General features: G+C 75.2%; 39 protein-coding genes (2 of these 39 cut by a window edge). 25 read left to right on the top strand and 14 right to left on the bottom strand.

Translation table 11 applies throughout. The features are described 5' to 3' along the window. The 5 genes from ACFYNX_RS02145 to ACFYNX_RS02125 form a co-directional block, all read left to right on the top strand. Window positions 1-931, top strand: partial view of a FecCD family ABC transporter permease gene (locus tag ACFYNX_RS02145; protein WP_388656695.1) — the 3' portion only. Its footprint begins 140 nt before the window's first position; the window shows 931 of its 1,071 coding nt (coding positions 141-1,071); the start codon falls outside the window, past its left edge; its stop codon occupies window positions 929-931. Next, window positions 931-2,007, top strand: coding sequence for a FecCD family ABC transporter permease (locus ACFYNX_RS02140; RefSeq protein ID WP_388656692.1), 1,077 nt, complete (start codon window positions 931-933; stop codon window positions 2,005-2,007). The genes ACFYNX_RS02145 and ACFYNX_RS02140 overlap by 1 nt, the downstream gene beginning before the upstream one ends. Next, window positions 2,004-2,852, top strand: coding sequence for an ABC transporter ATP-binding protein (locus ACFYNX_RS02135; protein ID WP_388656689.1), 849 nt, complete (start codon window positions 2,004-2,006; stop codon window positions 2,850-2,852). The genes ACFYNX_RS02140 and ACFYNX_RS02135 overlap by 4 nt, the downstream gene beginning before the upstream one ends. A 2-nt stretch (window positions 2,853-2,854) precedes the next feature. Then, on the top strand, window positions 2,855-3,910 hold the full coding sequence (locus ACFYNX_RS02130) for an ABC transporter substrate-binding protein (protein ID WP_388656686.1): 1,056 nt from the start codon (window positions 2,855-2,857) through the stop codon (window positions 3,908-3,910). 138 nt (window positions 3,911-4,048) lie between these two features. After that, window positions 4,049-5,926 (top strand): SIP domain-containing protein, encoded by a 1,878-nt coding sequence (locus ACFYNX_RS02125; protein ID WP_388656683.1) that lies wholly within the window; start codon window positions 4,049-4,051, stop codon window positions 5,924-5,926. A gap of 46 nt (window positions 5,927-5,972) precedes the next feature. Here ACFYNX_RS02125 and ACFYNX_RS02120 read toward each other — a convergent pair whose 3' ends face one another. Continuing rightward, on the bottom strand, window positions 5,973-6,617 hold the full coding sequence (locus ACFYNX_RS02120) for an isochorismatase family protein (protein ID WP_388656680.1): 645 nt from the start codon (window positions 6,615-6,617) through the stop codon (window positions 5,973-5,975). A gap of 187 nt (window positions 6,618-6,804) precedes the next feature. Between ACFYNX_RS02120 and ACFYNX_RS02115 the strand changes: the two genes are divergently transcribed. Continuing rightward, window positions 6,805-8,229 (top strand): amidase, encoded by a 1,425-nt coding sequence (locus ACFYNX_RS02115; RefSeq protein ID WP_388656677.1) that lies wholly within the window; start codon window positions 6,805-6,807, stop codon window positions 8,227-8,229. 97 nt (window positions 8,230-8,326) lie between these two features. Here the strand turns inward: ACFYNX_RS02115 and ACFYNX_RS02110 are convergent, their stop codons facing one another. After that, window positions 8,327-9,085 carry a uracil-DNA glycosylase gene (locus ACFYNX_RS02110; protein ID WP_388656675.1) on the bottom strand — a complete coding sequence of 253 codons (759 nt, stop codon included), beginning with the start codon at window positions 9,083-9,085 and terminating at the stop codon, window positions 8,327-8,329. Window positions 9,086-9,236: 151 nt separating this feature from the next. On the opposite strand from ACFYNX_RS02110, the gene ACFYNX_RS02105 reads away from it, so the two are divergent. From ACFYNX_RS02105 to ACFYNX_RS02095, 3 genes are read left to right on the top strand one after another with little or no spacing between them, the layout of a single operon-like run. Next, window positions 9,237-10,097: an ABC transporter ATP-binding protein gene (locus ACFYNX_RS02105; protein WP_388656671.1), complete on the top strand. Its 861-nt coding sequence runs from the start codon at window positions 9,237-9,239 to the stop codon at window positions 10,095-10,097. After that, window positions 10,094-11,074: an iron-siderophore ABC transporter substrate-binding protein gene (locus ACFYNX_RS02100; RefSeq protein ID WP_388656668.1), complete on the top strand. Its 981-nt coding sequence runs from the start codon at window positions 10,094-10,096 to the stop codon at window positions 11,072-11,074. The genes ACFYNX_RS02105 and ACFYNX_RS02100 overlap by 4 nt, the downstream gene beginning before the upstream one ends. 4 nt (window positions 11,075-11,078) lie before the next feature. Further along, a complete protein-coding gene (locus ACFYNX_RS02095) occupies window positions 11,079-13,145 on the top strand; it encodes an iron ABC transporter permease (protein ID WP_365540538.1) in 2,067 nt (688 codons plus the stop codon). 37 nt (window positions 13,146-13,182) lie between these two features. On the opposite strand, the gene ACFYNX_RS02090 is transcribed toward ACFYNX_RS02095, so the two are convergent. Both ACFYNX_RS02090 and ACFYNX_RS02085 read right to left on the bottom strand, forming a co-directional pair. Continuing rightward, on the bottom strand, window positions 13,183-13,866 hold the full coding sequence (locus tag ACFYNX_RS02090) for a MarR family winged helix-turn-helix transcriptional regulator (RefSeq protein WP_388656665.1): 684 nt from the start codon (window positions 13,864-13,866) through the stop codon (window positions 13,183-13,185). A gap of 149 nt (window positions 13,867-14,015) precedes the next feature. Beyond that, a complete protein-coding gene (locus ACFYNX_RS02085; RefSeq protein ID WP_388656662.1) occupies window positions 14,016-14,963 on the bottom strand; it encodes a methionyl-tRNA formyltransferase in 948 nt (315 codons plus the stop codon). Between the two features lie 264 nt (window positions 14,964-15,227). On the opposite strand from ACFYNX_RS02085, the gene ACFYNX_RS02080 reads away from it, so the two are divergent. From ACFYNX_RS02080 to ACFYNX_RS02070, 3 genes are all read left to right on the top strand, one after another. Continuing rightward, on the top strand, window positions 15,228-16,580 hold the full coding sequence (locus tag ACFYNX_RS02080; RefSeq protein ID WP_388656659.1) for a lysine N(6)-hydroxylase/L-ornithine N(5)-oxygenase family protein: 1,353 nt from the start codon (window positions 15,228-15,230) through the stop codon (window positions 16,578-16,580). A 197-nt stretch (window positions 16,581-16,777) separates the two neighbouring features. Beyond that, window positions 16,778-17,833 (top strand): iron-siderophore ABC transporter substrate-binding protein, encoded by a 1,056-nt coding sequence (locus ACFYNX_RS02075; RefSeq protein WP_388656656.1) that lies wholly within the window; start codon window positions 16,778-16,780, stop codon window positions 17,831-17,833. 131 nt (window positions 17,834-17,964) lie between these two features. Continuing rightward, window positions 17,965-32,283, top strand: a complete 14,319-nt coding sequence (locus ACFYNX_RS02070; protein WP_388656653.1) for an amino acid adenylation domain-containing protein — start codon at window positions 17,965-17,967, stop codon at window positions 32,281-32,283. Window positions 32,284-32,412: 129 nt separating this feature from the next. Here the strand turns inward: ACFYNX_RS02070 and ACFYNX_RS02065 are convergent, their stop codons facing one another. Next, window positions 32,413-34,269 (bottom strand): ABC transporter ATP-binding protein, encoded by a 1,857-nt coding sequence (locus ACFYNX_RS02065; RefSeq protein WP_388657803.1) that lies wholly within the window; start codon window positions 34,267-34,269, stop codon window positions 32,413-32,415. Between the two features lie 62 nt (window positions 34,270-34,331). After that, window positions 34,332-36,029: an ABC transporter ATP-binding protein gene (locus tag ACFYNX_RS02060; RefSeq protein ID WP_388656650.1), complete on the bottom strand. Its 1,698-nt coding sequence runs from the start codon at window positions 36,027-36,029 to the stop codon at window positions 34,332-34,334. A gap of 256 nt (window positions 36,030-36,285) precedes the next feature. Between ACFYNX_RS02060 and ACFYNX_RS02055 the strand changes: the two genes are divergently transcribed. The 3 genes from ACFYNX_RS02055 to ACFYNX_RS02045 are packed head-to-tail and all read left to right on the top strand — an operon-like array spanning window position 36,286 to window position 39,292. Continuing rightward, window positions 36,286-37,362, top strand: a complete 1,077-nt coding sequence (locus ACFYNX_RS02055; RefSeq protein WP_388656647.1) for a FecCD family ABC transporter permease — start codon at window positions 36,286-36,288, stop codon at window positions 37,360-37,362. Beyond that, the gene (locus ACFYNX_RS02050; RefSeq protein WP_388656645.1) at window positions 37,359-38,441 is read left to right on the top strand and encodes a FecCD family ABC transporter permease; all 1,083 of its coding nucleotides are present in this window, start codon (window positions 37,359-37,361) and stop codon (window positions 38,439-38,441) included. Before ACFYNX_RS02055 ends, ACFYNX_RS02050 begins: the two co-directional genes overlap by 4 nt. Continuing rightward, window positions 38,438-39,292, top strand: a complete 855-nt coding sequence (locus ACFYNX_RS02045) for an ABC transporter ATP-binding protein (RefSeq protein WP_388656642.1) — start codon at window positions 38,438-38,440, stop codon at window positions 39,290-39,292. The genes ACFYNX_RS02050 and ACFYNX_RS02045 overlap by 4 nt, the downstream gene beginning before the upstream one ends. Before the next feature lie 260 nt (window positions 39,293-39,552). Here the strand turns inward: ACFYNX_RS02045 and ACFYNX_RS02040 are convergent, their stop codons facing one another. Genes ACFYNX_RS02040 through argC form a run of 4 tightly spaced genes read right to left on the bottom strand, consistent with a single transcriptional unit; the run spans window position 39,553 to window position 43,959 of the window. Next, the gene (locus ACFYNX_RS02040; RefSeq protein ID WP_388657800.1) at window positions 39,553-40,683 is read right to left on the bottom strand and encodes an acetylornithine transaminase; all 1,131 of its coding nucleotides are present in this window, start codon (window positions 40,681-40,683) and stop codon (window positions 39,553-39,555) included. A 47-nt stretch (window positions 40,684-40,730) separates the two neighbouring features. Next, on the bottom strand, window positions 40,731-41,777 hold the full coding sequence (argB, locus tag ACFYNX_RS02035; RefSeq protein ID WP_388656639.1) for an acetylglutamate kinase: 1,047 nt from the start codon (window positions 41,775-41,777) through the stop codon (window positions 40,731-40,733). Next, complete coding sequence (gene argJ, locus ACFYNX_RS02030; protein ID WP_388656636.1) at window positions 41,774-42,925, bottom strand: bifunctional glutamate N-acetyltransferase/amino-acid acetyltransferase ArgJ; 1,152 nt, start codon at window positions 42,923-42,925, stop codon at window positions 41,774-41,776. Before argJ ends, argB begins: the two co-directional genes overlap by 4 nt. Beyond that, window positions 42,922-43,959 carry an N-acetyl-gamma-glutamyl-phosphate reductase gene (gene argC, locus ACFYNX_RS02025; protein ID WP_388656633.1) on the bottom strand — a complete coding sequence of 346 codons (1,038 nt, stop codon included), beginning with the start codon at window positions 43,957-43,959 and terminating at the stop codon, window positions 42,922-42,924. The genes argJ and argC overlap by 4 nt, the downstream gene beginning before the upstream one ends. A gap of 453 nt (window positions 43,960-44,412) precedes the next feature. On the opposite strand from argC, the gene ACFYNX_RS02020 reads away from it, so the two are divergent. The 3 genes from ACFYNX_RS02020 to ACFYNX_RS02010 all read left to right on the top strand — a co-directional run bounded on the left by ACFYNX_RS02020 (window position 44,413) and on the right by ACFYNX_RS02010 (window position 47,530). Continuing rightward, window positions 44,413-46,689, top strand: coding sequence for a SpoIIE family protein phosphatase (locus tag ACFYNX_RS02020; RefSeq protein WP_388656630.1), 2,277 nt, complete (start codon window positions 44,413-44,415; stop codon window positions 46,687-46,689). A gap of 71 nt (window positions 46,690-46,760) precedes the next feature. Continuing rightward, window positions 46,761-47,258 carry a DUF2975 domain-containing protein gene (locus ACFYNX_RS02015; protein ID WP_388656627.1) on the top strand — a complete coding sequence of 166 codons (498 nt, stop codon included), beginning with the start codon at window positions 46,761-46,763 and terminating at the stop codon, window positions 47,256-47,258. Next, window positions 47,258-47,530, top strand: a complete 273-nt coding sequence (locus ACFYNX_RS02010; protein WP_388656624.1) for a helix-turn-helix domain-containing protein — start codon at window positions 47,258-47,260, stop codon at window positions 47,528-47,530. Before ACFYNX_RS02015 ends, ACFYNX_RS02010 begins: the two co-directional genes overlap by 1 nt. A gap of 57 nt (window positions 47,531-47,587) precedes the next feature. Here ACFYNX_RS02010 and ACFYNX_RS02005 read toward each other — a convergent pair whose 3' ends face one another. Continuing rightward, window positions 47,588-48,850 carry an MFS transporter gene (locus ACFYNX_RS02005; RefSeq protein WP_388656622.1) on the bottom strand — a complete coding sequence of 421 codons (1,263 nt, stop codon included), beginning with the start codon at window positions 48,848-48,850 and terminating at the stop codon, window positions 47,588-47,590. Window positions 48,851-48,999: 149 nt separating this feature from the next. Between ACFYNX_RS02005 and ACFYNX_RS02000 the strand changes: the two genes are divergently transcribed. From ACFYNX_RS02000 to ACFYNX_RS01970, 7 genes are all read left to right on the top strand, one after another. Then, window positions 49,000-50,034, top strand: coding sequence for an ABC transporter substrate-binding protein (locus tag ACFYNX_RS02000; protein ID WP_388656619.1), 1,035 nt, complete (start codon window positions 49,000-49,002; stop codon window positions 50,032-50,034). A 370-nt stretch (window positions 50,035-50,404) separates the two neighbouring features. After that, window positions 50,405-51,388 carry a FecCD family ABC transporter permease gene (locus tag ACFYNX_RS01995; RefSeq protein WP_388657797.1) on the top strand — a complete coding sequence of 328 codons (984 nt, stop codon included), beginning with the start codon at window positions 50,405-50,407 and terminating at the stop codon, window positions 51,386-51,388. After that, window positions 51,385-52,176, top strand: a complete 792-nt coding sequence (locus ACFYNX_RS01990) for an ABC transporter ATP-binding protein (RefSeq protein ID WP_365540556.1) — start codon at window positions 51,385-51,387, stop codon at window positions 52,174-52,176. Before ACFYNX_RS01995 ends, ACFYNX_RS01990 begins: the two co-directional genes overlap by 4 nt. A gap of 31 nt (window positions 52,177-52,207) precedes the next feature. After that, on the top strand, window positions 52,208-53,059 hold the full coding sequence (locus ACFYNX_RS01985) for a Rossmann-like domain-containing protein (RefSeq protein WP_388656615.1): 852 nt from the start codon (window positions 52,208-52,210) through the stop codon (window positions 53,057-53,059). Beyond that, window positions 53,056-54,102: a GHMP kinase gene (locus tag ACFYNX_RS01980; RefSeq protein WP_388656612.1), complete on the top strand. Its 1,047-nt coding sequence runs from the start codon at window positions 53,056-53,058 to the stop codon at window positions 54,100-54,102. The genes ACFYNX_RS01985 and ACFYNX_RS01980 overlap by 4 nt, the downstream gene beginning before the upstream one ends. Further along, entirely contained in the window at window positions 54,023-55,039 is a 1,017-nt protein-coding gene (locus ACFYNX_RS01975) for a pyridoxal-phosphate dependent enzyme (RefSeq protein WP_388656609.1), read from the top strand. The genes ACFYNX_RS01980 and ACFYNX_RS01975 overlap by 80 nt, the downstream gene beginning before the upstream one ends. A 76-nt stretch (window positions 55,040-55,115) precedes the next feature. Beyond that, complete coding sequence (locus tag ACFYNX_RS01970; RefSeq protein ID WP_388656606.1) at window positions 55,116-55,856, top strand: class I SAM-dependent DNA methyltransferase; 741 nt, start codon at window positions 55,116-55,118, stop codon at window positions 55,854-55,856. A 114-nt stretch (window positions 55,857-55,970) separates the two neighbouring features. On the opposite strand, the gene ACFYNX_RS01965 is transcribed toward ACFYNX_RS01970, so the two are convergent. The 3 genes from ACFYNX_RS01965 to ACFYNX_RS01955 all read right to left on the bottom strand — a co-directional run. After that, window positions 55,971-57,002, bottom strand: coding sequence for an iron-containing redox enzyme family protein (locus ACFYNX_RS01965; RefSeq protein ID WP_365540561.1), 1,032 nt, complete (start codon window positions 57,000-57,002; stop codon window positions 55,971-55,973). Then, entirely contained in the window at window positions 56,999-57,289 is a 291-nt protein-coding gene (locus ACFYNX_RS01960) for a CDGSH iron-sulfur domain-containing protein (RefSeq protein ID WP_388656603.1), read from the bottom strand. The genes ACFYNX_RS01965 and ACFYNX_RS01960 overlap by 4 nt, the downstream gene beginning before the upstream one ends. A 98-nt stretch (window positions 57,290-57,387) precedes the next feature. Then, on the bottom strand, window positions 57,388-57,671 hold the 3' portion of the coding sequence (locus tag ACFYNX_RS01955; RefSeq protein WP_365540728.1) for a HemK2/MTQ2 family protein methyltransferase. Its footprint extends 427 nt past the window's final position; the window shows 284 of its 711 coding nt (coding positions 428-711); its start codon lies off the right edge, out of view — the gene reads right to left on this strand; the stop codon is at window positions 57,388-57,390.

Below are 57,671 nucleotides of genomic sequence, written 5' to 3'. Positions count from 1 at the left end.
GGGCATCGGGCTCGGAGCCCGGGACATCTCGCCCCTGGAGGTCGTGCGCATCCTCCTCCACCCCGGGGACCAGGCGTTCGACACCCACGTCCTGTGGACCGAGCGCATCCCCCGGACCTTCCTCGGCCTCGCGGTGGGCGCGGCGCTCGGCGCCTCCGGCCTCGTCATGCAGGCGCTCACCGCCAACCCCCTCGCGGACCCGGGCATCCTCGGCGTCGAACAGGGCGCCTCGATGTTCGTCGTCTTCGGCATCATGTTCCTCGGAGTCACCGACGCCGGCGGCTACTTCTGGCTCGCCCTCCTCGGCTCCTCCGTGGCCGCCACCCTCGTCTATCTCATCGGGACCCGCACCGACGCCGGCAGTTCGGCCGTCGGCCTCGTCCTCGCCGGTGTCGCCATGGCCGCCGTGATGTCCTCCCTCATCACCCTCCTCGTCGTCCGCGACAAGGAGGCCTTCGCCCACCTCCGCTTCTGGTCGGTCGGCCAGCTCACCGGCCGCGCCGAGGTCCTGAGCCAGGTCATGCCCTTCGTGATCGTGGGCCTGCTCCTCGCCCTGCCGCTGGGCCGCACCCTCAACATCCTCGGACTCGGTGAGGAGACCGCCCGCGCCCTCGGCGTCCGCGTCGAACGCGCCCGCCTCGCCGCCGCGGCCGTCGCCGTCCTGCTCTGCGCCTCCGCCACCGCCGCCGTCGGCCCCGTCGCCTTCGTCGGACTGGTCGCCGCGCACTGCGCCCGGCTCCTCGTCGGACCGGACCACCGCTGGTCGCTGCCGGTCTCCATGGCCGTCGGCGCCGTCCTCCTCACCGGAGCCGACACGGCCGGCCGGCTGGTCCTCGACCACGGAGAGGTCCAGGTGGGCCTCATGACCGCCATCGTCGGCACCCCCTTCTTCGTCTGGCTCGCCCGCCGCCGCGACCTGGTGCGGATGTGATGACCGCACTCGACACCCGGTCCCCGCGGCCGGACTCCCCGACCACGCCCGCCGTCGTCGCGCACCTGCGCGCCGACCGCCGCGCCCGCAACCGCCGCGCCGCCGTGACCGCCGCCGTGCTCACCGTCGCGCTGCTCGGCCTCACCGCCGCCTCCGTCCTGCTCGGCGGCATCGGCCGGCTCGACCCCGCCGACGTCCTCCCCGCCGCCTTCGGCCTGCGGGACGGCCTCGCCGACTATATGATCTTCCAACTGCGGATGCCGAGGGCGCTCTCCGCGCTCCTGGCCGGAGCCCTCTTCGGCCTCGCCGGCTCGCTCTACCAGCGGCTGATCCGCAACCCGCTCGCCACCCCCGACATCGTCGGCATCTCCGCCGGAGCCGGCGCCGGCGCCGCGACCGCGCTCCTCTACGCGCCCGCCGCCTTCGCCCTCGGCGTCCCGGTCGCCGCCGTCATCGGCTCCTTCGTCCTCGTCGCGGCCGTCCAGGCGCTCAGTTGGCGCGGCGGGGTCGACACGTACCGCCTCGTCCTCGTCGGCATCGGGCTCAGCGCGGTCTGCACCGCCTACACCAACTACCTGTTCACCGTGGCGGACCAGCAGACCGTCGCCATCGCCATGCGCTGGACGGTCGGCAGCACCAACGCCGCCGACTGGGACGGCGTCACCACCCTCGCCGTCGGCTTCGCCGCCTGCGCGCTCGCCGCGCTCTTCCTGGCCCGGCCCCTCGCCACCCTCACCCTGGGCGACGACTTCGCCTCCGGCCTCGGCACCCGGGTGACCGCCTCCCGCGTCGGCGTCCTGCTCCTCGGCGCCGCCGCCGCGGCCCTCGCCACCAGCGTCGTCGGGCCCATCGGCTTCGTCTCCCTCGTCAGCGGCCCCATCGCCGTGCGCCTGGTGGGACCCGAACGCTCCACCCTCCTCGCCCCGGCCGTCGGCGCCGTCATCGTGATCGGCGCCGACGTCCTCGCCCAGCACGCCCCCCTGATCAGCCCGGTGCCCACCGGCGTCCTCACCGCGCTGCTCGGCGCCCCCTACTTCGTCTGGCTGATCCTTCGACGCAGGCAGGGAGCCTCGTGACACACACCGTGACACCGCAGACCGAGAGCCCGGAGGCCACCGCGCCCCACCAGCTCGAAGCCCGCGGCATCAGCGCCGGGTACGGAAGGACGCCCGTCATCGAGGACCTGTCCCTGCGGATCGAGAAGGGCCGGATCACCGCCCTCGTCGGCCCCAACGCCTGCGGCAAGTCCACCCTCCTCAAGTCCATCGCCCGGCTGCTGCCCCTGGCCGCCGGATCGGTCCTCCTCGAAGGCGCCGACATCCACCGCCTGCCCACCCGCGAGGTGGCGCGCAGGCTCGGCGTCCTGCCGCAGTCCCCGGTCGCCCCCGAGAGCATCACCGTCGGGGACCTGGTCTGGCGCGGGCGCCACCCGCACCGCCGGTTCGGCCGCCGCCGCGACGAGCACGAGGACGTGATCATCGCCGAGGCGCTCCGGGCCACCGGCACCGCCGAACTCGTCGACCGCCCCGTCGACCAGCTCTCCGGCGGCCAGCGCCAGCGCGTGTGGATCGCCCTCGCCCTCGCCCAGGACACCCCGACCCTGCTGCTCGACGAGCCCACCACCTACCTGGACGTCGCGCACCAGATCGAGGTCATGGACCTCCTCGCAGACCTCAACGAACAGACGGGCAAGACCATCGTGCTCGTCTCCCACGACCTCAACCAGGCCGCCCTGTACGCCTCGACGATCGTCGCCATGCGCGACGGACGCGTCGTCCGGCAGGGCCCGCCCGAAGAGGTCCTCGACGAACGGACCGTGGCCGAGGTCTTCGGCCTCACGTGCGTCGTCGTACCCCACCCCCACACCGCCAGGCCGCAGATCTTCCCCCTCGGCCGCCGTCACCACTCGCAGGAGAACTGACCATGAACCGCCTCGCCAGACCGCTCGCACGGCGCTCCACCGCCCGTACGCTGATCGCCGCCGTCGCGTGCGCCACCCTGCTCGCCGGCTGCGGAGGCAAGGACGACACGGCCGGCGGCGAGAAGCCGTCGGGCGGTGCGAGCACCGGCGCCGCCGAGGCCGCCTTCCCGGTCACCCTCCCCAACGCCTGGGGCAAGACGCAGGTCGAGAAGAAGCCGCTCAAGGTCGCCACCGTCTCCGACGGCGACACCGACATCGCGCTCGCCCTCGGCATCGTCCCGGTCATCACCCCGGACGCCGAGGACGGCGGCCCCGTCCCCGAGTACAAGCAGCGCGCGATCACCAGGCTCGGCGCCGGCAAGCTCAAGACGTACGACGACACCGACGGCACCGACTACGAGGCCATCGCGGCCGAGGCGCCGGACGTCATCCTCGGCATGAACACCTGGTCGATGGACACCGACTACGCCAAGCTCTCGCCGATCGCCCCGGTCGTCACCTTCACCGACAAGGCGCACTCCGACACCCTCACCTGGCAGGAGCGCCTGAAGACCGCCGCCAAGGCGCTCGGTCTGACCGCCGAGGCCGAGAAGGTCATCGCCGCCAACGAGAAGGCCACCGCCGACGCGGCCGCCGCGCACCCCGAGTTCAAGGGCAAGACGTACACCTACGCGGTCGTCCACCCCGAGCAGATCACCTTCATGTCCTACGCCGACCAGGACCCGGGCGTCTTCGAGCAGCTCGGCTTCAGGAAGACGGACAAGGCCAAGAACTACAAGGCCGACAAGAACGCCGTCAGCCTGGAGAACCTGGACGAGCTGGAGGCCGACGTCCTCCTCATGACGTACCCCTTCGGCGACAACGGCCTGCTCAGCGCCAAGGAGCTGGAGAGCAACAAGCTGTTCCAGTCCCTCGAGGTGGTCAAGGGCAAGCACTACGCGGTCATCCCCTCGGAGAACACCCTCTCCTCCGCCGTCGCCTACCCGGACGCCCTCAGTGCCCCCTGGATCGTCGAGAAGCTGACGCCGATCCTCGCCGGGGCCGTCGCCGGCAAGTGATCCCCGCTCCCCCGGGGAGCACCTCACCACCCGCACGGGCCGGGTGGGCCGGGCGCACCGCGCTGCCGGCCCGCCCGGCCCACCGGTCCGTCCGGACCTACAAGGCCTCCCAGCGCCGCGTACGAAGGAGCAGTACCCATGCCCACCCGCAGCCCCCGCTCGGTCGTCACCTTCCCCATCGTGCTGCGCGAGCTGACCGTGCTGCGCGCCGAGAACATCACCCCCGGGATGCGCCGCCTCACCCTCGGCGGGCCCCAGCTCGACGCCTTCGTCAAGGACGGCCTGGAACTCCCCGCCCTGCGCACCGAGGGCTTCGACGACCACGTGAAGTTCTTCTTCGCCGACGAGACCGGGCGCCTCGTGCTGCCCCGGCAGCAGGTGAGCAGCCTCGACTGGTCGGACGGGCGGCCCGTCGCCAAGGACTACACCCCGGTCCGCCACGACCCCGAGAAGGGCGAGATCGACTTCGACTTCGTCCGCCACGACGGCGGCGTCGCCTCCACCTGGGCCGAGAACGCCGTCCCGGGCGACAGCGCCTGGATCGCCGGCCCGAAGATGTCCCACAGCCACCCCGAGGGCGCCGACTGGATCCTCGTCGTCGGCGACGAGACCGCCCTGCCCGCCATCGGCCGCTGGCTCGCCGAGATGCCGGAGGGCACCAGGACCCGCGTCTTCATCGAGGTGGGGGAGGACAGCCACCGCCAGGAGCTGCCCACCAAGGCCGACGCCGAGATCGTCTGGCTCTCCCGGAACGGCGCCCCGGCCGGCACCACCGACCTCCTGGAGCAGGCCGTCCGCGCCGCCGAGTGGCCGCCCGGCACCGTCTTCGCCTGGGTCGCCGGCGAGGCCGTCACCCTCAAGGGCATCCGCCGCCACCTGGCGACGGAGCGTCAGGTCCCGCGCGAGCAGACCCACATCACGGGGTACTGGCGCCGCACCGCGCCCGCCGTCCCCGTCGCCTCCGACCCCGCCTCGGCCGAGGAGCCGCCCGAGGCCCCCGTGGTGACGGAGGAGGACGAGGACGCCGCGCACGAGCGCCTCCACGAGCTGACCGACCTGGCGCCCCCCTACGCCATCCGGACCGCCGTCACCCTCGGCGTCTTCGACCTGGTCGACCGGGGCGTGCGGAGCGCCGCCGAGATCGCCCGGAGCGCCGGGGCCCACCCGGCCACCCTCAGGGCCCTCCTCGACTACCTCGTGGGGATCGAGCTCCTCGCCACCGACGGCGAGGGCCACTACAGCCTCACCCCGATCAGCGAGGAGCTCGTCGAGGACGACCACTCGGCGGAGGAGTACCACCTGGAGGGCGCCGAGGCCGCGTTCGACGCCTCCCTCTCCGGTCTGCTGCACACCGTCCGCACCGGGAAGGCCGGTTACCGCACCCTCGCCGGGCGCACCCTGACCGAGGAGATGGCCCGGGAGTCCCGGATCGCCGACACCGCCCGCGCGGCCGTCGAGGACGAGGCCCGCTGGATCGCCCCCGGCGTGCTGCGCGCCCACGACTGGGCGGCCGTCACCGAGCTGACCGCCACCGGCCACGGGGTCGCGACCGTCGTGGAGACCCTGGTCAAGGAGTTCCCGGAGCTGCGCGCGCGGATCGTCGCCATGCCCTCGGTGCTGCGGGTGCTGCGCGAGGGGATCATCGACGAGGGGCTGCTGCCCCGGATCGACCTGGTCGCCGGCTCCGGCGCCGTACCGGCCGGCACGCACACCCTGCTGATGTCGCGCCAGTTGGAGTGGCAGGACGACGAGGACGCGGTGCACACCCTCTCCGAGGCCGCCGCCTCGCTCGCGCCGGACGGCACCCTGCTCCTGGTCGAGCAGGTCGCGACCGGCGACCCGGAGGACATGGAGGCGGTCCTGCACCACCTGCGCCTCAAGTGCGCCTTCGGCTCCGGGGTGCGCGACGCCGAGGAGATCGCGGCGCTCGCCGGGAGCGCGGGCCTCGTCGTGCGCTCCCGCGCCGACGTCGGCTGGGACCACCGCCTCTGGACCCTGGAGCGCGCCGCCTCCTAGAGGTCCCGGCGGGTGGCGCCCCTTCCGGGGGGGGGCGCCACCCGCGTCACGCGTCGCGCCGGTTCCTGCCGAGGAGCAGACCGCGCAGCAGGTCGTCGGTCGTACAGACCACTCCGCTGCGCGCGGCCCAGCGCAGGGCCATCTCGTGCTCCTCGGCGGAGTGGTCGGCCACGGCGTCGGCGACGACGAAGGGCTGTATGTCGTTCATGAAGGCGTCGGCGGCGGTCAGCAGCACCCCGAGGTGGGCGTAGACCCCGCAGATGATGAGCTGGTCGCGCCCCTCCTCGCGCAGCAGCCGGCCGAGGTGGCTGCGGAGGAAGGCGTTCTGCCGGGCGTTGGGGAGCAGGTGCTCGCCGGGGCGCGGGGCGAGGGGCTCGATGATCGCGGCGTCCCCGGGGCCCTCGCCGATCGCCGGCCCCCAGACGTCCGCGGCGAGCCCGCGCTGCACGGTCGGCTCGGCGCTGAAGACCACGGGCAGGCCGAGGGCCCCGGCCAGCTCGCGCAGCGCCACGATGTTGCCGACGAGGTCCACGACGGGCGGCTGCTGGGCCGGGAAGCGCCCGACGAAGTGGTTCTGCATGTCGTGGACGAGCAGGGCGGCGCGCGTGGGGTCGATGCGCCAGGGGGCGCTGGAGCGGGGGAGGGCCGACCGGTCCGGCATGGCGTAGGAATCGATGGCCGGCAGACCCATGGCTGTGTCCCTCCCTGCCGCGACGGCCGGGGGCCGGGCGCGTGAAATTCAGTTAGCTTAGCCTAACCTAACCATCTATCTTTCGGGATGGGTGAAAAGGACTCACCTTCCTTCCGGCCCTCGCCTGTTACCCGTCGGTACGCGATGATGGCGGCCAACCGACCACACACGGGGACTTGGGGCAGCGGTGACGACTTTCGACGAACGGACCACGGTGCACGCCTTCCGGGACGACGCCCTGGGGGACCACGACGCGGTGGGCCTCGCGGCGGCGATCCGGCGGGGCGAGGTGAGCGCCGCCGAGGCGGCCCGGGACGCGGCCGAACGGGTACGGGCCGTGGAGGGCCGGCTCCACGCGGTCCAGGCGCACGCCGAACACCCGCTGCCCGGCCCGGGGACGGGCCTCCTCGCCGGGGTGCCGACCTTCGTCAAGGACAACACCGACTACCGGGGACTGCCCACCGGCCACGGCAGCGCCGCCTTCACGCCGCGGCCCGCCCGCCGCCACGCGGCCTTCACCCGCCAGTTCCTCAGCAGCGGCGTCACCGTCCTCGGCAAGACCAGGCTCCCCGAGTTCGGCTTCAGCCCCTCCACGGAGTACGAGGGCGCCGAGCCCGTCCGCAACCCCTGGAACACCGCGCACTCGGCGGGCGGCTCCTCGGGCGGCAGCGCGGCGCTCGTGGCCGCCGGAGCGGTGCCGGTCGCGCACGCCAACGACGGCGGCGGCTCCATCCGCATCCCGGCCGCCTGCTGCGGACTCGTCGGGCTCAAGCCCAGCCGGGGCCGGGTCGTGCCCAGCGCCCAGGGCCGCCAGCTCCCGCTCGACATCGTCTCCGACGGGATCGTCAGCCGCTCCGTACGGGACTCCGCCGCCTTCCTCGCCGCCGCCGAGCAGCACTGGCGCAACCCGAAGATGCCGCCCCTCGGCCTGGTGGAGGGCCCCGCGGAGCGCCGGCTGCGCGTCGGCTTCCTCCTCGACTCGCCCACCGGCGTCGCCTCCGATACCGCGACCCGGGCCGCCGTCACGGAGACCGCGGCGCGGCTCGAACGGCTCGGCCACGCGGTGGAGCCGGTGGAGATCGCCGTCGACCCCCGCTTCACCGACGACTTCCTCACCTACTGGGGCTTCCTCTCCTTCCTCCTCGGCACCACGGGCCGCACCCTCGGCGCCGACTTCGACCGCCACCGCATGGACGGCCTCAGCCGGGGCCTGCGCGCGACCTACCTGGAGAACTGGCGGGGCACCCCGGGCGTCCTGCGGCGGCTGAGGCGCACCAGGGAGGCGTACGCGGCGGCCTTCCGCGGCCTCGACCTGATCCTTTCCCCCGTGCTCGCCCATCCCGCGCCCCGGCTCGGCCACCTCGCCCCGGACGTCGCGTACCCGACGCTGATCGAGCGGATCCTGGCGTACGTGGCGTTCACCCCCATCGACAACGTCGTGGGCACGCCGTCCCTCTCGCTGCCCGTGGGCGCGACGGAGGAGGGGCTGCCCGTCGGCGTCATGTTCGCCGGGCGCCCCGGCGCCGAACGGACCCTCCTGGAGCTCGCGTTCGAGCTGGAGGCGGACCGGCCCTTCCGGCGCGTCCAGGACGTGCGCGTCCAGGACGTGTGACGCCCGGGACGTGTGACGCCCGGGACGTGTGACGCCCGGGACGTGTGACGCCCGGGACGTGTGACGCCCGGGACGTGTGACGCCCGGCGGGCCCGGGTCACTCCTTCACCGGGAGGCCGGCCGCGCGGGCGGCCTCCGCGAGCACCTCGCGGAACATCTCCCGGGTGAGCCGGCCGGTGAACACGTTGCGCTGGCTCACGTGGTAGCTGCCGAACACCGTGAGCGCGGGGTCCCCGGGGGAGGCCGGCGCCAGGACCGTCCGCGCGCCGTGCCCGAACCTCGGGCGCGGCCGGGGCACGAGCCAGCCGGCCTCCGCCAGGGCGGGCAGCGCCGCCTGCCAGCCGAAGCCGCCCAGGACGAGGACGGACCGCAGCGTCGGGCGCAGCAGCCGCGCCTCGCGGGCCAGCCAGGGGCGGCAGGCGTCCCGCTCGCCGGGCGTGGGACGGTTGTCGGGCGGAGCGCAGTGCACCGGCGCCGTGACCCTCACTCCGTACAGTTCGAGGCCGTCGTCGAGGCCCGTGACCGTCTCCCGCGAGGCCAGGCCGAGTTCGTACAGCGTCGCGTACAGCAGGTCGCCCGCCCGGTCGCCGGTGAACATCCGGCCGGTCCGGTTCCCGCCGTGCGCGGCGGGCGCCAGACCGCTGATCAGCAGGGCGGCGTCCGGAGGACCGAACCCGGGCACCGGCCGCCCCCAGTACTCCTGGCCCCGGAAGGCGGCGCGCCCGACGCGGGCGGTCTCCTCCCGCCACGCCACCAGGCGCGGGCAGGCCCGGCACCGCACGAGCCGCGCGTCGAGGCCGGCGGGGGTGCGCGCCCGGGCGGCGGCCCGTGCGGGATGGTCCTCGGCAGTGCACACGGTCGATCCGCTCCGTCCGGAAGGGGGAGGTCCTCTCCGGGACCCCCTACCCGCCCCGCGCCTCACGCTGCCGGATTGGCCGATTCTCGTCTTGCCCCGCGGGCGCAACCCCCCGTTTCGCCCAACACTTAGGTTAGGCTAACCTACGGCTGTGCGAGCTGGAGAAGAGAGATCCGCGGACGGACGTCCCCGCGGCCACGAACTGGCGGCCACGGGAGTCACCGTGGCCTACGAGGGCGTCGACGTCGTCCATGACGCCGCGCTGACCCTGCGGCCCGGCGAGGTCACCGTCCTCGTCGGCCCGAACGGCAGCGGGAAGTCGACGCTCCTGCGGACGATCTCGCGGCTCCAGAGGCCCCGGACCGCCACCCTCGTCATCGACGACGCCACCGACGGCCTCGCGCTGTCCCCCCGCGACTTCTCGCGCCACGTCGCCCTGCTCACCCAGGGGCGCCCCACGCCCGGCGGCCTGACCGTACGGGACGTGGTCGAGTTCGGCCGCTACCCCTACCGGGGGCGCTGGGGGAAGGCGGATCCGGACGGCCGTGCCGCCGTGGACCGCGCCCTCGCCCTGACCGGCGTCGCCGAGTTCGCCGACCGGGGCGTCGAGCACCTCTCCGGCGGACAGCTCCAGCGGGTCTGGCTCGCGAGCTGCCTCGCCCAGGAGACCGGCGTCCTCCTCCTCGACGAGCCCACCACCTACCTCGACCTGCGCTACCAGGTCGAACTCCTGGACCTCGTCCGCGACCTGGCGGACGACCACGGCATCGCCGTCGGCGCCGTCCTGCACGACCTCGACCAGGCGGCCGCCGTCGCCGACCGGATCGTGCTCCTCCACGCCGGACGGGTCGTCGCCGACGGCTCCCCGCAGGACGTCCTGACCGCGGAGCGGCTGACCGACACGTACGGCATCCGCATCGAAGTCGACACCGACCCCCTGACCGGCCGACTGCGCACCCGTGCCCTCGGCCGGCACCACACGCGAAGCGAAAGGCTCACGACCCCGTCATGAGACGCCTCCTCCTCACCGCCGCCACCGCCACCGCCGCGGCCCTCGCCCTGACCGCCTGCGGCACCACCGAGCCCGCCGCGGACAAGAAGGCGGAGAAGACCGCCGAGAGCATCACCCTCACCGACTCCACCGGCGCCAAGGTCGTCCTCGACGGCCCGGCCGAGAAGGTCGTCGGCACCGAGTGGAACGTCGTCGAGAGCCTGATCTCCCTCGGCATCGACCCCGTCGGCGTCGCGGACGTCAAGGGCTACAAGGCCTGGGACACCGCCGCCCCGCTGAAGAACGACGCCAAGGACATCGGCACCCGCGGCGAGCCGAGCGTCGAGACCGTCGCCGCCCTCTCGCCCGACCTCATCGTCGCCACCAGCGACCTGCCGCCGGCCGCCGTGAAGCAACTGCGCAAGGTCGCGCCCGTCCTGGAGCTCAAGGCCGCCGACGGGGCCGACCCGATCGGGCGGATGACGGAGAACCTCGACCTCATCGCGCGGGCCACCGGCACCACCGCCAAGGCCGACCGGCTCAAGAAGGACTTCGACGCCAAGATCGAGGACGGGAAGAAGAAGCTCGCCGCCGCCGGTCTCGCGGGCGCCGAGTACGCCTTCGCCGACGGCTACCTCAACGCCAACCAGGTCTCCCTCCGCGCCTACACCGACGGCTCGCTCATCGGCGCCGTCAACGAGAAGCTCGGCCTGAAGAACGCCTGGACCGTCAAGGGCGACCCGGCCTACGGGCTCGGCGCCACCGACGTCGAGGGCCTCACCACGATCGGCGACGTGCACTTCGCCTACATCGGCAACGACCAGGACCCCACCAGCAACCCCTTCACCGGCGTCCTCACCAAGGACAAGGTCTGGACCTCCCTGCCGTTCGTCAAGAAGGGCAACGTCCACCGCCTGCCCGACGGCATCTGGATGTTCGGCGGCCCCGCGTCGATGAACCGGTACGTCGACTCCGCCGTCACGGAGCTGACGAAGTAACACCATGGCCGTCACCGCAACCACACCCTCCACCCGTCCGACGACGGTCACGTCCCGGAGGGGCGCGGCCGCGGTGACGGCCGCACTGGTCCTCCTCGTCGCGGGCCTCGCCCTCGTCGACGTCACCCAGGGCACCGCCGCCGTCGGCGGCGCCGAGGTCTGGAAGGCGCTCACCGGCCGGGCCGACCCCGCCGACGCGTCCGTCGTCGTCGCCTCCCGGCTGCCCAGGGCGGTCGCCGGACTGCTCGTCGGCGCCGTCCTCGGCATGGCCGGCTCCGCCCTCCAGGCCGTCAGCCGCAACGTCATCGCCTCGCCCGACACCCTCGCGGTCAACGCCGGCTCCTACCTGGCGCTCGGCATCGCCGCCGTCACCGGCGTCTCGCTCCCGCTCTTCGCCACCTCCGGAGTCGCCTTCGCCGGCGGCCTGGCCGCGGCCGCCGTCGTCCTCGGCCTCTCCGGCCTCGGCGCGGGCACCGTCCGCCTCGTCCTCGCCGGAAGCGCCCTCACCCTCGGCCTCACCGCCATCGCCGAGGGCCTGCTCCTCCTCTTCCCGAGGGAGACGGAGGGGCTCTACGCGTGGAACCAGGGCAGCATCGCGCAGAGCGGCTTCGACGCCGTCCTGCAGATGGCCCCCATCGCGCTCGTCGCCCTCGCCGGACTCCTCCTCCTCGCCCGCCGGGTCGACGCCCTGGCCCTCGGCGACGACGCGGCCCGCGGCCTCGGCGTCCCCGTCCGCTCCACCCGGGTCACGGCCGTCGTCCTCGCCGCGCTCCTCTCGGCGGCCGCGGTCACGCTCGCCGGACCGATCGGCTTCGTCGGCCTGTGCGCCCCCGCGCTCGTCCGCGGCCTCGCGCGCCGGGCCCAGCGGCTCCACCGCTCCCGTACGGGCCTGCCGGTCGCGGCCCTCACCGGCGCCGCCCTCGTCCTCGGCTCGGACGTGCTGCTGCGCGCCCTCGTCCCCGCCGACGTCGCCGTCGCCGTGCCCACCGGCGTCGTCACCAGCCTCGTCGGCGGCGCCTTCCTGATCGCCCTGGCCACCAAGGTCAAGGACACCGCGGGCGCCCCGCCGGTCGACCGGCTGCGCATCAGGAGCCGCACCGTCTTCCTCGTCACCACCGGCGCGCTCGTCGTCGTGGTCGCCGGGGTGGTCGTCGCCGGCGTGCTGCTCGGCGACTCCAAGCTGCTCCTGGGCGACGTCGTGAACTGGGCCCAGGGCCGGGCGGGGCGGACCGTCTCCTTCGTGCTCGACACCCGGGTGCCCCGGGTCGTCGCGTCCCTCCTGGCGGGCGCGGCCCTCGCCCTGTCCGGCACGCTCGTCCAGGCCGTCACCCGCAACCCGCTCGCGGAGCCCGGCATCCTCGGCGTCTCCCACAGCGCCGCGCTCGGCGCCGTCCTCTTCGTCACCACGGTGCCGCTCGCCGGTTCCTGGGGCGTGGCCGGAGCCGCCTTCGCGGGCGCCGCCCTCGGCTCCGTCCTGGTCTTCGGCCTCGCCGCACGCGGCGGGTTCCAGCAGAACCGGCTCGTCCTGGTCGGCTTCGGCGTCGCCACCGCGAGCGCCGCCCTGATCAGCCTGCTCGTCGTCCTCACCGACCCGTTCAACGCGGCGAAGGCGCTCACCTGGCTCTCGGGCTCCACCTACGGGCGGACCCTGCCCGACGCGCTGCCCCTCGCCGTGGTCCTGACGGCGGGTCTGGTCGTGGCCTTCCTGCGGCGCGCGGAGCTCGACCTCGTCTCGCTCGACGAGGACACCCCCCGGCTCCTCGGGCTCGACCTCGGCCGCGGGCGCCTGGGCTTCCTCGCGCTGAGCGTCCTGCTCAGCGCCACTGCCGTGGCCGCCGCCGGCACGATCGGCTTCGTCGGGCTCGTCGCCCCGCACGCCGCCCGCGCCCTGGTGGGCCGCCGGCACGTGCGCGTGGTGCCGGTGGCGGTGCTCCTCGGCGCGGCGCTCGTCTGCACCGCGGACCTGGTGGGCCGGACGGTGATCGCGCCGGCCCAGCTCGGCGCCGGCATGATGACGGCCGTCATCGGCACGCCGTACTTCCTCCACCTGCTCGTCCGCAGCCGCCGCTGAAGGCCCCTGCCGGACACGGACGGCCGCGCACCCCGGGTCAGGGGCGCGCGGCCGTCCTCGCTCCCGCCTCCAGACGGGCGTGCACGCGCCGCAGCAGCGAGGAGAGCAGCCGGCGCTCCTCCGCGTCGAGGGGGGCGAGGAGCTCGTCGTCCGCCGAGGAGACGTCCGCGCCGAGTTCGGCCAGGGCGGACCCGCCCTCGGGGGTCAGCCGCACCACGACCCGGCGCCGGTCCTCCGGGTCCCGGTCGCATTCCACGTACCCCGTCTTGACGAGGTCGTCGACGATCCGCACCAGGTCGCTGGCGTTCATGTCGAGCCGCGCGGCGAGGACGGTCTTCATCTGGGGGCCGAGGTCGGAGAGGAGGGCGAGCACGGTGAGGTGCCAGAGCTTCAACCCCCGGGCGGTCAGCCGCTCCTGGAGCCGGCGCCGCGCCGCCTTGCCGAGCGCGTACATCAGGTACGCGTTGAGGTCGAGCACGCTGGGCGGCGTCATGCTCAGGGAGGGCGGCCCGGCGGCCGGACGGTCCGCGGTCCCGGCGGAGGCGGACGCGGGGACGGCTTGGGGTACGGGGACGGGCGGCGCGGTGAGGAGCGTCAGGTCGCCGCCCGCGAGGCCCCCGAGCACCTGCGCCCAGTCGGTCGGCATGCTCGATATGCCGACGACGGCGAACCGCGCGCCGCTCGGGTCGTGTGCGGTGCCGGAGAAGACCGGGTGCTCCATCGCTGTTCCTCGCTGTCCACGTGCCGTGCGGGCGGGCCGAACCGCCTTATGGGCCAAGGGGGTTGGGTTTGACTAACCCAATGTCGCCCCCATGTGCCGGCCCGCCCCGGGACCGTCCGGGGCGGACCGGTGTTCTCGGTGACCCGCCGTCAGGGACGGGCGGTCAGATAGCCGCCCATGGAGGTGAAGTACTCCGTGGCGGGCAGTTCCCGGCCGTCCTCGGTCCGGACGCGGGTGATCGCGAGGCCGTGGTTGCGGCCGGTGCGGGCGTCGGCGCCGGCGACGATCACCACGCCCTCGCCCTCCCGGTAGAAGATCCGCCCGGGAGTGCCGCCGTAGCGGCCCTCGGAGACGACGGCGGAGACGACTTCGAGGCGCTCGCCCCGGTGGAAGGTGAAGGCGCTGGGGTACGGCGCGGACTGGGCGCGCACCAGGCGCTCCAGGACCTCGGCGGGCCAGGTCCAGTCGATCCGGACGTCCTCCTCGGCCCGCTTGTGGAAGAAGGTGGCCTGGGACCGGTCCTGCGGGGTGAACTCCGTGTGTCCCGAGGCGATCAGGTCGAGCGCGCCGACGGTGACCGGGGCGATGAGGTCGACGGTCTTGTGGAAGAGGTCGGTGGCGGTGTCCTCCGGCCCGACCGCGACCGCCCGCTGGAGAACGATGTCGCCGGCGTCGAGGACCTCGTCCATCAGGTGCGCGGTGACGCCGACTTCGGTCTCGCCGTTGATGAGCGCCCAGATCAGGGGCGAGAACCCGGCGTACTTGGGCAGCAGCGAGTCATGGACGTTCAGCGTGCCGTGCCGGGGCAGCGTGTAGACGCGCGGCGGGATCCAGGTGCGCCAGTTGTTGGCGACGATGATGTCCGGGTCGGCCTCCTTGAGGAGCCGGAACAGCTCCTCGTCGTCGGGCCGGTTGCGGATGACGACGGGAACGCCGTGCGCCTCGGCCAGATCGGCGACGGAGTCGCTCCAGATCTTCTCGTAGGCGTGCTCGCTCTTCGGGTGGGTCACCACCGTCACGACGTCGTGCTCGGAGTCCAGGAGCGCCTGCAGGGTGCGATGGCCCCAGGTCTGATAACCGAACATGACAACCCGCATGGGCACGTTCCTCCTCGGGAGAGCGGTGGATCGCCCGCAAGTAAAGCAAGGCTAACCTAAGGATGCAACGGGGCGAATTTACCGGCCAGTTGGCTGATGGAGGGGGGATGGTGTCCGATTCGTCCCGTCGACAGCCCGGCGAGATCAGGTTAGCTTTACCTAAGTTCGGTCGGCGGCGCCGTGGTGTCGTCGTGTCCGGACTCCGCCGTTCCCCACGCCTGACAGCACGCCTGACAGGCGGCTGTCCCGCACGATGGGAGTGACATGTCTCAGGCTCTTCCTGACGACGCACCGCTGATCCACGACCTCATAGGAATCGGCTTCGGGCCGTCCAACGTGGCCATGGCGATCGCGCTCAGCGAGCACAACGCGAGCGTCGGAAGAGAGGACACGGTCACCGCCCACTTCTTCGAGCGGCAGCCCGGTTTCGGCTGGCACCGCGGCATGCTCATCGACGACGCCACCATGCAGGTCTCCTTCCTCAAGGACCTGGTGACCCTGCGCAACCCGAGCAGCGAGTACACCTTCCTGCGCTACCTGCAGAGCAAGGGCCGGCTGATCGACTTCGTCAACCACAAGAACCTCTTCCCGCTGCGCGTCGAGTTCCACGACTACTTCGAGTGGGCGGCGGCCAAGGTCGACGACATGGTCTCCTACGGCCACGAGGTCGTCTCCGTGGAGCCCGTCGTCCGCGACGGCGTGATCGAGTACCTGGACGTGACGGCCCGCTCCGGCACCGAGACCGTGGTCCACCGGGCCCGCAACCTCGTCGTCGGCACCGGCCTGCGCCCGCTCATGCCCGAGGGCGTCGAGCGCGGCGACCGCGTCTGGCACAACTCCGAGCTGCTCGCCAAGGTCGACGGCCTGGAGGGCGCCGACCCCGCCCGCTTCGTCGTCGTCGGCGCCGGCCAGAGCGCCGCCGAGAACGTCGCCTACCTCCACCGCCGCTTCCCGGGCGCCGAGGTCTGCGCCGTCTTCTCGCGCTACGGCTACAGCCCCGCCGACGACAGCGGCTTCGCCAACCGCATCTTCGACCCCGCGGCGGTCGACGACTACTACACGGCGCCCGACGCCGTCAAGCGCAAGCTGATGGAGTACCACGGCAACACCAACTACTCCGTGGTCGACATCGACCTCATCGACGACCTCTACCGGCAGGCGTACCAGGAGAAGGTCCTCGGCACCGAGCGGCTGCGCTTCGTCAACGTCTCCCGCCTCACCGGGGTCGAGGAGCACCCGGACGGCGTCCGCGCCACCGTCGCCAACCTCGTCACCGGCGAGGACAGCGTCCTCGACGCCGACGTCGTGGTCTTCGCCACCGGCTACCTGCAGGCTGACGGCCTCGGCCTCCTCGGCGAGGTCGCGGACCGCTGCCGCCGCGACGAGCAGGGCCGCGTCCGCGTCGAGCGGGACTACCGCGTCGCCACCGACCCCGAACTGCGCTGCGGCATCTACCTCCAGGGCGGCACCGAGCACACCCACGGCATCACGTCGTCGCTGCTCTCCAACACCGCGATCAGGGTCGGCGAGATCCTGGAGTCGATCCTCGAACGGGGACCGGAAGACTCCGCCGACCCGGTCCGCCCGATCGCCGGTGGCATCGGCACGGGCCGCTAGCGCCCGTCCTCCGGCGCGGACCGGACCGGTCGTACGGGCTCGGGCCGGGCCGGTCGCACAGCCCCGGGCGACCCCCTCGGCTCCACCCCCGGACGGCCCCCTTGCTTCCACCCCCCCCACACCGCCCCGCACCGCCGGCGGCACCTCGTGCCGGACGTGCGCGGCAGCACCGTGAAGTCCCCGTGAAAGGAACACACGTGTCCACTGGTACACGCCCCGCCCTGGCGCGGTTCGCCAGGAACGTCCCCCGCGTGGCCGTCGCCGCCGTCGCCGCGCTCGCTCTGGCCGCCTGTGGGAGCGGCACGGAGAAGAGCGAGGGCGCCAAGCCCTCGGGCGAGCCGGGCGCGAGCACGTCGTCGGCCGGAGCCTTCCCGGTGACCGTCACGCACAAGTACGGCAGCACGACGATCGACGCCGAGCCGAAGAGGGTCGTCACGCTCGGCCTCTCCGACCAGGACGCGGTGCTCGCCCTGGGGGTCGAGCCGGTGGGCTCGGTGGACTGGTTCAAGGAGAAGCCGTACGGCAAGTGGCCGTGGACCAAGGACAAGTGGGGCTCGACCCCGCCGCAGATCGTCGGTGAGCGCGACGAGTACAACATCGAGAAGATCGCGGCGCTCCAGCCGGACCTGATCGTCGCCCAGTACTCGGGCATGAAGAAGGAGCAGTACGACACCCTCTCCAAGATCGCCAAGGTCGTCGCCCAGCCCAAGGAGCACCCCGACTACGGCGCCCCCTGGCAGGTCATGACCCGTCAGATCGGCAAGGCCCTCGGCAAGGGCCCCGAGACCGAGAAGCTGATCACCGACGTCGGCGCCCGCTTCAAGGCCGTCCGGGACAAGCACCCCGAGTGGGCCGGCAAGACCCTGACCGTGGCCGACAGCTTCGAGGCCGGCACGTACTCGGCCTTCACCAGGACCGACCCCAAGGCGATCTTCTTCTCCGAGCTCGGCTTCACGCTCAAGCCCGAGATCGACGCCCTCGCCAAGCCGGGCTGGAACGTGGCCGAGCTCAGCGCCGAGAAGCTGAACGTGCTCGACGCCGACCGCCTCGTCTGGGTCACCTCCAGCACCGAGGCCAACGACCGCATCAAGGCCGAGCCGCTCTACAAGAAGCTGAAGGTCAACCAGGAGAAGCGCGACCTGTTCGTGCCCTACCAGGACCCGGACATCGGCGCCGCCTTCTCCTTCAACACGGTCCTCTCGATCCCCTACGCGATCGACGAGATCGAGCCGCTCCTGACGGCCGTCAAGTAACCGACGGCCGCCGCTCGCCCCTCCGCCCGTCCGTCGCCGGCCCGTCCCCCGGCCGACGGGCGGGCGGAGTGCGAACGGGCCGCCCCGCTCCACCTCACCGACGCACCACCAGGGAAAGGCACTCTCGAACGATGTTTGACGTCGAGTCGGACCGGACGACCGCCGCCGGACTGCCCCTCACGGGCGGACAGTCCGGAATCTGGCTGGCCCAGCAGATCGAGCCGGACGGCTCGGCCTACCACATCGCGTTCGTCCTGAGACTCCGCGGAGACATCGACACCGACCGCCTCGCGGCCGCCGTCCGGCGGGCCGTGGAGGAGGCGGAGAGCCTGCACGTCCGGATCACCGACGCCGGCGCCGACGGCGCCCCGCGCCAGGTGCCCGTCCGCTTCCCCGTCGACGTGGCCCGCGTCGACCTGCGCGGCGAGACCGACCCCGAGGAGGCCGCCCACCGCTGGATGGAGGCCGACCGCGACCGCCCCGCCGACCCGGCCGGCGGCCCGCCGTTCGCCCAGGCCCTCCTCCGGCTCGCCGACGACCGGGTCTGGTGGTACCAGCGCTACCACCACCTCCTCGTCGACGGCGCGGGCGCCGCCCTGATCACCCGCCGCGCCGCCGACCTCCACGCGCTCGGCGACGCCGCCCCGGCCCCCGACTGGTCCCTGACCCGGCTCGTCGCGGCCGACACCGCGTACACCGCCTCCGAGCGGTACGCCGCGGACCGCGCCTACTGGCGGGAGCGGATGGCCGACCGGCCCGAGCCGGTCCGCCTCGTCCCGCGCGCCACCGCCCCCATGCGCCGCCGCGTCCACGACACCGTCCTCCTCGGCCCCGCGACCGTCGCCGCGCTGCGCGCCCGCGCGGCCGACGCGGGCGTCCCGCTCTCCCGCCTCCTGCTCACCGCCGTCGCCGTCCACCTGCACCGCGCCACCGGCGAACGGGACCTCGTCCTCGGCCTGCCCGTCACCGCCCGCCGGGACCCCGCGACCCGCGACGTCCCCGGCATGGTGTCCAACCTCCTGCCGCTGCGCCTCGCCGTCCGCCCCGACACCACCGCCGCCCGGCTCCTGGACGCCGTCGCCACCGGCGTCTCCGACCTCCTCGCCCACAGCCGCTACCGCGCCGAGGACCTCGCCAGGGACCTCGGCCTGACCGACGGCGTACGCGAACTCGTCGGCCCCACCGTCAACGTCCTGCCCCAGCCCGGCGTCCGCATCGACGGCGCCGAGGCCGAGTTCGTCCCGCACTGGCTCGGCCCGGTCGGCGACCTCGCCCTCACCTTCGGGGACTCCGGCGGCAGTCGCCTGCGGGTCCACCTCGACGCGGACGCCGACGTCTGCGACGAGCGGGCCCTCGCCGAGCACCGGCGGCACTTCCTCGCCGTCCTGGAGGCCCTCGCCGAGGACCCCGACCGGCCCGTCGGACACATCGAGCTGACCTCCCCGGAGGAACGCGCCCTGCTGCTCGGAGAGTTCGGCACGGCACCCCGGCCCGCCCCCGGGACGACCTGGCCCGCCGCCTTCGCCGAGCGGGTCCGCCTCGCCCCCGACGCCGTCGCCCTCGTCTGCGAGGACGAGGAGCTGACGTACGCCGAACTCGACGCCGCCGCGAACCGCCTCGCCCGGCTCCTCGCCGCCCGGGGCGCGGGCCCCGAGGACGTCGTCGCCGTCGCCCTGCCCCGCTCCACGGACCTGGTGGTCGCCCTCCTCGCCGTCATGAAGGCCGGCGCGGCCTACCTGCCGCTCGACGCCGACCACCCCCGGGACCGCATCGCCTACATGCTGGACGACGCCGGCGCCCGCACGGTCGTCACCACCCGCGAGCTGTCCGACGCCCTGCCCGACGCGCCCGGCGTCGCCCGCGTCCTGCTCGACGACCCGGCCACGGCCGCCGCACGCGACGCCCTCGACCCCACGGACCCCGCCGTCCCCGTGCCGCTCGACGGGGCCGCGTACGTCATCTACACCTCGGGCTCCACCGGCCGCCCCAAGGGCGTCGTGGTCTCCCACGACGGCGTCGGCAGCCTGATCGTCACCGCCACCGACCGCATCGGCGTCACCGCCGACAGCCGGATCGTGCAGTTCGCCTCCGCCGGCTTCGACGTGACCGTCTGGGACCTCGTCATGTCGCTGTGCGTCGGCGGCCGGGTGATCCTCGTCCCCGCCGAGCGCCGCGTCGCCGGACCGGCCCTCACGGACTACATCGCCCGCCACCGCGCCACCCACATGATCCTGCCGCCCTCCCTCGTCTCCGCGCTGCCGCCCGAGTGCGACCTGCCCGACGGCTCCGTCCTCGTCGTCGGCACCGAGGCCGTGCCCGGCGAGCTCATCGCCCGCTGGGCCGGACGCGTCCGGGTCGTCGTCGCCTACGGCCTCACCGAGGCCACCGTCAACTCCACGCTCTGGACCGCCGACGCCGACCGCCCCGGACCCGCCCCCATCGGCCGCCCCGACCCCAACACCCGCGCCTACGTCCTCGACTCGGCCCTGCGGCCCGTCCCCGTCGGCGCCGAGGGCGAGCTGTACGTCGGCGGGCGCGGCCTCGCCCGCGGCTACCTGGGCCGCCCGGGGCTCACCGCGGAGCGCTTCGTCGCCGACCCGTACGCCGACGAGCCCGGCGCCCGCATGTACCGCACCGGCGACCGGGTCCGCTGGAGCGCCGACGGCAACCTCGAATTCCTCGGCCGCGCCGACGGCCAGATCAAGATCCGCGGCCACCGCGTCGAACCCGGCGAGGTCGAGAGCGCCTTCATGGCCTGCCCCGGCATCGCCCAGGCCGCCGTCCTCGTCCGCGACGACCACCGGGGCGTCAAGCGCCTCGTCGGCTACCTCGTGGCCGCGGCCGGCACGGACGCCGGGGCGGCCGACGCCGCCGTCACCGAGGCGCGCGCCCGGATCGCCGCGACCCTCCCCGCCCCCATGGTCCCCTCCGCCCTCGTCCGCCTCGACGGCCCCCTGCCGCTCACCCCGAACGGCAAGCTCGACCGCCGCGCCCTGCCCGAGCCCCGCTGGACCGCCCTGGCCGGCGACGACGCGCCCGCCACCCCCGCCGAGACCGCCCTCGCCGCGCTCTTCGCCGAGGTCCTCGGCCTGCCGTCGGTCGGCGTCCACGACAGCTTCTTCGAGCTGGGCGGCGACAGCATCGTCGCGATCCAGCTCGTCAACCGCGCCCGCGCCACCGGCCTCGCGCTCACCCCGCGCGACGTCTTCCGGCTCCGCACGGTCGCCGCCCTCGCCGCGCACGCAGCCCCGGTCGCCGAGGGGCCCGCGCCGCTCCCGGCCGCCGCCCTCGACGAGGACGCCCTGCCCGTCTCACCGCTCCAGGAGGGCTTCTTCTTCCACGCGGCGTACGACGAGGACGCCGACGACCTGTACGTGGTCCAGGAACTCCTGGACCTCGCGGAGCCCGTGGACCCGGACCGACTGCGCGACGCCCTCCAACTGCTCCTCGACCGCCACCCGCTGCTGCGCGCCTCCTTCCGGCAGGTGCCCGGCGGCGAGGTCGTCCAGCGGCTCGCGGACCGCGCCGTCCTCCCGTGGCACGAGGCGGACACGGCCCGCACCGCCCTGGACGAGATCCTGCGGGAGGACCGGGACCGTGGCTTCGACCTCGCCGCACCGCCGCTGCTGCGCGCCACCCTCATCCGCGACGGGCACCGCCACCGGCTCCTGCTCACCCTGCACCACGTCGTCGCCGACGGCTGGTCCGTCGCCGTCCTGCTGCGCGAACTGACCGCCGCGCACGCGGGGGAGACCCTGCCCCCGCCCGCCGACCCGCGCCCCTACCTGGCCTGGCTGGCCGCGCGCGACCGCGACGCCGCCAGGGACGCCTGGCGCGAGGCACTGACCGGCCTGGAGGGACCGACCCGGCTGCCCCTCCTCACCGGGCCCCCCGCCGGGGACGGCGCGCCGACCCCGCGCACCCGGACCGAGCGCGTCGACGTGCGCCTGCCCGAGGCCCTCACCGCCGAGCTGACCGCCCGCGCCCGCCGTGAGGGCCTCACCCCCAGCACCGTCCTCAACGGCGCCTGGGCGCTGCTCCTCGGCGGTCTGACCGGCAGCCGGGACGTCGTCTTCGGCACCACCGTCTCCGGCCGCACCACCGAGGTCGAGGGCCTGGACGGGGCCGTGGGCCTCTTCGTCAACACCGTCCCCGTCCGCGTCCGCCTGCACGCCGGCGAACCCCTCGCCGCGCTGCTCCGGCGCGTCCAGGACGAGCACGCGGCGCTCCTCGACCACCAGCACCTCGGCCTCGCCGACATCCAGCGGCTCGCGGGCGGCGGCGAACTCTTCGACACCCTCGTGGTGTTCGAGAACCACCCGGCCGGACCGCCCGCCGCCACCCCCCTGGTCACCGGCACCGAGGTGTTCGACGCCGTCCACTACCCGCTCGCGCTCGTCGCCGAGCCCCGCGACGGACACCTGTCCCTCCGCTTCACCCACGACCCGGACCGCGTCGACCGGCTGACCGTCGCCGTCCTCGCGCACCGCTTCGAGGCGCTGCTGCGCACCTTCGTCACCGACCCCGGCCGCCCGACCGCCCGGATCGGACTCCTCTCCGAGCGGGAGGCGGAGCGGATCGCCGCACTCAACGCCACCGACCACCCGCTCCCCGACCCCGACGCCACCCTCGCCTCGCTCTTCGCCGCACAGGCCGCCCGGACCCCCGACGCACCCGCCGTGGTGGACGAGGGCACCACCCTCACGTACGCCGAACTCGACCGGCGCGCCGAGGCCCTCGCCCGGCGCCTGCGGGCCCGGGGCGCGGGCCCCGAGGAGTTCGTCGCCGTCGCGGTGCCCCGCTCGGCGGAGCTGATGGTCGCCCTCCTCGGCGTCCACAAGACGGGCGCCGCCCACCTGCCCGTCGACCTCGACTACCCCGCCGACCGGGTCGCGTTCATGCTCGCCGACTCCGGCGCGCGCACGGTCGTCACCACCGCCGGGGACGCCGGCCGGCTGCCCGGCGCCCCGGGCCTCGACACCGTCCTCGTGGACCGCGAGGAAGAGGTCCCCGACGCGCCCCGCACGGAAGCGCCCCGCGCGGAGGCGGGCCCCGACCACCCCGCGTACCTGATCTACACCTCCGGCTCCACCGGCCGCCCCAAGGGCGTCGCCGTCACCCACCGGGCGATCGTCAACCGCCTCGCCTGGATGCAGGGGGAGTACGGGCTCACCGCCGGCGACCGGGTCCTCCAGAAGACCCCGGCGAGCTTCGACGTGTCCGTGTGGGAGTTCTTCTGGGCCCCCACCACGGGCGCCACCGTCGTCCTCGCCCGCCCCGACGGCCACCGCGACCCCGGCTACCTGGCCGAGCTGATCCGCGCCGAGCGGATCACCACCCTGCACTTCGTCCCCTCGATGCTGGCCGCCTTCGTCCAGGCCCTGGCGGCCGCCCCCGGCGGCCCCGACTGGGCGGCGACCCTGCGCCGGGTGTTCTGCAGCGGCGAGGCGCTCACCGGCCCCGACGCCCGCCGCTGGGCGGAGCTCACCTCCCGGCCCGGCCGGGGACCCGTACCGCTGCACAACCTGTACGGGCCCACCGAGGCCGCCGTCGACGTCACCCACTTCCCGTACGAGGGCGGCGACGGGCCCGCCGTCCCCATCGGCCGGCCCGTCTGGAACACGCGCCTGCACGTGCTCGACCCCTTCCTGCGGCCCGTCCCGGACGGCGTGCCCGGCGAGCTGTACCTCGCCGGGGTCCAGTTGGCGCGCGGCTACCACGGCCGGCACGCCCTGACCGCCGAACGGTTCGTCGCCGACCCCTTCGGGGCGCCCGGCACCCGCATGTACCGCACCGGCGACCTCGTCCGCCGCCGGGCCGACGGCGCCGTCGAGTACCTCGGCCGCACCGACCGGCAGGTCAAGATCCGCGGCAACCGCGTCGAACCCGGCGAGATCGAGACCGCCCTCGCCGGCCTGCCCGGCGTGGCCCGCGCCGCCGTGGTCGTCCGCGACGGCGCCCTCGTCGGCTACGCGGTCCCGGCCCCCGGCGCGCCCGCGCCGGACGCCGACGCCCTGTGCGACGCGCTCGCCGGTGCCCTGCCCGCCCCGCTGGTGCCGAGCGCCGTCGTCGTCCTCGACGCGCTGCCCCTGACGCCCAGCGGCAAGCTCGACCAGAACGCCCTGCCCTCGCCGTCCACCGTCCCCCGGGCGGGCGGACGCGCGCCCCGCGACGCCCGCGAGCGCGCCCTGTGCGAGGTCTTCACCGCCGTCCTCGGCATCCAGGACATCGGCGCCGACGACGACTTCTTCGTGCTCGGCGGCGACAGCCTCACCTCGATCGCCGTCGCGACCGGGGCCCGTGAGAGGGGACTGACGATCAGCCCGCGCGACGTGTTCCAGCACCGCACGCCCGCCGCGCTCGCGGCGGCGGCGACGCCGACCGGGCCCGGGCCCGCGGCCCGGGAAGACACCGAGCCCCGGGAGGGCACCGAGCCCCCCGCCGTCACGGTCTCCGCCACCGACGCCGGACAGGCCGCCGCCGCGCTCCAGGCCGTCCTCGCGCAGCAGGAGCAGGTCGACCCCGCCCTCCAGGCCCTCCTCGACCGGCTCACCGCCGCCGCGGTCACCCCCCAGGAGCCCCCGGCCCCGGCCGCCCCGCTCGGCGGCCCGGACCTGACCGAGGAGGAGACCGCCCGCGTCGCCGAGGCCGCCGGGCTGCCCGTCGCCGACGTCTGGCCGCTCTCCCCGCTCCAGGAGGGCATGTACTTCCACGCCACCTACGACGCCGGGGACGCCCTCGACGTCTACCTGTCGCAGGAGACCCTGGACCTCGACCACCGCCTCGACGCCGACCGGCTGCGCGCCGCCTGCCGGGCGCTCCTGGACCGCAACGAGGGCCTGCGCGCCGGATTCACCAGCGACGGCCTGCCCCGGCCCGTCCAGTTCGTCGTCGACGGCGCCGAGATCCCGCTGACCGAGACCGACCTGTCCGCGCTGCCCGCCGACGAGGGCCACGCGCGCGTGGAGGAGCTCCTCGCGGCCGACCGCCGGCAGCGCTTCGACCTGTCGGCCCCGCCGCTGTGCCGCCTGCGCCTGATCCGCCTCCCCGGCGGACGCGACCGGCTCGTCGTCACCCACCACCTCATCCTGTGGGACGGCTGGTCCGCCTGGCTGTTCCTGGAGGAGCTGTTCACGCTGTACGAGAAGGGCGGCGACCCCACCGGCCTGCCCGCCCCCGGCTCGTACCGCGACTACCTCGCCTGGCTGGCCGGGCAGGACACCGCCGAGGCCGTCGACGCCTGGCGCGGCGCCCTCGCCGGCTTCGACGAACCGACCCTGGTCGCCCCGACCGGCCGCGACGCGGGCCCGGTCATCCCGGCCGACTTCGACGCCGTCCTCACGCAGGAGGGCAGCGACCGGCTGCGCGCCGCCGCCCGCCGCCACGGCCTCACCCCCAACACGGTCCTCAACGCCGCCTGGGGCCTGGTCCTCTCCGCCGTCACCGGCCGCCCCGACGTCGCCTTCGGCACGGCGGTCGCCGGCCGCCCCGCCGACCTGCCGAACGCCGCCGGCATCATCGGCATGTTCCTCAACACCGTCCCGGCCCGCACCGCCTTCGCCCCCGGCGAACCGCTGCTCGACCTGCTGCGCCGCCTCCAGACCGAGCGGGCCGCCGTCATGCCGTACGAGTACGTCGGCCTCGGCACCCTCCAGCGGGAGACCGGCCACCGCCGCCTCTTCGACACCCTCTTCGTGCTCCGCTCCGCCGACGGAGAGGACCGGGCCGCCGCGCTCCGGCGGCGGCACGGCATCACCGGCGTCTCCAGCGTCGACGGCACCCACTTCCCGCTGACCCTGATCGTCACCCCCGGGGCCAGGCTGCGGGTCACCCTGGCGGCCCGCCCCGACCTGTTCGACGCCGAGGCCGCCACCACGGTCCTCGACCGGTTCACGGCCGTCCTGGAACGGCTCGCGGACCTCCTCGCCGGACCGGACGCCGCCACCGTCCGCACCGCCGCCGTCGACCTGCTGCTCCCGGCCGAACGCGCCGCCCTGGCGGCCGGGGCCGCCGCCGGACGCGAGCCCGTGCCGGACGAGACCGTCGCCGACCTGCTCGCGGCCCAGGTCGCCCGCACCCCCGACGACACCGCCCTGGTCTTCGGCGAGCGCTCCCTCACGTACGCCGAACTCGACGCGCGCGTCAACCGGATCGCCCGGCTGCTGCTCGCCCGGGGCGCGGAACCCGAGAAGGTCGTGGCGCTCGCGCTGCCCCGCTCCCTCGACATGGTCGCCGCCCTCTTCGCCGTCCTGCGCACCGGCGCCGCCTACCTGCCGCTCGACCTCGACCACCCGGCCGACCGGCTGCGCCTCATGGTCGAGGACACCGGCCCGCTCTGCCTGGTCTCCACCACGGCCGTCGCCGCCGCCCTGGGCGCGGACGCGCCCGGACTCCTCCTGGACGACCCGGCCGTGGCCGCCGAACTCGACGCCCTGGACGGCGGCCCGCTCGCGGACGCCGAACGGCCCGCGTTCGCCCACGACGTACCGGACCGGCTGGAGCACCCGGCGTACGTCATCTACACCTCCGGCTCCACCGGCCGTCCCAAGGGCGTCGTCACCCCCTACCGGGGCCTGACGAACATGCAGCTCAACCACCAGGAGGAGGTCTTCGCCCCGGCCGTCGCCGCGGCCGGCGGACGGCGCCTGCGCATCGCGCACACCGTCTCCTTCGCCTTCGACATGTCCTGGGAGGAGCTGCTCTGGCTCGTCGAGGGCCACGAGGTCCACGTCTGCGACGAGGAGCTGCGCCGCGACGCCGAGGCCCTGGTCGCCTACTGCGACCGGCACCGGATCGACGTCGTCAACGTCACCCCCACCTACGCCCAGCTCCTCGTCGAGGAGGGCCTGCTCGACCGCGACGAGGACGGCGACGGGGACCACGACGGGGACCACGACGAGGACCACGACGGGGACCACGACGAGGCGGCCGGGAAGCACCGGCACCGGCCCGCCCTGGTCCTGCTCGGCGGCGAGGCCGTCTCCGACACGGTGTGGAACCGGCTGCGGGACACCGACGGCTGCTACGGCTACAACCTGTACGGGCCGACCGAGTACACCATCAACACCCTCGGCGGCTCGACGGCCGACAGCGCGACCCCCACGGTCGGGCGGCCCATCCGCAACACCCGCGCCCACGTCCTCGACCCCATGCTGCGCCCGGTCCCGCCGGGCTGCCCCGGCGAGCTGTACATCGCGGGCACCGGCCTGGCCCGCGGCTACCACGACCGCCCCGGCCTCACCGCCGAACGCTTCGTCGCGGACCCCTTCGGGCGTCCCGGCGAGCGCATGTACCGCACCGGCGACCTCGTGCGGCAGCGACCCGACGGACTCCTCGACTTCCTCGGCCGCACCGACGACCAGGTCAAGGTCCGCGGCTACCGCGTCGAACTCGGCGAGATCACCACGGCCCTGTCCTCCCACCCCGGCGTCGCCCACGCGGCGGTCGTCGTCAACACCGGCACCGGGACGAAGCGCCTGGTCGGCTACTACGTAGCGGAGGAGGACGCCCCCGACCCGCAGGCCCTCCGCGCCCACCTCAAGGCCGCCCTGCCCGACTACATGGTCCCGGCCGCGCTCGTCGCCGTGGACACCCTGCCGCTGACCGTCAACGGCAAGCTCGACGTCCGCGCCCTGCCCGCCCCCGACCCCGCCCGCGCCGGAGGAACCGGCCGCGCCCCGCGCACCCCGCGCGAGGAGACCCTCCGGGACCTCTTCGCCGGGGCCCTCGGACTGCCCGCGGAGGCCGTCGGCATCGACGACGACTTCTTCGACCTCGGCGGGCACTCGCTCCTCGCCACCCGCCTCGTCAGCCGCGCCCGCACGGCGCTCGCCGCCGAACTCGCCATCCGCGACCTGTTCGAGGCCCCCACGGTCGCCGAGCTGATCGAGCGCGTCGACCGCGCCGCGGGCCCCGCCCGGCCCGCCCTCACCGCGGGCGAGCGCCCCGACGAGCTGCCGCTCTCCCACGCCCAGCAGCGCCTCTGGGTCGTCCAGCAGATCGAGTGCGCCTCCGCCGCCTACAACTTCCCGCTCGTCCTGCGGCTGCGCGGCCCCCTCGACGCCGACGCCTGGGAGGCCGCCCTGGCCGACGTCACGGCCCGGCACGAGGCCCTGCGCACCGTCTTCGCGGAGCGCGACGGCCGGGTGTTCCAGCGGGTGCTGCCCGCCGGGGAGGCGCGACCCGCCGTCGAACGCCTCACCGCCACCGAGGACGAACTGCCCGGCCTGGTCGACACGGCCGTCAACCGGCCCTTCGACCTCACCGCCGAACTCCCGCTGCGCGCCGCGCTCGTGGAGCTCGGCCCCGAGGACCACGCCGCGGTCCTGCTCCTCCACCACATCACCACCGACGAGTGGTCCGACCGCCCCTTCCTCCGCGACCTGGCCGCCGCCTACGCGGCCCGGACCGCCGGCACGGCACCGGAGTGGGAGCCGCTGCCCGTCCAGTACGCCGACTACGCCCTGTGGCAGCGGCGCCTCCTCGGCGACCCCGCCGACCCGGACAGCCGGGCCGCCCGGCAACTGGAGCACTGGCGCACGGCCCTGGACGGCGCCCCCGAGGAGCTGGAGCTGCCCACGGACCGGCCGCGCCCGGCCCGCCCCGCCTTCACCGGCGCCGAACTCGACGTCGCCTTCGACCCCGAGGTCCACGAGGGACTGCGGCGGCTCGCCCGGACGACCGGCACCAGCATGTTCATGGTGGTGCACGCCGCCGTGGCCGCCCTCCTGCACCGCCTGGGCGCCGGCACGGACATCCCGCTCGGCGCGCCCATCGCGGGCCGGGGCGACGAGGCCCTCGACGACCTCGTGGGCTTCTTCGTCAACACCCTGGTCCTCCGCACCGACCTGAGCGGCGACCCGAGCTTCACCGAACTCCTCGCCCGCGTCAGGGAGACCGACCTCGCCGCGTTCTCCCACGCCGACGTGCCCTTCGAGGCCGTGGTGGAGAAGCTCAACCCCACCCGGTCCCTCTCCCGCAATCCCCTCTTCCAGGTGATGGTCGGCCACCACGCCCGCACCGGCGACGCCCTCGACCTGCCCGGCCTGAGCGCCGCGTACCTCCCCTTCCGCATCCGCTCGGCCAAGTTCGACCTGGTCTTCTCCTTCACCGAGCACACCCCGGCCGACGGCGGCCCCGGCTCGCTCGGCTGCCGCCTGGAGTTCGCCACGGAGCTCTTCGACCGGGAGACCGCCGAGCGGATCGGGGAACGCCTCCGCACCCTCGTCGCGGCCCTGGCCGCCGCACCCGACCGGCCCGTCTCCCGGGCCGAACTCCTCGACGACGCCGAACGGCACCTCGTCCTGGAGGAGTTCAACGCCACGGCCCGCGAAGTCGACGAGGAGACCTTCCCCGCCCTCTTCGCCCGCCGGCGCGCCGAGCGCCCCGACGCGGTCGCCGTCGTGGAGCGCTCCCGCTCCGTCACGTACGCCGAGCTCGACGCCCGCGCCGACCGCGTCGCCGCCCTCCTGGCCGCCCGGGGCGTCGGGGCCGAGAGCGTCGTCGGCGTGGCCGTGCCCCGCTCGGCCGACACGGTCGCCACGGTCCTCGCCGCCATGAAGCTGGGCGCCGCGTTCCTGCCGCTCGACCTGGTCCACCCGGCCGACCGCCTCGCATACATGATCGAGGACTCCCGGGCGGCCCTGGTCGTCGGCACCGAACCGGTCGCGGGCAAGATCCCCGCCGTGCCGGGCGTCCCCGTGCTGCTGCTCGACGACCCGGAGACCGCCGCCGCCCTGCGCGACCTGCCGGACGCCCCCCTCGGCAGCGGCCCCGCCGTCCTGGACACGGCCGCGTACGTCATCTACACCTCCGGCTCCACCGGCCGCCCCAAGGGCGTCGTCGTCCCCCACGAGGGGATCGCCAGCCTGGTCGCCACCGCCGTCGACCGGATGGGCCTGGAACGCGACAGCCGCGTCCTGCAGTTCGCCTCCGTCGGCTTCGACGTCTTCGTCTTCGAACTGGCCATGGCCCTCTGCCACGGCGGCCGGCTCGTCCTGATCACCGACGAGGCCCGGGTCGCCGGCCCCGCCCTCACCGACTTCCTCGCCGCCCAGCGGATCACCCACATGATCCTGCCGCCGTCCCTCGTCTCCGCCCTGCCGCCCGGCTGCGCGCTCCCCGAGGGATCGACCGTCCTCGTCGGCACCGAGACCGTGCCGCCGGACCTCTTCGAGCGCTTCGGCACCACCGCCCACCTGATCTGCGCGTACGGGCTCACCGAGGCGACCGTCAACTCCACCCTGTGGCCCGCCCGCGAGCACCCGGGCCGCCCGTCCGGCCGGGTCCCCATCGGCCGGCCCGACCCCAACACCCGCTGCTACGTCCTCGACGAGCACCTCAGGCCGGTCCCGCCCGGCGTCGCGGGCGAGCTGTACGTCTCCGGACGCGGCCTCGCGCGCGGCTACCTCGGCAAGCCGGGGCTGACCTCGGAGCGGTTCGTGGCCGACCCGTACGGCCCGCCCGGCAGCCGCATGTACCGCACCGGCGACCGCGCCCGCTGGCGCGCCGACGGCAACGTCGACTTCCTCGGCCGCGTCGACACCCAGGTGAAGGTACGGGGCTTCCGCATCGAACTCGGCGAGATCGAGGCGGCCCTCACCTCCCACCCGTCGGTGGCCCAGGCCGCCGTAGTGCCCGACCGCGACGGCGACATCGTGCGCCTGGTCGGCTACGCCGTGCCGGAGGCGGGGGAGGGGGAGCCCGACCCGCAGGAGCTGCGCGCCCACGTGGCCGGCGCCCTGCCGGAGTACATGGTCCCGGCGCTCGTCGTCCCGCTCGACGGCCCGCTGCCCCTCACGCCCAACGGCAAGCTCGACCGGAAGGCGCTGCCCGCGCCGGACTGGGTCGCCATGACCGGCGACACCCGCCCGGCGAACGCGACGCAGGAGAGGCTCGCCGCCCTCTTCCGCGAGGTGCTCCGCCTCGACCGGGTCGGCGTCCACGACAACTTCTTCGCGCTCGGCGGCCACTCCATGGCCTCGATGCGGCTCCTGGGCCGCATCCGCGCCGAGTTCGGCGTCGAGCTGAGCATCCGCGACGTCTTCGACGCCCTGACGGTCGCCGGCCTGGAGGCCAAGCTGAAGGGGGCCGCCGCGGCCCGCCCGGCGCTCCTGCCCGCCGGGGAGCACGACGGGGAGCACGCCGGGCCCCGGCTCGCCGCGCCCGTCCAGCGCCTCCAGTGGGACGCGCACCGCCGCGCCCCCGCCTTCGACCACGCCCTGGTCCTCCGCTCGCCCGGGGGTCTGGACGCGGACGCACTGGCGGCCGCGCTCGCCGACGTGGCGGCCCGCCACGAGCCGCTGCGCACGGCCTTCGCCGAACGCGACGGCGTCCTGCACCTCACCGAGGCCGCACCGCCGGTCCTCGTACGGGAGGAGAGCGCCGACCCGGAGGCCCGGCTGCGCGAACTGGCCGCGGGAGCCCCCGCGCCGGACCGCGAGGCCCCGCTGCGGGCCCACCTCCTGACCGGCCCCGACGGACGGCAGGCGCTGCTCCTCGCCCTCCACTACCTGGCCGTCGACGAATGGTCGGTCGTCCCCCTCTTCCGCGACCTGACGTCCGCGTACACGGCCCGTAGGGAGGGCCGGACGCCCGACCCGGAGCCGCTGCCCGTCGCGTACGGGGACTACGCCCGCTGGGCCCGCGAGGTCCTCGGCGACCCGGACGACCCGGAGAGCAGGGCGGCCCGCCAGCTCGCGTACTGGCGGCAGGTCCTGAAGGACGCGCCGGCCGAACTGGCCCTCCCGGCCTCCCCGGCCGACGCCCCGCACGCGTCCGCGCCCGGCGCGGGCCACGTCGGCTTCGTCCTGGACGAGAAGCTGCACGCGGCCGTCGACGAACTGGCCCGCACGACCGGCACCAGCATGTTCATGGTCCTGCACTCCGCCCTGGCCGCCCTGCTCACCGCCCACGGCGCGGGCACGGACCTGCCGCTCGGCACGATGGTCGCGGGCCGCGCGGACGACCGGCTCGCGGACCTGGTGGGCTGCTTCTTCAACACGCTCGTGCTGCGCACCGACACGGCCGGCGACCCCACCTTCGCCGAACTGCTCTCCCGGGTGCGGGAGACCACCCTGAGCGGCCTCGACCGCCAGGAGGTCCCCTTCGAGGAGGTGGCCCGGGCGGCCGGACTGCCCCCGGAGGGCCCGCAGGTCATGGTGATCCACCACGAACAGGCGGACCTGGACCGCCTGGAGGGCGGCATCGGCTCCCTCGACACCGTGCCGACCGGCTCCACCCGGGCCCGGTTGACCCTCAGCTTCTACGAGCCGCTGGACGACGGCCCGGTCCACTGCGGGATCGTCCACGCCACCGACCTGCTCGGCGCCGCCAAGGCACGGCGGCTCGCCGGCGAACTCCAGGGGCTCCTGCGCGCCGCGGTCACCGACCCGGAACAGCCGCTCTCGGAGCTGTTCACCGCCCTGCCCACGGGGAGCGACGACGCGTGACCACCGGCCCGTACGGGGAGACCCACCGGACCGAACCACGTCCGGCGGGCCCGGCGGCCGGGCGGGGATGAGACCCCGAAACGCGTGAGGGCCCCCTCCCACCGGGAGGGGGCCCTCACCTGTTCTCCGTCAGTCGCTCACGGCCGCCGGCTCGCGGCGGCTGTCCGACCACGCCGACCACAGCTCGGCGTAGTGCCCGCCCGCCGCGACCAGTTCGTCGTGGGTGCCGGTCTCGACGACCCGGCCGCCGTCGAGGACGACGATCCGGTCCGCCGTGGCGGCCTGCGGCAGCCGGTGGGCCACCATCAGGCCCGTACGGCCCTCCAGCGCGCGCAGCGCGGCGGTCTCCAGGACCCGGGCGCCGGCGCTGCCCGCGTCGGCGGTCGCCTCGTCGAGGAGGGCGACGGGCGCGTCCGTGAGGACGAGCCGGGCCAGGGCGAGGTGCTGGGCCTGCGTGACCGTGAGCCGGTGGCCGCCCTCGCCCACGACCGTCGCGAGCCCCTCGGGGAGCGCGTCGGCCCACTCCAGGGCGCCGACGTGGTCCAGGGCCGCGCGCAGCTCCTCGTCCGTGGCCCCGGGCCGGGCCAGGCGCAGGTCCTCGGCGAGGGAACCGGAGAAGACGTGGACCTCCTGACTGATCAGCGTGACGGCCCGCCGCACCCCGGCGGGGCCCAGCTCGCGGCTGTCCACGCCGCCCAGGGCGATCGTGCCGGACGCCGGCTCGTGGACGCCCGCGATCAGCTTGGCGAGCGTGGTCTTGCCCGCGCCGCTGGCGCCCACCAGGGCGACGCGCTCGCCGCACCGCACGTCGAGGTCGACCCCGTGGAGCACCGGGTGGCCGTCCACGTAGGCGTGGCCGAGCCCCGTCACCTTGACCGAGCCGTCCACGGGCGCGGCGGGCCGCCCCTCGGGCTCCCGCTCGGCCGGCAGGCTCGACACGCCCACCAGCCGGGCGAGGCTCGCCCCGGCGGACTGGGCGTCGTCGATGAGGAAGAGCGCGGCGTTGATCGGGTTGAACAGGCCGTGGAAGTAGAGCGCCGCCGCCGTGGCCGTACCGATGCTCACCGACCCGGCGTCGACAAGCAGGAAGCCGGTGACGAGGATCGAGGCCATGCCGAGGAACTCGGCGGCGTTCAGACGGGAGAAGAAGCCGGAGACCAGGCGCATGCCGCTCGCCGCGAGGTCGACGGCCGCCCCCGACCGCTTCTCCAGCAGGCCGGCGTGGCGGTCGGTCAGGCGGAACGCCCGTACGGTGCGGACGCCCCCGACGCTGTCGAGCAACTGGTGCTGGAGGGCGCCGGTCGCCACCCGGTGCTCGGCGTAGATCCTCGCGGCGCGCGGGATGTACCAGCGCACGGTCAGGACGTGCACCGGGACGGCGACGAGGACGGCGAGCAGGAAGCGCCAGTCGAGGACGGTCAGGCCCACCAGGGTCAGGACGATGGTGAGGAAGGCGTTCGCGAACTCGGGCAGCGCCTGCCGGACCGCCCGCGCGATCAGCGTGACGTCGCCCGTCACCCGGGCGGTCAGGTCGCCCGAACCGGCCTTCTCGACCCGTTCGAGCGGCAGCCGCAGCGCCCGCGCGATGAACCGCTCCCGCAGGTCCGCCAGGACCGTCTCACCGAGCCGGGCCACCAGCGACTTGCCGACGGCGGTCGCCACGCCCCGGACCACGGCCACCGCGAGGAGCAGCGCCATCGGCACGGTCAGCGCGGCCGTGCCGCTGCGGTCGACGACCAGGTCCACGATCCGGCCGAGCAGCGGGGCGGTCAGCAGTCCGACGCCGGTGCCGGCGACCAGGACGGTCAGCGAGGTCACGGCGAGCAGCCGGTGGCGGCGCAGCAACTCGCGGACCACGGCGAGGGTCTGCGCACCGGACGCGGTGGGCAGGAGGGCCCGCTCGGGCGCGCCGGTAGCGGGCACGCTGTCGGGCGTGCCGGTCGCGGGGGGTAGGGGCGCGCTGTCGGGCGTGCCGGATCCGCTCATCGTCCGTCCTTCGTCCTCGTCCTTCACGCCGGTGCCCGGCGCGGTCGCGTCGGGGCCGGCCGTCATGCCAGCACCGCCGAGCGGTAGGTCTCGTGGGAGGCGACGAGCTCCGGGTGGCTGCCCTCGGCGGTCACCCGCCCCCCGTCGAGCACCACCACGACGTCGGTCCCGGCGAGCAGGGCCGGGCTGGTGGTGACCAGGAGGGTGGTGCGGCCCCGGCGCAGCTCCCGCAGCCGGGTGGCGATGCGGGCCTCGGTGACCGTGTCGACGGCCGTGGTCGGGTCGTGGACGACCAGGACCGGCGGGTCGGCGGCCAGGGCGCGGGCGAGCGCGACCCGCTGGCGCTGGCCGCCGGAGAGCGAGCGGCCCCGCTCGGCGAGGACGGTGTGCACGCCGTCGGGCAGGGCCTCGGCCACGTCGTCCGCCGCGGCGGCGGCGAGCGCGGGGCCGACGTCCGTCGCCCCGTCGCCCGCCCCGGCCCGTACGTTGGCGAGGAGGCTGTCCTCGAACAGGTCGGCGTCGTGGTGGGCGACCAGGACCGCCCGGCGGGCCTCGCCGGGGTCGAGGGCGGACAGCGGGACGCCGTCGAGCTCCACGCTCCCCCCGGCGGGCTCCTGTTCGCGGCCCAGGCAGAGCAGCAGGTCGTTCGCGGCGGCCGGGTCCCGGGCGACCACGCCGACGACGCTGCCGGGCGCCACGTCGAGGTCGAGGCCGCGCAGCGCGCCGTGGGTCAGGCCCCGCAGCCGCAGCCGTCCGGCGACGGGGGAGGGGAGCGGGGTCGTCCCGGCGGCGACGGCCGGGGGCGAGGCGAGCACCTCGGCGATCCGGTCGGCCGAGGCACGGGCCTGGGCGAACTCGCCGTTCACGTAGGTGAGGAGCTGGAAGGGCCCCAGGAGGTACTGGGCGAGGCCGACGGCCGCCACCAGATCGCCCACGCTGATCGTGCCGCGCATCGCCAGATGGGCGCCGACCAGGCCGATCACCGCGATGAAGACGCCCGTCAGGGCGAGGATGGCCCCGTCGTGCCAGGCCCGGCTGTTCGCCGCCCGCAGCGCCGAGGCCAGCGAGCTCCGGCTGGTCTCCCGGTACCGGGCCACCGCCGCGCCCTCGGCGCCGATCCCCTTCAGGACGCGCAGCCCCGCCACCAGGTCGGCGGCGACCCCCGACGCGTGGGCGGCGTGCTCCTGCTCGGCCTCGCTGCGCCGCTCCAGCGGGCGGCTGATGAGGTGGCCGATCCACAGCAGGGGCGGCACGCCGAGGAGGACGAGCAGGCCGAGCGGGACGGAGGTGCGCAGCAGGGCCACCGCGCTGACGGCGAGTCCGGTGAGCGCGGACAGCGCGTACGGCAGGGCGGAGGCGACCGAGCCGACCCGGCGGGCGTCGCCGGTCGCGACGGCGGTCAGCGCGCCCGGGAGCCGGCCGGTGTCGGCGCCGCCCCTCGGGTCGAGCACCCGGGCGGCGAGGTCCTGCCGGATCCGGTGCGCGGCGCTCTCGCCCGCCCCCTCGGCGAACCGGGCGGAGATCCGGTAGCAGGTGGAGAGGACGAGGAAGAGCACGGCGAGGACGAGCAGCCAGCGCAGCAGCGCCCCGGCGGACCCGGTCCCCACCGCCTCGTCGATGGTCAGGCCGATGACGACCGGCACGAGGGCCTCGCACGCCTGGTGGGCCATGGCGAGGAGCGACGCCCCGCCGACCCGGCGGCGCTGGTCGCCGAGCGCTCTGCGGAGGACGTGGCCTCCCGTTGGTCCTCCAGCGGGCATGCGGAGCCTCCACGAAGCGAGGGATGGTTAGGTAAGGCTAGCTTAACGAGGGAGACTGCCAAGGGGTCCCACGGGACGCCGCAGGGTGCCGGGGGTGCGCGTGCTCCCACCGGCCCGGAGGCCGCGTTGACCCGTCGGGGCGATACGGTTAGGCTCACCTAAGTTGACTTGTTCGGCACGTCAAGTCACGTGCGGCGCACCCGCCTTGGTCCCACGGCCGGACGGGGGCGCGAACCGCCGTCAGGGGGAGTGGCCGTTGTCCGTCGACATCCAGACGGCGTCCGGAGGCAGGACCGGCGGCCCCGGCGGGCCCACCGCGCCCCCCGTGCGCCCGGCCACCGTCGCCCTGCGCGGCCTGGGACTCCTCGTGACGCTCGGGGCGCTGCTCCTCGTCTCCCTGCTCAGCGTCTGGGTGGGCACCCGGGGGATCCCCCTCGCCTCCACCTGGGAACTGCTGTGGCACCCCGACGGCTCCGAGGCCTCCGTCATCGTCCACGACTACCGCGTCCCCCGCACCCTCCTCGGCCTCCTGGTCGGCGTGGCGCTCGGCCTGTCGGGCGCGCTGATGCAGGCCCTGACGCGCAATCCGCTCGCCGACCCCGGACTGCTCGGCGTGAACCTGGGCGCCTCCGCCGGCGTCGTCGTGGCCATCGCCTTCCTGGGCGTGGCCTCGCCCCTCGGCTACGTCTGGTTCGCCCTCGCCGGGGCCGCCGCCGCGTCGGTCGGCGTCTACCTCCTCGGCTCCTCCGGCCGGAAGCTCGCCACCCCCGACCGGCTCGTCGTCGCCGGAGCGGCCGTCACCGCCGTCCTCTACGCCTTCAACTGGGGCGTGCTGCTGTTCGACCCGGAGGCCTTCGACCAGTTCCGCTTCTGGACCGTGGGCTCCCTCGCCGGCCGCTACCAGGACGTCGTCCTCCTGATCCTGCCGTTCGTCGCCACCGGCCTGGTCGTCGCGCTCCTCCTCGCCCCCTCCCTCAACGCCCTCGCCATGGGCGACCAGGTGGGCCGCGCCCTCGGCGTGAACGTCGGCCGCACCCGGCTCCTCGCCGCCCTCGCCGTGATGCTGCTGTGCGGGGCCGCCACCGCCGCTGCCGGACCGATCGGCTTCGTGGGCCTGGCCGTGCCGCACATCGCCCGCTTCGTCGTCGGCGCCGACCAGCGCTGGGTCCTCGCGTACTCGACGCTCCTCGCGCCCGTCCTGCTCATCGGGTCGGACGTCCTCGGCCGCGTCCTCGGCGCCCCCGGCGAGGTGCAGGTCGGCATCGTCACCGCGTTCATCGGCGCCCCCCTGTTCATCGCGCTCTGCCGCCGACGGAAGCTGGTCATGCTGTGAGCGTTCCCGTACGAGAGGCGAAGGCCCCGGCGCCCCGCGTCGTCGGCGGCCGCGTCGTCCGCGTCGGCCGCGGCGCCGTCTCCCTGCGCGTGCGGGGCCGCACCGTCGCCGTCACCGCCCTGCTGCTCGCCGCCCTCGTGCTCGTCGTCGGCACCGCCCTCACCACCGGGGACTTCCCGCTCACCGTCGGAGAGGTCCTGCGCGCCCTCACCGGCGACGACACCGGGGCCGCCGACTTCGTCGTCAACACCCTGCGCCTGCCCCGCGTCCTGACCGCCGTGTTCGTCGGCGCGGCCCTCGCCGTGAGCGGGGCGATCCTGCAGAGCCTCACCCGCAACTCCCTCGGCAGCCCCGACATCATCGGCTTCACCAACGGCTCCGCCGTCGGCGCCCTCGTCGTCATCGTCCTCCTGCACGGCAGCATGACCCAGATCGCCCTCGGCGCCCTGGCCGGCGGCCTCGCCACCGCCCTCGCCGTCCACCTCCTGATGATCGGCCGCGGACTCCAGGGGTTCCGGCTCGTCGTCATCGGCGTCGGCGTCAGCGCCCTGCTCCTCGCCGTCAACTCGTACCTGATCACCAGGGCCACCTTCCAGGAGGCCCTGGAGGCCCAGGCGTGGCTGATCGGCAGCCTCGGCAACCGGACCTGGACGCACGCCAACGCCGTCGGCCTCGCCCTCGCGGTCCTGCTGCCCCCGGCCCTCCTCCTCTCCCGCCGCCTCGCCATGGTGGAGATGGGCGACCTCACCGCCACCGCGCTCGGCGTGAACGTCCACCGCACCCGTACGGCGCTCCTCGTCATCGGCGTCGCCCTCGCCGCCTTCGCCACCGCCGTGACCGGCCCCATCTGGTTCATCGCCCTGGCCGCCCCCCAGGTGGTGCGCCGGCTCACCGGGTCGCCCGCGCCCGCCCTGCTGCCCTCCGCCCTCATGGGCGCCCTCCTGCTCGCCCTGAGCGACCTCGTCGTCCAGCGGACCTTCGCGCCCGCGCTCCTCCCCGTCGGCACGGCGACCGGCGCCCTCGGCGGGACCTACCTCATCTGGCTGCTGATCACCGAGTCGCGAAAGAGCCGCGCATGACCGCAACGAACCACCCCGGGCCCCGGCTGCGCGCCGAGGACCTCACGCTCTCCTACGACCGGCGGACGGTGGCCACGTCCCTCAGCGTCGACATCCCCGACCACTCCTTCACGGTCATCATCGGGCCCAACGCCTGCGGCAAGTCCACCCTCCTCTCGGCCCTCGCGCGGATGCTCACCCCCAAGGCCGGGCAGGTCTACCTCGACGGCGCGGCCATCTCCTCGTACCGCTCCCGCGAGGTCGCCCGCCGCCTCGGCCTGCTCCCGCAGTCCTCCAGCGCGCCCGGAGGCATCACCGTCGGCGACCTCGTCGCCCGCGGCCGCTACCCGCACCAGCGGCTCCTGAAGCAGTGGTCCGCCGAGGACGAGACGGCCGTCACCGAGGCCATGCGGCAGACCGGCGTCCTCGACCTCGCCGACCGGCCCGTCGACGACCTCAGCGGCGGCCAGCGCCAGCGCGTCTGGCTCTCCATGGTCCTGGCGCAGCAGACCTCCGTCCTGCTCCTCGACGAGCCCACCACCTACCTCGACATCGCCCACCAGGTCGAGGTCCTCGACCTGTGCGCCGAGCTCCACGCCCGCAAGGGACACACCGTCGTGGCCGTCCTGCACGACCTCAACCAGGCCTGCCGCTACGCCACCCACCTCGTCGTCATGCGCCCCGGCGGCGTCATCGCCGCCCAGGGCGACCCGGCCACCGTCATGACCGCCGAACTGGTCGAGGACGTCTTCGGACTGCCCTGCCGGATCATCGACGACCCCGAGACCGGCACCCCGCTCATGGTGCCCGCCGCACCCCGGCGGTACGACGCGGAGAACACCGACGGCACGGTGCTCACCAAGACGCCCTGAGGCAGGACCGGGCCAAGACCTGAGGCAGGACCGGGGCAAGGCCGAAGCACGACCCCCCAGGACCGGCTCCCGGTCCTGGGGGCAGCTCCCCGCGGCGCCTCCTCCTCGCCGTGCCGTCCGGTGCCGCGGCGGGACAGTGCCCTCCGGCCGCGCGACGTGCGGTCACGGACGCCTGCGGGCGGTGAAGAACGCCGGTGCGCCATGACGGAAGGACGGGCCCGGAGCGCCCGTACGGCCCCGGACCCGCCCTTCCGTCGCGCTCAGGCGTCCAGCGCCTTCGCCAGCGCCTCCACGAGCCCGTCGATCTGCCCGTCCGTCACCGTGAGGGCGGGAGCGAGCCGTACGGTGGCCGGGCCCGCCGCGTTGACCAGGAAGCCGGCGTCCTGGGCCGCCCGCTGGACCTGGGCGGCCCGCGGCTCGGTGAGGACGACGCCCAGGAGGAGTCCGGCGCCCCGCACCCCGGCGACGCGGGGGTGCCCCAGCCCCTCGATCCCCCGCCGCAGCCGCTCGCCCGCCCGTACGGTCCGGGCGAGCAGCCCCTCGGCCTCGACGGTCCGCAGGACGGCGAGCCCGGCCGCGCACGCGATCGGGTTGCCGCCGAAGGTGGAGCCGTGCTGGCCGGGCCCGAGGAGCCGGGCCGCCGAGCCGAAGGCCACCGCGACGCCGATCGGGAGCCCGCCGCCGAGCCCCTTGGCGAGGGTGACCACGTCGGGGTCCACGTCCCGGTCCGCCTGGTGCGCGAACCAGTGGCCGGTCCGGCCGACGCCGGTCTGCACCTCGTCCAGGACGAGCAGCGTGCCGGTCGCCCGGGTGATCTCCCGCGCGGCCCGCAGGTACCCCCCGGGCGCGGGGACGACCCCGCCCTCGCCCTGCACCGGTTCGAGGACGACCGCCGCGGTCTCCTCCGTGACGGCCGCGCGCAGCGCCTCGACGTCCCCGAACGGGACGTGCGTCACCCCGTCGGGCAGCGGCAGGAACGGCTCGCGCTTCGCCGGCTGGCCGGTCAGGGCGAGCGCCCCCATGGTGCGCCCGTGGAACCCGCCCTCGGCGGCGACCACGTGCGGACGGCCCGTCCGGCGGGCGATCTTGAAGGCCGCTTCGAGCGCCTCCGCGCCCGAGTTCGCGAAGAAGACCCTGCCCCGCCTGCCGAAGAGCCGGAGCAGTTCCTCGGCCAGGGCGACGGGAGGCTCGGCGACGAACAGGTTCGACACGTGGCCGAGCCGCTCGACCTGCTCCCGGACGGCCGCGACGACGGCCGGGTGGGCGTGGCCCAGGGTGTTGACCGCGATCCCGCCGGTGAAGTCGGTGTACGTACGGCCCGTCTCGTCCTCGACGGTGCTGCCCTCGCCCCGGACCAGGGCCAGCGGGGGAGTGCCGTACGTGTCCATCATGACCGCGCGCCAGCGGTCCGTGAGCGTCCTGGTGCTGTCGGCGGCGGTCACGCGTCGTCCTCCTCGGACGGGGGAGCGGGTACGGGGGCGGGGGCGGCCTGCGGTTCGGGACCGGGTTCGGGGTCGGGGACCACGGTGGTGCCGGGACCGTCCGCGGCGAAGACGCCGCCGAGGAGCGCGTGCGGCACCCGGCCGTCGACGACCCGGGCCGCGCGGACGCCCGCGCGGACCGCCCGCAGGCACCCCTCCATCTTCGGGAGCATGCCGCTCGCCAGGTCCGGGAGCAGCGCGTCCAGTTCACCGGCCGTCAGGCGGGCGACGACCTCGGTGCTGCGGGGCCAGTCCGCGTAGAGGCCCTCGACGTCGGTGAGGACCACGAGCCGGTCCGCGCCGAGGGCCACGGCGAGCGCGGAGGCCGCGAGGTCGGCGTTGACGTTGTAGACCTCCCCGTCCGCGCCCCGCGCGACGGGCGAGACGACGGGGATGCGGCCCGCCTCCAGGAGGGCCCGCACGGCGGCGGTCTCCACGGCCACGACCTCGCCGACGAGGCCGATGTCCACGGGCCTGCCGTCCACCCACGCGGGGCGCCGCACGGCGGTCATGGTGTGCGCGTCCTCGCCCGACAGGCCCACGGCGAAGGGGCCGTGGGCGTTGAGGGCGCCGACCAGCTCCCGCTGCACCTGCCCGGTCAGCACCATCCGGACCACGTCCATGGTCTCGGGCGTGGTCACCCGCAGGCCCGCCTCGAAGCGGATCTCCAGGTCGAGGCGGTCGAGCATGGCGCTGATCTGCGGTCCGCCGCCGTGCACGACGACCGGCCGCAGCCCCGCGTGCCACAGCTCCACGACGTCCTGCGCGAAGGTGCGGTGCAGCGCCGGGTCCACCATGGCGTTGCCGCCGAACTTGACGACGACCGTCCGGCCCCGGAGCTCCTCGGCCCAGGGCAGGTCGGCGGCGGCGGTGACCGCGTCGGTGGCGGAGGCGGCCGAAGCGGTAGCGGCGGCCGAAGGAGTCGCGGTGGCCGTTCCGGCCGGGGTCTCGCCCGGCCGCGCGTGGGGGAGCGTCCCCGTCCGTGTCGTCCCGGGCCCGCTCATGAGCTGTACGCGCTGTTCTCGTGGACGTACTCGGCCGTCAGGTCGTTGGTCCAGAGGACCGCCGACGCGTCGCCGGAGCGCAGGTCGGCGGTGATCGTGATCCGCCGGTCCGACAGGTCGACCTCGTCCCGGGACTCGCCCGCCGCGCCGTCCCGGCACACCCAGACGCCGTTGATCGCCACGTCGAGCCGGTCCGGGTCGAAGACGGCCGCCGTGGTGCCGATGGCGGAGAGCACCCGGCCCCAGTTGGGGTCCTCCCCGTGCAGGGCGCACTTGAGGAGGTTGTTGCGGGCGATGGACCGGCCCACCTCGACGGCGTCCTCCTCGGAGGCCGCGCCGACGACGTGCACCTCGATCTCCTTGGAGGCGCCCTCGGCGTCCGCCACCAACTGCCCGGCCAGGTCCAGGCAGACCGCGTGCACGGCCCCGGCGAAGGCCTCCGGGTCGGGGACGGTCCCGGAGGCGCCCGAGGCGAGGAGCAGCACGGTGTCGTTGGTGGACATGCAGCCGTCCGAGTCCACCCGGTCGAAGGTGGTGCGCACCGCGGCGCAGAGCGCCCCGTCCAGTGCCTCCGCGTCCACGTCGGCATCGGTGGTGAGCACGACCAGCATGGTCGCGAGGCCCGGGGCGAGCATGCCCGCGCCCTTCGCCATGCCGCCGACCGTCCAGTCGTCCCGGGTCACCGAAGCGGTCTTGTGGACCGAGTCCGTCGTCCTGATCGCGACGGCCGCGTCCTCGCCGCCGTCCGGGGAGAGCAGCCCGCCCGCGGCGGCGATGCCCGCGGTGACGCGGTCCATCGGCAGCCGCACGCCGATCAGGCCGGTGGAGCACACCGCGACCTCGTGCGGGTCCACGTCCACGGCGCCCGCCGTCCGCTCGGCCATCAGGCGCGCGTCGACGGCGCCGGCCTGTCCCGTACAGGCGTTGGCACCGCCGGAGTTGAGGACGACGGCCGATATCCGGCCGTCGGCCAGGGCGCGCCGGGTCCAGCGCACGGGCGCGGCCTGGACGCGGTTGGAGGTGAAGACGCCGGCGGCGGCGCGCGACGGCCCCCGGTTCACCACCAGGGCCAGATCGCGGTCACCGGACTCCTTGATGCCGGCGGCGATGCCGCAGGCGAGGAACCCCTGTGCAGCGGTCACACTCACGGAGTGACTCCATTCGTGGGCAGGCCCAGCCGTTCCGGCAGGCCGAGGGCGACATTCATGCTCTGCACCGCGCCACCCGCGGTGCCCTTCGTCAGGTTGTCGACGGCGCTCACGCAGATCAGCCGGCCGGCGTCCGGGTCCACGGCGATCTGCACCTGGACCGTGTTGGAGCCGAGGACGGCGGCCGTCGAGGGCCACTGCCCGGGCGGCAGCAGCCGGACGAAAGGCTCGTCGGCGTAGGCGGACGCGTACGCCTCGCGCACCGCCTCGGGTCCCGCCGCGAGCGCCTCGGGGCGCAGCCGCGCCGAGCAGGTGGCGAGGATGCCCCGGGGCATGGGGGCGAGCGTCGGGGTGAAGGAGACGGTGACGTGCTCACCGGCCGCCCCGGAGAGGTTCTGGACGAGTTCGGGGGTGTGCCGGTGGCCGCCGCCGACTCCGTACGGGCTCATGGAGCCCATCACCTCGGCGCCGAGGAGGTGCGGCTCGAGGGCCCGTCCGGCGCCCGAGGTCCCGCTGGCCGCGACGACCACGACCTCCGGCTCCACGAGCCGGGCCGCGTGCGCGGGGAACAGCGCGAGCGTGACCGCCGTGGGGTAGCAGCCGGGCACGGCGATCCGGATGGCGCCCTTCAACGCCTCCCGGGCGCCCGGGAGTTCCGGGAGGCCGTACGGCCAGGTCCCGGCATGCGCGGAGCCGTAGAAGCGCTCCCAGGCCGCCGGGTCGCGCAGACGGAAGTCCGCCCCGCAGTCCACGATCAGCGTGCCGGGGTCCAACTCCCTGGCGTACGCCGCCGACTGCCCGTGCGGCAGGGCCAGGAAGACCACGTCGTGACCGCGCAGGGCGGCCGCCGAGGTGTCGCCGAGGACCCGGTCCGCGAGCTCGGCCAGTTGCGGTTGGACGGAGCCGAGCGTCCGGCCCGCGCTGCTGTGCGCGGTCACCGCGCCGATCTCCACGCCGGGATGCGACAGCAGCAGGCGGAGGAGTTCCCCGCCCGCGTAGCCGCTCGCACCGGCCACCGCGACCCTTACGGTCATGTTCTTCCGTCTCTCTCCGTGCGTGTGGGGGACGCCGCCCCGGGGAGGGGGCCGCGGAACGCCGTTCCAGGGTGGGGGCGCGGGGTTGCCGGCACGGGCCCCCGGTCGTGCGTCCCGGCGAACGTCTCGCGGTGCCCGGTCGGACGCGGACCGCGCGAAGCGGCCCGGCCCCGGGCGCGCCGGCCCGGCGGACGGGCTCCGTGGCGGGGCGGACCGCCGTCCGCGCCGTCGTCCGTGGCTCCGTCCGCGCCGCCGTTCCGTGCCGTCGCCGTGGAATCGTTCGCGCCCTTCGGGAAGAACGCGAAAAGCGGATGTGTCCGCACCCCCTCACCCTTCGATCAGGACTTAGCTGAGCCTAACCTAAGTTGAGCTTCCGTGGGGCTCGCCGGCCGCGGTCCACCGGTGGACCGGTTCCGTCGAGCGTCCCGGACGGGCCCGGCGTAGGGTCCGGATATGGGAGAGCCCGCGGGCGCGGACGCCGACGACGTCTTCGGCTCGGGGCGGTTGGACGCCGTCCTCGCCGACGTGATGCGCGACGCCGGTGCCTCGGTCGGCCTCGTCTACCTCCGGGTCCCGGGGGAGAGCATGCTGCGCCTGGCCCTGGTGTCGGGCGTCTCCCAGGAGATCGCCGCTCCCTGGGTCCGCATCCCGGCCGACGCGCCGATCCCGGTGGTCGACGCCATGCGCGACCGGCGCCTCGTCTGGCTGGGCGGCCAGGAGGAGATCGCCCGCCGCTACCCGCGCCTGGGGATCGTGCTGCCGTACGACTTCCTCCTCGCCGCCGCTCCGATCGCCGACGACACCGCCGTGTGGGGCGGGATCGTCCTGCTGTGGCCGGTCTGGCACCCGCCCCGGCTCGACGAGGACGAGCGCGGGGCGCTCGACGCCTGCGGCCGGCGGGCGGCCGGCCTGCTGCGCCGGGCGGCCGGGCGGGGAGCGGCGTCGTACCCCTCCGAACCGCGCGCCGTGCACCCGGCCCGGCCCCCGGAGGCCGATCCCGTCCTGGCCAGGTCCGCCCTCCACTTCGCCGAACGCCTCCCCTTCGGATGCTGCGCCCTGGACCTCGACGGGCGCCTCACCTTCCTCAACACCGCCGCCGCGGAGCTGCTCCAGGCGGGCGCGGCGGCGCTGCTCGGCAAGCGCCCGTGGGAGGTGCTGATCTGGCTGAACGACCCCCTCTTCGAGGACCGCTACCGCGCGGCGGTGGTCACCCGTCAGCCGACGTCGTTCACCGTCGTGCGGCGGCCGGCGACCTGGCTGCTCTTCGAGCTCTATCCGGACGCCACCGGCATCAGCGTCCACGTCACCCGGGTGGCGGAGCCCTCCGGGGCGGGCGCGGCGGCCCCGCCCGGGACCGCCGCCCCGCCGACGACCTCCGGGGCTCCCGGAAACCTCGGGGCGTACGAGATCCCCGGAACCTCCGGGGCACACAGGACCCCCGGAACCCCCGAGGCGTACGGGGTCTCCGACATGTCCGTCCCCTCCAGGGGCCCGGCCCCGCCCCCTCGGCAGGCCGAACCCGTGGGCGCCGGGGCCGTGTACCACCTCATGCACATGGCGGCGACCCTGGCGGAGGCGGCCGGCGTCCGCGACGTCGTCGAGCTCGTCGCCGACCAGATCGTGCCCGCCTTCGGCCCGCAGGGCCTCGTCCTGATGAGCGCGGACGAGGGACGGCTGCGCATCATCGGCCACCGCGGCTACAGCCGGGAGTTCGTGGACCGGTACGACGGCACGCCCCTGACGGCGCCGGTCGCCGACGCCCAGGTCCTCGCCACCGGCGTCCCCGTCTTCTTCACCAGCCCCGAGGACCTCCACCGCGCCCACCCGCACGCCCCGCGCTACGCGGACCGCTCCGCCTGGGCGTTCCTGCCGCTGATCGCCTCCGGCCGCCCGGTGGGCTCCCTGATCCTCTCGTACGCCCGGCCGCGCCCCTTCCCGGGGGCCGAGCGGGCCATGCTCACCTCCCTGGCGGGCCTCATCGCCCAGGCCCTCGCGCGGGCCCGGCTCTACGACGCCAAGCACTCCCTCGCGCACAGCCTCCAGACCAGCCTGCTCCCGCACGGCCTGGTCCCGCTCCCGGGGGTCGGGGTCGCCGCCCGCTACCTGCCGGCGGGTCACGGCATGGACGTGGGCGGCGACTTCTACGACCTCATCCGCGCCGCGCCCGGCACCGTCATCGCCGTCATCGGCGACGTTCAGGGGCACGACCCGAACGCCGCCGTCCTCATGGGGCAGGTGCGCACCGCCGTCCACGCGCACGCGACGGCCGGCGCGTCCCCCGGCGACATCCTCGACCGCACCAACCGGCTCCTGAACGACCTGGACCCGGACCGCTTCACCAGTTGCCTGATCGTCGAACTCGACCCGGCCCGCCACCGCCTGCGGCTCGCCACGGCGGGCCACCCGCCGCCGCTCCTGCGCGGGCCCGACGGCCGGACCCGCCTCCTGGAGGCCCCGCCGGGCCTCCTCCTCGGGATCACCCCGGACGTCGCGTACGCCACCACCGAGGTGCCCTGGGAGCCCGGTTCGGTCCTCGCCCTCTACACCGACGGCCTCGTCGAGACGCCCGGCGTCGACATCGGCACGGCCACGGCGGAGCTGTCCGGCCGTCTCGCGCGGTCCCGGCCCGAGGACCTCGACGCCCTCGCGGACGGTCTGATCCGCCACGTGAAGGACCCCGCCCACCGCACCGACGACGTCGCCCTCCTGCTGGTCCGCCACGAGCCCTGAGGCCGCCCTCCTCTTGCTACACCTATCGAAAATCGATAGCTTGTTATCGGTTTTCGATCGAAGGGGATGTCATGGGGAAGCTGACGGTGCTCGCCCTGCGGGCCGTGCTCGCAGGACTGCTCGCGGGTTCGGTCTTCGTGGAGGCGGTGATGGTGCCGCTCCTGGCCGCCGATCTGAACGGGCTCCGGCCGGAGTACGCCCACCTGCGCACGCCGGTGCTCGTGCTCCTGGTCCTGGGCGCGCTGACGGCGCAGACCGTCCTGGTCTGCGTGTGGCGGCTCGTGACGATGGTGCGGCGCGGCACGGTGTTCTCGCACGCGGCCTTCCGGTACGTGGACGTCGTCACCGGCGCCTTCGCGGCGGGCGCCGCCCTGGTCTTCGCGTTCGCCGTGCTCCTCGCGCCCGGCGAGGCCGCCGCCCCGGGCGTGGTGCTCCTGATCTGCGGGGCGAGCCTGGCGGTCCTGGGCGTGGCCCTGATCGTGCTCGTGCTGCGGACGCTGCTCGCCCAGGCCGTCGAGCGCGAGGCCGAGGCGACGCGGATGCGGGCCGAGCTCGCCGAGGTGATCTGATGCCGATCGTCGTGGACGTCGACGTGATGCTGGCCCGGCGCAAGATGTCGGTGGGCGAGCTCGCGGAACGCGTGGGCATCACCCCGGCCAACCTCGCCGTGCTCAAGAACGGGCGCGCCAAGGCGGTGCGCTTCACCACCCTCGGCGCCCTCTGCGAGGTCCTCGACTGCCAGCCGGGCGACCTGCTCCGCTGGGAGCCGGAGCCCGGGGCGGAGGACGCGGCCGAGGAGGGCGCGGCCGAAGGGGTCCTGGCGGTCGGCGGGGACGGCTGACGGACGCGCCGGGAGGGAGCGGTCCCTCCCGGCGCGCCGCACGTGCGGTGACGGGGATCAGTCCGCCGGCCGCGGAGCCGTACGGGAGAAGTGGCGGGCGGTGGGCACGAGCGCCGCGCCGGCCGGTACGAGGAAGCAGGCGGCGGCGCACGCGGCGAGCACCGGAGCGGCGCCGAACGCCCCCACGGCCGGGGCGATCAGGGCGAGGCCGACCGGCGCGAGGCCGTAGGAGACGAGGAAGTCCAGCGAGGAGACGCGGGCCAGCTTGTCCGGGGCCACCTCGCGCTGGGTGGCCGTGAACCAGGGCACGTTGAACAGCTCGATGCCGATCCCGGCGACGGCGTACGCGACGACGACCGCGACCGGGTGCACCGGCAGCACCAGGCTCAGCGGCGCGAAGCCGTACGCGGCCAGGCCCGCGAAGGCGGCCCACCCCTGGGAGCGCGGCCGCCACCGGGCGATGACGAGCGCGCCGCCGAGCGCGCCCACGGTGTACGCCGTCATGGCCGCCGCCAGGACCCACGTGGTGCCGTAGCGGTCCCGGCTGATCAGGGGCAGGGCGACGCTGGTCGCGGAGTAGCCGAGGGCGATGACCGCGACGAGGGCGGCGAGTCCGGCCAGGAACCAGGGGTGTCGGCGGGCCTCCCGTATGCCCTCCGTGAACTCGGCGCGGAACCCCGGGCGCCGGCCGGGCCCGGCGGCCGCCGCCGCCGTGGCCGTCCCCCCGCCCGGGACGAGCGCGGCCACCAGCCACAGCAGACCGATGCCGAGCAGCAGCGTCCGGACGTCGAGGACGGCCGCGAGCAGCGCGGTCAGGGCGGGCCCGGCGAGGGTGGAGCTCCGTACCGCCAGGGTCATGGCCGCGTTGGCCTGCTGGCGCCGGTCGGGGTCCACGGTCTCGGCCGTGAGCGCCTGGAACGCCGGGCGGCAGGCGCCCTGTCCGGCCCCCGCGAGCGCGGCGGCCGCCGTCATCAGGACGAGCGATCGGCCGAGTCCGGCGGCGAGGAGGGGAGCGGCGGACGCCGCCGCGAGGGCCGACCAGAGGACGACCGCGCGGCGCGAGTGCCGGTCCGCGAGGACCCCGCCGACGGCGACGGCGACGAGGAATCCGGCGGTGCGCGCGGCGAGGACGAGCCCGAGGCCGGCGGCGTCGAGGTCGCGGTGGAGCACGGCGAGCCCGAGCACGAAGGGCAGGGCCCAGGTCGCGAGCCCGGAGGCGGTGGCGCCCGCCCACAGACGCAGGAACGCGAGCTCGCGCAGGACCGAACGCGGCGGTGGGGAGGGGGACTTGGCCGCTGCGGGGGTGGGTGTGGTGGTCACGGCGTGGAGGCTCCTCGGGAACGGCGGGGCGGCTCGGGGAACCGCCCGGGGGTCGTTAATGGAAATGATTTCCATTACAGTACCCTTCGAACGCGGCGCTCCTGCCCGGTGCGCCACCACGCCCGCCCTTCCAGACCGGAGACCACCCCATGCGCCACCCCGCCCGCCTCGGCATCGCCCTCACCCTCGTCCTCGCCACCGCCGGCTGCTCCTCGGCGGCCGTCGACGGCCCGGGGAAGGGCGGTGCCCCCTCCGGCCGGGCCTCCGCCGAGACGGTCTCCCTGACCAGTTGCGGCCGCCCGATCACCCTCTCCGGACCCCCGAGCCGGGCCGTCGCCCTCGACCAGACCTCGACCGAGACCCTGCTCGAACTCGGCCTCCAGGACCGGATGGCGGGCACGGCCAACCTCAAGACGAAGATCCCCGCCCGGTACGGGGCCGCCTACGCCCGGGTCCCCGTCATCGCCCCGAAGATCGCCACCGGTGAACAACTGCGCGCCGCCACCCCCGACTTCGTCGTCGCCGGTTCCTCGGACCTCTACACCAAGGACCGGGCCGGCACCCGCGAGGAGCTGGACGCCCTGAAGGTCCCCACCTTCGTCAGCGCCGTCGACTGCCCGGAGCGGAACCCCGCCGGCCGGACCCCCTTCGACCTGCTCTTCTCCGACTACGAGAACCTGGGGCGGGCCTTTGGCGTCGAGGACCGGGCCGGCAGGCTCGCCGCCGACCAGCGCGCCGCCGTGGCCGCGGCCGCGAAGACCGGCGCGAAGGCGCCCCGGGGCGGGGACCGGCCCACCGTGGTCTACCTCTACTCCGTCTTCAACGGCATGCCGTACGTGGCGGGCGGGACGAGCCTGCCGAGCGAGATGAGCCGGATCATCGGCGCGAAGAACGCCTTCGACGACATCGCCGAGGACTGGCCGGAGGTCTCCTGGGAGGAGGTCGCGAAGCGCGACCCGGACGTCATCGTGATCGGCGACCTCTCCGAGCGCGGCCGGCCCGGCGACAGCGCGGCCGAGAAGCGCGCCACGATGACCCGGCACCCGGTGATCTCCCGCCTGCCCGCCGTCCGCGACGACAGGATCATCGAGGTCCCGGGCATCGAACTGGACCCCTCGGTGCGCTCCGTGCACACCCTCGGACTCCTCGCGGACGGCATGGGGAAGCTCGGCCGTGCCCGCTGACCCGACGACCCGCGAGAACCCGGTGTCCCCGGACTCCCCGCCGGACTCCCTGACTCCGAAGGACCTCACGAAGGACCTCGCGCCCCCGCCGGACCTGCTGCTCCCGGCGGCCAGGGGGTGGAAGGCGACCGGGGACGGGGCGCCGGCGGGCCCTCCCGACCCCGCTCCGGGTCCTCACGCGCCCCTCCCTTCGGATTTCGCCCCGGGTCCTCACGCGCCCTTCCCTTCCGGCCCCGCCCCGGACCCCCGCGCGCCCCTCCCTTCCGGCCCCGCCCCGGGGTCCACCGCTCCCGCCCTTCCCGGCCCGACCGCACCCGCCTCTCCCGGCTCCCCCGTCCCCCTCCCTCCCGCGCGGGTCCTCCTCCTCTTCCTGCTCGCCGCCGGCGTCCTCGCCGGCTCGGTCGCGGCGGCCGTGCGCATCGGCACCGCCGACGTCGCGTGGTCCGGCCTCGCCCGTGCCCTCGGCACCCGACTCGGCCTGGACGTCGAGCCGTTGCCCCCGCTGATCGACTCCCTCGTCTGGGACCTGCGGCTGCCGCGCGTCCTGATGGCCGCCCTCGTCGGCGCCTCGCTCGCCGTCTGCGGCACGGTCCTCCAGGCGGTCACCCGCAACGCGCTCGCCGACCCCTATCTGCTCGGCGTCTCCTCGGGCGCCTCGACCGGGGCCGTCGCCGTGATCGTCCTCGGCGTGGGCGCGGGCATCCTCGGGATCACCGGCGGCGCGCTCCTCGGGGCGCTGCTCTCCTTCGGGCTGCTCCTGCTGCTCCTGCGGCGCACCGGACTCGACTCGGTCCGCATCGTCCTGACCGGCGTCGTCGTCGGCCAGCTCTTCGCCGCGCTGACCTCGCTCGTCCTGATGGCCTCGGCGGACGCGGACACCACCCGGGCCGTCACCCACTGGCTGCTCGGCTCGATGGCGCCCGCCCGCTGGGACACCGTCGTGGTCTGCGCCGTCGTCACCCCGCTGGGCCTGGTGGCCGCGTGGCTGTGCGCGAACGCCCTGGACGGGCTCGCGTTCGGCGCCGACACCGCCGCCTCCCTCGGCATCGGCGTACGGCACACCCGGCTGCTGCTGCTCGTCGTCACGGCCGTCCTGACCGCCGTGGCCGTGGCCACCGTCGGCGCCATCGGCTTCGTCGGCCTGATCGTCCCCCACGGGGTGCGGTTCCTCGTCGGCCCCACGCACCGGGTGCTCCTGCCCTATGCGGCCCTCGCCGGCGCGGTGTTCCTGGTGTGGACCGACGCGCTCGCCCGGATCGCCTTCGCCCCCCGCGAGGTCCCGGTCGGCGTGATCACCGCCCTGCTGGGCGTCCCGCTCTTCCTCCTCGTCCTGCGCAGGCGGGGTGAGCTGTGAGGATCACCGCCGAAGCGCTGAGCTGGTCGGTGGCGGGCACCCGGGTCGTCCACGACGTCACCGTGGACGTCGCGCCGGGGGAGACCGTCGGGCTCCTCGGCCCCAACGGCTCCGGCAAGTCCTCGCTGCTGCGCTGCCTGGCCGGCCTGCGGACCCCCGACACCGGCACGGTCCGCTACGACGGCGTGCCCGTACGGGACTGGAGCGCGCGCCGGATCGCCCGTCACGTCGCCTTCGTCGGACAGGACTCGGCCGCCGACAGCGACCTGCGGGTCGCCGACGTCGTCGGCCTGGGCCGCACCCCCTTCCGGGACCGCTGGCGCGGGCCGGACGCGACCGACCGGGCGGTGGTCGCCGCCGCCCTCGACCGCGTCGGGCTCACCGCCCTCGCCGGCCGCTCCTGGCGGGCCCTGTCGGGCGGCGAGCGGCAGCGCGCCCACATCGCCCGCGCGCTCGCCCAGCAGCCGTACGGACTGCTGCTCGACGAGCCCACCAACCACCTGGACGTCCGGCACCAGTTGGAGCTGATGGAGCTCCTGACCGGGGCCGGCCGGACGGTCCTGGTCGCACTGCACGACCTGTCGCTCGCCGCCCGCCACTGCGACCGGCTGCTGCTCCTCCACCACGGGCGCCAGGTCGCCTCGGGCACCCCCGCCGAGGTCCTGACCGCCGACCGCCTCGCGGAGGTCTTCGAGGTCGACGCCGCGCTCACCACCGACGCCCTCGGCCACCCCGCCGTCGCCTACCGGGGCCCCCTCGGCACCCGGACCGCGACGCCCCTTCCGTAAGAACCAGCCCCCTTCCCGGACAAGGAAACCCATGAGCGGAACGCGAACCACACCCACCACACCCGCCACCACCGCACCGTCCGTCGACGCGCTCGTCGAGGAGGTCCTCGCGGGCGTTCACGGCCCGCCGCCCGCCGAGGCCGTCGCGACCAGCGTCTTCTGGATCCACCACGGCACCCGCCTGGCCGGCGGCGACACCACCTACCTCAACCAGTACGTGCTCGTCCGCCTCGGCGGCTCCTTCGGCGGCTGCGCCTTCGAGGCCGGGGACATCGACCCCGCGATCTGCCGGGAGGCCTCCGGCACCCCGCTCGACGTCCTGCTGCGCGAGGCCCCCCGCCCGCTGCGGATCGCCGCCCTGGACGCCTACCTCTCCGAGGTCCGGCCCCACCGCGCCGCCGAGGACGCCGAGCCCGTCGTCCTCCCCGCCGGCACCCCCGAGGTCCGGGCTCGGGCCCGCGACGCGGCCATCGCGGGCCTCCTCGACATCGCGCCGGGCGCCCAGGTCGGTCTCATCGGCGTGGTCAACCCCCTGGTCGCGGCCATCCGCGAGCGCGGCGGCACCCCCCTGCCCTGCGACTTCAACCTGAAGGCCACCCAGTGGGGCGACCCCGTCACCACCGACATGCACGAGGTCCTCGACCGTGCCGAGGCCGTCGTCGCCACCGGCATGACCCTCGGCAACGGCTCGTTCGACACCCTCCTGGAGCGCTGTCGCGCCCGGGGCGTCCCGCTCGTCGTCTACGCGCAGTCCGGCAGCGCCGTCGCCCGCGCCTTCCTCGGCTCGGGCGTCACCGCCCTCTCCGCCGAGCCGTTCCCCTTCTCCCAGTTCAGCGCCGAGGAAACGATCCTGTACCGCTACCGGACGGCGGACGGCACGTGACGCCCGCGCCCCGCCCGGCGACCCGTCCGACGCCCGCCCACTCCCGCACCGGCACCGGATCCGCCCCCTGTCACCACGGCGAACTCCTCCAGGGCGTCTTCCTCGACGCCTCCGGGCGCCGGTGCGCCGGCCTGGTCACCCTCCCCCTGGACGGCCCCGGCAGCGCCGCCGTGTTCGTCCCCCGGCCGGGCACCCCGCCCGAGGCGGTCGCCGTCGTCCCCGCGGGCCGCACCAAGGCGGCCGGGGCCGCCGCCCTCGCCGTGGCGGAGTGCGCGCGCCGGACCGGCCGGCCCGCCTGCGGCGGAGAGGTGCGGCTCACCGGAGACATCCCGGTGGGCCTGGGCATGGGCAGCTCCACCAGCGACGTCCTCGCCACCCTGCGCGCGGTCGCGGACGCGTACGGGCTGCGGCTCGACCCCGGCACCACCGCCCGTCTCGCCGTGCGCGCCGAGACCGCCTCCGACCCGCTGATGCTCGACGGCCGCCCGGTCCTCTTCGCCCAGCGCGAGGGCCGCGTCCTGGAGACCCTCGGCCCCGCCCTGCCCCCGCTGACCGTCGTGGGCTGCGCCCTCGGCGGGGGCGCGCCCGTCGACACCCTGTCCCTGCCCGTACGCGACCCCGAGGACGCCGACGAGGCGGACGTACGGGCCGGGGAGCGACTGCGGGCGCTGCTGCGCCGGGCGGTCGCCACCGGGGACGCGCGCCTGCTCGGCGCGGTCGCCACCGCCAGCGCCCGCCGGGGCCAACGGGCCCTCGGCCACCCCGAGTTCGACGTCCTGACCGGCATCGCCCGGCGGGCCGGGGCGGTCGGGGTGCAGATCGCGCACAGCGGCGCCGTGGCGGGCGTCCTCTTCGACCCGGCCGCCCCCGGCCCGCACCGCCGCGTGGACGCCTGCCTGCGCGCCCTGGACGCCCACGGCATCCCCGTCACCCGGACCTTCACGACCAGCAAGGAGCTCCCGCATGGACCAGCACGTCGCGGAGTCGATCGGCCGGCCGGACCTCATACGGCTCGACGACCGGCTCGTCTGTCTGCGCTTTGAGACGATGAAGGTGGTGTCCGCGCTCGCCGCCGTGCGCCACCTGCTCGACACCCGGGCGGTACGCCCCGGGGACACCCTCGTCGACAGCTCCAGCGGCATCTACGCGTACGCCCTCGCCCTGGCCTGCCACCGCTACGGCATGCGCTGCCACATCGTCGGCTCGACGACCGTCGACCACACCCTCGCCGTCCAGCTCGCCGTCCTCGGGGCGACCCTGGAGCGGATGGAGCCCTGCGACGACCTGAAGCTCGACCAGAAGCGGCGGGTGGAGCGGATCCACGAGATCCTCGCCGCCCACCCCGAGTACCACTGGATGCGGCAGTACCACGACGACGTCCACTACCTCGGCTACCGGGCCGTCGCCGACCGGATCCGCGAGGCGCTCGGCACCGAGCGGCTCACCGTCGTCGGCGGGGTCGGCTCCGGCGCCTCCACGGGCGCCCTCGCCCGCTACCTGCGCAAGGCCCCCGGAGGCGGGGCCGACGTCGAACTCGTCGGCGTCCAGCCGTACGGCAGCGTCACCTTCGGCTCCGCGCACGTCTCCGACCCCGAGATCATCATCGCCGGGATCGGCAGCTCCATCCCCTTCGGGAACGTCTCCCACGAGCTGTACGACACCCTGCACTGGATCTCCTTCGACGCGGCCCTCGCCGGCGGCGTCGACCTGCTGCGGCGGCACGCCGTCTTCGCGGGCCTGTCCACCGGCGCCGGCTACCTCGCGGCCCGCCACGAACGCGACCGCGCCCCCGGCCGCACGGTCCTCTTCGTCGCCGCCGACACCGGACACCGCTACGTCGACACGGTCCACGCCCGGCACGGCGGGGCCGCCCGGATCGGGGACCTCGCCCCGCGCGAGGTGACCGACCGGAAGGACCTCGCCCTGCCGTGGTCCCGGATGCGCTGGAACCGCGGCCCGGCCCCGGAGGGAATCCTCTGACACCCGCCCGCCGCGCGCGGCGCCGGGGGACAAACGCGTCGACAACGCCCCTCCTCACCCGGCAGAGTGGCCGCCCATGACGAGCAGCGAGCTGTGGACCCGCGAGACCGCCGAACGCTACGACGCCGAGGAGACCGGGATGTCCTCGGCCGCCGTCCTCGGACCGACCCTCGACTTCCTCGCCGAACTCGCCGGAGGAGGGAGGGCGTTGGAGTTCGCCATCGGAACCGGGCGCGTGGGCGTCCCGCTCCGGGAACGAGGCGTGCCGGTGGTGGGCGTCGAACTGTCCGCGCACATGGCGGCGGTGCTGCGGCGCAAGGCCGACGAGGACGTGCTCCCCGTGGTCCTCGGGGACATGGCCACCACCACCGTGCCCGGCGGGTTCAGCCTGGTCTACCTCGTCTACAACACCCTTGCGAACCTGCTCACGCAGGACGAGCAGGTCGAGTGCTTCCGCAACGCCGCACGGCATCTGGAGCCCGGCGGCCGGTTCGTCGTCGAACTGGGCGTCCCGCCGCTGCGGTTCCTGCCGCCGGGCCAGGTCGCGGTGCCGTTCGACGTCTCCGAACGGCACCTCGGCTTCGACACCTTCGACCTGGTCGAGCAGGTCCTCGTCTCGCACCACCTCACCCGCGACGGCGAGGACGGCCGCTACCGCCGCGACGCCTCCCGGCACCGCTACGCCTGGCCGGCCGAGCTCGACCTGATGGCACGGATCGCCGGGCTCGCGCTCGAACGCCGCGTCGCGGACTGGGACGGGACCCCGTTCACCCAGGACTCCACGAAGCACGTCTCCGTCTGGCGCAAGCCCGCCTGAGTCCGGCCACCGGGCCGACGAGGCCACTTACCGGGTGCCTCCCGGGGCCGCGACGGGCTTCCGGCCGCGGCCGCCGGGACGGCGCGAACCCCCACCGCCCGCCGCGCGGGCCCGCTAGGACGCGTCCACCGGCCCGAGCGGAGTCCGCAGCGCGCTCCGGCCGTGCTCCCAGGACTCCAGTACGCGGGCCCCGAGCCGGTCCTCCAGGAACCCCGTCGCCGCGATGCCGAGGGCGACGTCGGGCGCGAGGTCCGGCTCGTCCTCCAGGAGGCCGCCGACGGCCTCCCGGCGCACCAGTTGCTCGTGGACGGCGTCGGCCTCCACGTGCTCGTCGTAGTACCGCTCCGCCGCCGGTCCCGCGCCCGTCCGCCGCATGGCCTCGACGAGCCGGGCGGCCGCCGGCGGCGAGGTCACCTCGACGACGGCGAAGTGCCCCACGAGCGCGCCGCGCAGCCGCCGGTGGAGGGCGAGCAGGGTCGACAGGTTCACGGCCGCCAGCGTCTCGGCCCCGACCGCGTCCACGTACCGCCCGTACTCCGGGTCGAGCCCCAGGTCCACCATCAGCTCGGCGTAGAGCCGCTCGTGCATGCGGTCGGCGCGCCCGCAGCCGAACTCGTCGTACTCGATCGCGACCATCGCCGCCTTGGCGCGGCCGCGCAGCCGGGGGATCACCCAGAGGTACGGGTCGGCCTCCCGCAACTGCGACACGGAGCGGAGCGCCGCGTACTCCCGCACCTGCCACCGCTCCCCCCGCGAGGCGAGGAACGCGGAGACGCCGGTGGCCTCGGCGGGCTCCACCAGGAGGGCGCCCAGCTCCTCGTCCACGTCCCCGTGGTGCCGGCAGTCGTGGCGCAGCGCGCTCTCGAAGCGGTGCTCCAGGAGCGCCCGGGTCCTGAGCAGGTGCGGGTCCCATTCGAGGGTGTCGGGGACCCCGTCGTACCCCCGGTAGTGCAGGGCGTAGCAGAGGTGCAGGGCGAGCTGGAGGTCCTCGCCGTACGGGTCGCAGCGCGCGATCTCCGGGCCGTCGGGCAGCGCCCCGGGGTCGCCGAGCAGCCGTCGCCGGACCGCCCGCGACACCTCGCCGCGGGCCTCGGGTACCTCGGGCGCGCCGGAGGCCGTACGGAGGATCTGCGGGGCGGCGGTCATGAGGTCGGGTCCTCCGGGGAGTCGGCCGCCGGGCGGGAGCGCCGCTGCCGGTGGCGGTGGCTGGTGTCGCAGAACGGGGCCCGCTTGCTGCGCCGGCACATGCACAGGGCGACCATCGGCCGCTCGCAGTGCCGCACCGATCCGTCGGGCATGACGACGTCCACCGGCCCCTCGACGAGCATCGGCCCGTCGTCCAGGGGCCGGACCAGGGTCGGCGCGCTCCGCGCGGGGCCTTCCGTCCGCGCCGGGGGCACGGCCCCGGGCCGCGGGTCCGGCGAAGGGGACATCACACACCATCCATCGGATATCTCGTTTCCTCTGCTGCGCGGCTGCCCCGCCGGACCGCGCCCATGCGCGGGCGGTGCGGCGGGGAGGGGCCGGGGGGTCACGCGCGGGACGCGCGGATCACGACGAGGTCCTCGGTGCGCGTCCCGGGCGGGACGAGCCCCCGGGCGGCGAACCAGTCCTCGCGGGAGGCCATGACCGGGCCGAAGGGCTGGACGAGGCGGTCGGCCACCCGGGCGCGCAGCCCGGCCCGCTGGAGCCCGTCCAGGGTGGCGGTGACGCCGGAGAGCGACGACTGCACGACGAGCAGCGTCCCCGAGGAGGTCAGGAGCCTGGGCACCCGCTCGCAGACCCGGTCGAGGAGGAGCCGCCCGTCCGTCCCCG

The sequence above is a fragment of the Streptomyces sp. NPDC007872 genome, assembly GCF_042868165.1.
GTDB lineage: Bacteria > Actinomycetota > Actinomycetes > Streptomycetales > Streptomycetaceae > Streptomyces.
Note: the sequence above shows the minus strand (reverse complement) of the source record. Positions and strands in the feature narration are given on the sequence as shown.

Bases quoted from the DNA above. Each gene is read 5' to 3' on its own strand.
- ACFYNX_RS02095 (WP_365540538.1), top strand. From the start codon at position 11,079: ATGGCCGTCACCGCAACCACACCCTCCACCCGTCCGACGACGGTCACG.
- ACFYNX_RS01970 (WP_388656606.1), top strand. From the start codon at position 55,116: ATGACGAGCAGCGAGCTGTGGACCCGCGAGACCGCCGAACGCTACGAC.
- argB (WP_388656639.1), bottom strand. From the start codon at position 41,777: ATGAGCGGGCCCGGGACGACACGGACGGGGACGCTCCCCCACGCGCGG.
- ACFYNX_RS01965 (WP_365540561.1), bottom strand. From the start codon at position 57,002: ATGACCGCCGCCCCGCAGATCCTCCGTACGGCCTCCGGCGCGCCCGAG.
- ACFYNX_RS02080 (WP_388656659.1), top strand. From the start codon at position 15,228: ATGTCTCAGGCTCTTCCTGACGACGCACCGCTGATCCACGACCTCATA.
- ACFYNX_RS02130 (WP_388656686.1), top strand. From the start codon at position 2,855: ATGAACCGCCTCGCCAGACCGCTCGCACGGCGCTCCACCGCCCGTACG.
- ACFYNX_RS02010 (WP_388656624.1), top strand. From the start codon at position 47,258: ATGCCGATCGTCGTGGACGTCGACGTGATGCTGGCCCGGCGCAAGATG.
- argC (WP_388656633.1), bottom strand. From the start codon at position 43,959: ATGACCGTAAGGGTCGCGGTGGCCGGTGCGAGCGGCTACGCGGGCGGG.
- ACFYNX_RS01975 (WP_388656609.1), top strand. From the start codon at position 54,023: ATGGACCAGCACGTCGCGGAGTCGATCGGCCGGCCGGACCTCATACGG.
- ACFYNX_RS02085 (WP_388656662.1), bottom strand. From the start codon at position 14,963: ATGCGGGTTGTCATGTTCGGTTATCAGACCTGGGGCCATCGCACCCTG.
- ACFYNX_RS02015 (WP_388656627.1), top strand. From the start codon at position 46,761: ATGGGGAAGCTGACGGTGCTCGCCCTGCGGGCCGTGCTCGCAGGACTG.
- ACFYNX_RS02065 (WP_388657803.1), bottom strand. From the start codon at position 34,269: ATGAGCGGATCCGGCACGCCCGACAGCGCGCCCCTACCCCCCGCGACC.
- ACFYNX_RS02045 (WP_388656642.1), top strand. From the start codon at position 38,438: ATGACCGCAACGAACCACCCCGGGCCCCGGCTGCGCGCCGAGGACCTC.
- ACFYNX_RS02000 (WP_388656619.1), top strand. From the start codon at position 49,000: ATGCGCCACCCCGCCCGCCTCGGCATCGCCCTCACCCTCGTCCTCGCC.
- ACFYNX_RS01960 (WP_388656603.1), bottom strand. From the start codon at position 57,289: ATGTCCCCTTCGCCGGACCCGCGGCCCGGGGCCGTGCCCCCGGCGCGG.
- ACFYNX_RS02120 (WP_388656680.1), bottom strand. From the start codon at position 6,617: ATGGGTCTGCCGGCCATCGATTCCTACGCCATGCCGGACCGGTCGGCC.
- ACFYNX_RS02100 (WP_388656668.1), top strand. From the start codon at position 10,094: ATGAGACGCCTCCTCCTCACCGCCGCCACCGCCACCGCCGCGGCCCTC.
- ACFYNX_RS01985 (WP_388656615.1), top strand. From the start codon at position 52,208: ATGAGCGGAACGCGAACCACACCCACCACACCCGCCACCACCGCACCG.
- ACFYNX_RS02070 (WP_388656653.1), top strand. From the start codon at position 17,965: ATGTTTGACGTCGAGTCGGACCGGACGACCGCCGCCGGACTGCCCCTC.
- ACFYNX_RS02140 (WP_388656692.1), top strand. From the start codon at position 931: ATGACCGCACTCGACACCCGGTCCCCGCGGCCGGACTCCCCGACCACG.
- ACFYNX_RS02040 (WP_388657800.1), bottom strand. From the start codon at position 40,683: ATGATGGACACGTACGGCACTCCCCCGCTGGCCCTGGTCCGGGGCGAG.
- ACFYNX_RS02020 (WP_388656630.1), top strand. From the start codon at position 44,413: ATGGGAGAGCCCGCGGGCGCGGACGCCGACGACGTCTTCGGCTCGGGG.
- ACFYNX_RS02090 (WP_388656665.1), bottom strand. From the start codon at position 13,866: ATGGAGCACCCGGTCTTCTCCGGCACCGCACACGACCCGAGCGGCGCG.
- ACFYNX_RS02125 (WP_388656683.1), top strand. From the start codon at position 4,049: ATGCCCACCCGCAGCCCCCGCTCGGTCGTCACCTTCCCCATCGTGCTG.
- ACFYNX_RS02060 (WP_388656650.1), bottom strand. From the start codon at position 36,029: ATGCCCGCTGGAGGACCAACGGGAGGCCACGTCCTCCGCAGAGCGCTC.